The organism is Amycolatopsis sp. (assembly GCF_036008905.1).
In the GTDB taxonomy this organism is placed as follows: domain Bacteria; phylum Actinomycetota; class Actinomycetes; order Mycobacteriales; family Pseudonocardiaceae; genus Amycolatopsis.
The window spans coordinates 1-47507 of the sequence record NZ_DASYMU010000145.1 but is presented as its reverse complement, the minus strand read 5'-3'; the positions used below and the strand labels follow the sequence as shown (position 1 = coordinate 47507).

46 protein-coding genes, 1 pseudogene and 1 riboswitch are annotated in these 47507 nt (G+C 67.6%); of the genes and pseudogenes, 33 read left to right on the top strand and 14 right to left on the bottom strand.

What is annotated here, in order from left to right:
- Positions 1-33: 33 nt before the first annotated feature.
- Positions 34-222 carry a hypothetical protein gene (locus VGP60_RS25775; RefSeq protein ID WP_327550671.1) on the bottom strand — a complete coding sequence of 63 codons (189 nt, stop codon included), beginning with the start codon at positions 220-222 and terminating at the stop codon, positions 34-36.
- A gap of 66 nt (positions 223-288) precedes the next feature.
- A complete protein-coding gene (locus VGP60_RS25770; RefSeq protein ID WP_327550670.1) occupies positions 289-546 on the bottom strand; it encodes a hypothetical protein in 258 nt (85 codons plus the stop codon).
- A gap of 70 nt (positions 547-616) precedes the next feature.
- Here VGP60_RS25770 and VGP60_RS25765 point away from each other — a divergent pair, with 70 nt between their 5' ends.
- Together VGP60_RS25765 and VGP60_RS25760 are read left to right on the top strand one after the other, a co-directional pair.
- Positions 617-1459: a crotonase/enoyl-CoA hydratase family protein gene (locus VGP60_RS25765; protein ID WP_327550669.1), complete on the top strand. Its 843-nt coding sequence runs from the start codon at positions 617-619 to the stop codon at positions 1457-1459.
- Between the two features lie 21 nt (positions 1460-1480).
- On the top strand, positions 1481-3190 hold the full coding sequence (locus VGP60_RS25760; RefSeq protein WP_327550668.1) for an AMP-binding protein: 1710 nt from the start codon (positions 1481-1483) through the stop codon (positions 3188-3190).
- 189 nt (positions 3191-3379) lie between these two features.
- Here VGP60_RS25760 and VGP60_RS25755 read toward each other — a convergent pair whose 3' ends face one another.
- The 3 genes from VGP60_RS25755 to VGP60_RS25745 form a co-directional block, all read right to left on the bottom strand.
- Entirely contained in the window at positions 3380-4189 is an 810-nt protein-coding gene (locus VGP60_RS25755; RefSeq protein WP_327550667.1) for a polysaccharide lyase, read from the bottom strand.
- A gap of 134 nt (positions 4190-4323) precedes the next feature.
- Complete coding sequence (locus VGP60_RS25750) at positions 4324-4722, bottom strand: hypothetical protein (protein ID WP_327550666.1); 399 nt, start codon at positions 4720-4722, stop codon at positions 4324-4326.
- Positions 4723-4772: 50 nt separating this feature from the next.
- Complete coding sequence (locus tag VGP60_RS25745; protein ID WP_327550665.1) at positions 4773-5291, bottom strand: hypothetical protein; 519 nt, start codon at positions 5289-5291, stop codon at positions 4773-4775.
- Between the two features lie 241 nt (positions 5292-5532).
- On the opposite strand from VGP60_RS25745, the gene VGP60_RS41790 reads away from it, so the two are divergent.
- The 6 genes from VGP60_RS41790 (at position 5533) to VGP60_RS25720 (ending at position 9013) form a co-directional block, all read left to right on the top strand.
- Positions 5533-5748 carry a hypothetical protein gene (locus VGP60_RS41790; RefSeq protein WP_414640405.1) on the top strand — a complete coding sequence of 72 codons (216 nt, stop codon included), beginning with the start codon at positions 5533-5535 and terminating at the stop codon, positions 5746-5748.
- Positions 5749-5808: 60 nt separating this feature from the next.
- Positions 5809-6420 (top strand): CDP-alcohol phosphatidyltransferase family protein, encoded by a 612-nt coding sequence (locus tag VGP60_RS25740; RefSeq protein WP_327550664.1) that lies wholly within the window; start codon positions 5809-5811, stop codon positions 6418-6420.
- A gap of 58 nt (positions 6421-6478) precedes the next feature.
- Positions 6479-6865, top strand: a complete 387-nt coding sequence (gene gcvH, locus VGP60_RS25735; RefSeq protein ID WP_327550663.1) for a glycine cleavage system protein GcvH — start codon at positions 6479-6481, stop codon at positions 6863-6865.
- Between the two features lie 210 nt (positions 6866-7075).
- Positions 7076-7543, top strand: a complete 468-nt coding sequence (gene garA / locus VGP60_RS25730) for a glycogen accumulation regulator GarA (RefSeq protein ID WP_327550662.1) — start codon at positions 7076-7078, stop codon at positions 7541-7543.
- Positions 7540-8307, top strand: coding sequence for a MerR family transcriptional regulator (locus VGP60_RS25725; protein ID WP_327550661.1), 768 nt, complete (start codon positions 7540-7542; stop codon positions 8305-8307). Before garA ends, VGP60_RS25725 begins: the two co-directional genes overlap by 4 nt.
- A gap of 232 nt (positions 8308-8539) precedes the next feature.
- Positions 8540-9013: a bifunctional nuclease family protein gene (locus tag VGP60_RS25720; RefSeq protein WP_327550660.1), complete on the top strand. Its 474-nt coding sequence runs from the start codon at positions 8540-8542 to the stop codon at positions 9011-9013.
- Here the strand turns inward: VGP60_RS25720 and VGP60_RS25715 are convergent.
- A complete protein-coding gene (locus VGP60_RS25715) occupies positions 9010-9648 on the bottom strand; it encodes a TetR/AcrR family transcriptional regulator (protein ID WP_327550659.1) in 639 nt (212 codons plus the stop codon). The genes VGP60_RS25720 and VGP60_RS25715 overlap by 4 nt on opposite strands.
- Before the next feature lie 348 nt (positions 9649-9996).
- On the opposite strand from VGP60_RS25715, the gene VGP60_RS25710 reads away from it, so the two are divergent.
- A complete protein-coding gene (locus VGP60_RS25710) occupies positions 9997-10581 on the top strand; it encodes a MerR family transcriptional regulator (RefSeq protein ID WP_327550658.1) in 585 nt (194 codons plus the stop codon).
- Positions 10582-10598: 17 nt separating this feature from the next.
- Positions 10599-10698, top strand: a riboswitch (glycine riboswitch).
- Positions 10699-10869: 171 nt separating this feature from the next.
- The gene (gene gcvP / locus VGP60_RS25705; protein ID WP_327550657.1) at positions 10870-13773 is read left to right on the top strand and encodes an aminomethyl-transferring glycine dehydrogenase; all 2904 of its coding nucleotides are present in this window, start codon (positions 10870-10872) and stop codon (positions 13771-13773) included.
- A gap of 110 nt (positions 13774-13883) precedes the next feature.
- Here gcvP and VGP60_RS25700 read toward each other — a convergent pair whose 3' ends face one another.
- A complete protein-coding gene (locus VGP60_RS25700) occupies positions 13884-14147 on the bottom strand; it encodes a nuclear transport factor 2 family protein (protein WP_327550656.1) in 264 nt (87 codons plus the stop codon).
- Positions 14148-14370: 223 nt separating this feature from the next.
- Between VGP60_RS25700 and VGP60_RS25695 the strand changes: the two genes are divergently transcribed.
- Positions 14371-15162: a helix-turn-helix transcriptional regulator gene (locus VGP60_RS25695; RefSeq protein ID WP_327550655.1), complete on the top strand. Its 792-nt coding sequence runs from the start codon at positions 14371-14373 to the stop codon at positions 15160-15162.
- Here VGP60_RS25695 and VGP60_RS25690 read toward each other — a convergent pair.
- The 5 genes from VGP60_RS25690 to VGP60_RS25670 all read right to left on the bottom strand — a co-directional run bounded on the left by VGP60_RS25690 (position 15149) and on the right by VGP60_RS25670 (position 20612).
- Positions 15149-16180, bottom strand: coding sequence for a hypothetical protein (locus tag VGP60_RS25690; protein ID WP_327550654.1), 1032 nt, complete (start codon positions 16178-16180; stop codon positions 15149-15151). The genes VGP60_RS25695 and VGP60_RS25690 overlap by 14 nt on opposite strands.
- Before the next feature lie 322 nt (positions 16181-16502).
- Positions 16503-17390: a 3-methyladenine DNA glycosylase gene (locus VGP60_RS25685; protein WP_327550653.1), complete on the bottom strand. Its 888-nt coding sequence runs from the start codon at positions 17388-17390 to the stop codon at positions 16503-16505.
- The gene (locus VGP60_RS25680) at positions 17390-18436 is read right to left on the bottom strand and encodes a hemolysin family protein (protein WP_327550652.1); all 1047 of its coding nucleotides are present in this window, start codon (positions 18434-18436) and stop codon (positions 17390-17392) included. The genes VGP60_RS25685 and VGP60_RS25680 overlap by 1 nt, the downstream gene beginning before the upstream one ends.
- Positions 18433-19785: a hemolysin family protein gene (locus tag VGP60_RS25675; RefSeq protein ID WP_327550651.1), complete on the bottom strand. Its 1353-nt coding sequence runs from the start codon at positions 19783-19785 to the stop codon at positions 18433-18435. The genes VGP60_RS25680 and VGP60_RS25675 overlap by 4 nt, the downstream gene beginning before the upstream one ends.
- A 230-nt stretch (positions 19786-20015) precedes the next feature.
- A complete protein-coding gene (locus VGP60_RS25670) occupies positions 20016-20612 on the bottom strand; it encodes a helix-turn-helix domain-containing protein (protein WP_327550650.1) in 597 nt (198 codons plus the stop codon).
- A gap of 179 nt (positions 20613-20791) precedes the next feature.
- Here VGP60_RS25670 and VGP60_RS25665 point away from each other — a divergent pair, with 179 nt between their 5' ends.
- From VGP60_RS25665 to VGP60_RS25650, 4 genes are read left to right on the top strand one after another with little or no spacing between them, the layout of a single operon-like run.
- Positions 20792-21187: a hypothetical protein gene (locus VGP60_RS25665; RefSeq protein ID WP_327550649.1), complete on the top strand. Its 396-nt coding sequence runs from the start codon at positions 20792-20794 to the stop codon at positions 21185-21187.
- An 11-nt stretch (positions 21188-21198) separates the two neighbouring features.
- Positions 21199-21807: a DUF3558 domain-containing protein gene (locus VGP60_RS25660; protein ID WP_327550648.1), complete on the top strand. Its 609-nt coding sequence runs from the start codon at positions 21199-21201 to the stop codon at positions 21805-21807.
- Position 21808: 1 nt separating this feature from the next.
- Positions 21809-23176: a hypothetical protein gene (locus tag VGP60_RS25655; protein ID WP_327550647.1), complete on the top strand. Its 1368-nt coding sequence runs from the start codon at positions 21809-21811 to the stop codon at positions 23174-23176.
- A gap of 17 nt (positions 23177-23193) precedes the next feature.
- Positions 23194-23916, top strand: coding sequence for an ESX secretion-associated protein EspG (locus tag VGP60_RS25650; protein WP_327550674.1), 723 nt, complete (start codon positions 23194-23196; stop codon positions 23914-23916).
- 151 nt (positions 23917-24067) lie between these two features.
- On the opposite strand, the gene VGP60_RS25645 is transcribed toward VGP60_RS25650, so the two are convergent.
- On the bottom strand, positions 24068-25255 hold the full coding sequence (locus VGP60_RS25645) for a Glu/Leu/Phe/Val family dehydrogenase (protein WP_327550646.1): 1188 nt from the start codon (positions 25253-25255) through the stop codon (positions 24068-24070).
- A 105-nt stretch (positions 25256-25360) separates the two neighbouring features.
- Here VGP60_RS25645 and VGP60_RS25640 point away from each other — a divergent pair, with 105 nt between their 5' ends.
- From VGP60_RS25640 to VGP60_RS25590, 11 genes are all read left to right on the top strand, one after another.
- The gene (locus VGP60_RS25640; protein WP_327550645.1) at positions 25361-26284 is read left to right on the top strand and encodes a LysR family transcriptional regulator; all 924 of its coding nucleotides are present in this window, start codon (positions 25361-25363) and stop codon (positions 26282-26284) included.
- Positions 26285-26405: 121 nt separating this feature from the next.
- A complete protein-coding gene (locus tag VGP60_RS25635) occupies positions 26406-27674 on the top strand; it encodes a glutamate-cysteine ligase family protein (RefSeq protein ID WP_327550644.1) in 1269 nt (422 codons plus the stop codon).
- A 5-nt stretch (positions 27675-27679) separates the two neighbouring features.
- Positions 27680-29029 carry an ergothioneine biosynthesis protein EgtB gene (egtB, locus tag VGP60_RS25630; protein WP_327550643.1) on the top strand — a complete coding sequence of 450 codons (1350 nt, stop codon included), beginning with the start codon at positions 27680-27682 and terminating at the stop codon, positions 29027-29029.
- A gap of 4 nt (positions 29030-29033) precedes the next feature.
- Entirely contained in the window at positions 29034-29825 is a 792-nt protein-coding gene (gene egtC / locus VGP60_RS25625) for an ergothioneine biosynthesis protein EgtC (RefSeq protein ID WP_327550642.1), read from the top strand.
- Positions 29822-30799, top strand: a complete 978-nt coding sequence (gene egtD / locus VGP60_RS25620) for an L-histidine N(alpha)-methyltransferase (RefSeq protein ID WP_327550641.1) — start codon at positions 29822-29824, stop codon at positions 30797-30799. The genes egtC and egtD overlap by 4 nt, the downstream gene beginning before the upstream one ends.
- Positions 30792-31268, top strand: a complete 477-nt coding sequence (locus VGP60_RS25615; RefSeq protein ID WP_327550640.1) for a nitroreductase family deazaflavin-dependent oxidoreductase — start codon at positions 30792-30794, stop codon at positions 31266-31268. The genes egtD and VGP60_RS25615 overlap by 8 nt, the downstream gene beginning before the upstream one ends.
- Before the next feature lie 127 nt (positions 31269-31395).
- Positions 31396-33009 (top strand): alpha/beta hydrolase, encoded by a 1614-nt coding sequence (locus VGP60_RS25610; protein ID WP_327550639.1) that lies wholly within the window; start codon positions 31396-31398, stop codon positions 33007-33009.
- Between the two features lie 280 nt (positions 33010-33289).
- Positions 33290-34441 carry an EfeM/EfeO family lipoprotein gene (locus VGP60_RS25605; protein ID WP_327550638.1) on the top strand — a complete coding sequence of 384 codons (1152 nt, stop codon included), beginning with the start codon at positions 33290-33292 and terminating at the stop codon, positions 34439-34441.
- The gene (locus VGP60_RS25600) at positions 34438-35622 is read left to right on the top strand and encodes a Dyp-type peroxidase (RefSeq protein ID WP_327550637.1); all 1185 of its coding nucleotides are present in this window, start codon (positions 34438-34440) and stop codon (positions 35620-35622) included. The genes VGP60_RS25605 and VGP60_RS25600 overlap by 4 nt, the downstream gene beginning before the upstream one ends.
- 45 nt (positions 35623-35667) lie before the next feature.
- Positions 35668-37302: an alkaline phosphatase family protein gene (locus tag VGP60_RS25595; RefSeq protein WP_327550636.1), complete on the top strand. Its 1635-nt coding sequence runs from the start codon at positions 35668-35670 to the stop codon at positions 37300-37302.
- Positions 37303-37673: 371 nt separating this feature from the next.
- Complete coding sequence (locus VGP60_RS25590) at positions 37674-37997, top strand: hypothetical protein (RefSeq protein WP_327550635.1); 324 nt, start codon at positions 37674-37676, stop codon at positions 37995-37997.
- 71 nt (positions 37998-38068) lie between these two features.
- On the opposite strand, the gene acnA is transcribed toward VGP60_RS25590, so the two are convergent.
- Complete coding sequence (acnA, locus tag VGP60_RS25585; RefSeq protein ID WP_327550634.1) at positions 38069-40882, bottom strand: aconitate hydratase AcnA; 2814 nt, start codon at positions 40880-40882, stop codon at positions 38069-38071.
- Positions 40883-41363: 481 nt separating this feature from the next.
- On the opposite strand from acnA, the gene VGP60_RS25580 reads away from it, so the two are divergent.
- From VGP60_RS25580 to VGP60_RS25550, 7 genes and pseudogenes are all read left to right on the top strand, one after another.
- On the top strand, positions 41364-42692 hold the full coding sequence (locus VGP60_RS25580) for an NlpC/P60 family protein (RefSeq protein WP_414640404.1): 1329 nt from the start codon (positions 41364-41366) through the stop codon (positions 42690-42692).
- A gap of 71 nt (positions 42693-42763) precedes the next feature.
- On the top strand, positions 42764-43192 hold the full coding sequence (locus VGP60_RS25575) for an SRPBCC domain-containing protein (protein ID WP_327550633.1): 429 nt from the start codon (positions 42764-42766) through the stop codon (positions 43190-43192).
- A pseudogene (locus VGP60_RS25570) lies at positions 43189-43404 on the top strand (ArsR/SmtB family transcription factor); the annotation flags it as partial. The gene VGP60_RS25575 and the pseudogene VGP60_RS25570, both read left to right, overlap by 4 nt.
- Before the next feature lie 27 nt (positions 43405-43431).
- Positions 43432-44037 carry a molybdenum cofactor guanylyltransferase gene (gene mobA, locus VGP60_RS25565; protein ID WP_327550672.1) on the top strand — a complete coding sequence of 202 codons (606 nt, stop codon included), beginning with the start codon at positions 43432-43434 and terminating at the stop codon, positions 44035-44037.
- 199 nt (positions 44038-44236) lie between these two features.
- Positions 44237-45298 carry a MoxR family ATPase gene (locus VGP60_RS25560; protein WP_327550632.1) on the top strand — a complete coding sequence of 354 codons (1062 nt, stop codon included), beginning with the start codon at positions 44237-44239 and terminating at the stop codon, positions 45296-45298.
- Positions 45298-46248, top strand: coding sequence for a DUF58 domain-containing protein (locus tag VGP60_RS25555; RefSeq protein WP_327550631.1), 951 nt, complete (start codon positions 45298-45300; stop codon positions 46246-46248). Before VGP60_RS25560 ends, VGP60_RS25555 begins: the two co-directional genes overlap by 1 nt.
- A complete protein-coding gene (locus VGP60_RS25550; protein ID WP_327550630.1) occupies positions 46245-47225 on the top strand; it encodes a VWA domain-containing protein in 981 nt (326 codons plus the stop codon). Before VGP60_RS25555 ends, VGP60_RS25550 begins: the two co-directional genes overlap by 4 nt.
- Positions 47226-47507 lie beyond the last annotated feature (282 nt).

Genomic DNA, 47507 nt, shown 5'->3' with positions numbered 1-47507 from the left:
GGCGTGCCAGGGCGGCCTCTTGCGTTCGGGGGCCTACCGGGTCGCGACGGCGAGCAGAACCAGGCCAGCGGCTGCCGGGATGATGACGAGCACGGTCACGAGGACCCACAGGAGGTTCTTGATCGTGCGTAGGTTCGGGTCGCCACCGTTGAGGGGGCGCTGGTCCTGGGCGACCGGTCCGAAGCGCCACAGCTGCACGCGGTTCACGATGGACTGGATCATGGGTTCTCCCTGGCGCGGGCGCTCGCGGCGCGGTTGGTGGATGAGTCGCGTGGATCAAGCTGGGCGTTACGTCAGATCGTGGAGAGCCGCCTCGGATGGACCGCAGGTCTTGTTGCGCATCGTCGCGCAGTCGAAGCCGGGCTCGTCCTCCTCTGGCTCGTCCGCGGGCACGGGCGCCGGCGCCAGGGTGACGGCAGAGGTCATGACCGGGGGCGGCTCGACGGCTGGCGCGGGATCGGTATCGCAGGCAGACAGCCCGAGGACAGCGATGACCGCCAGGGTGATGATGATCGGCCGGCGCCTGTGAGAAAGTTGAGCGGACACGGGGTGCTCCTTGCGCGAATCGGCACCATTACCGCAGGTCAGACCATGGGTACTACTACGGAGGAATGACTTGACTGAAACCGCAGGCAGCCTGCCGGACCTGGTGTCGCTCAAGGTCGAGCACGCCGGCCATGTCGCCGAGGTGACCTTGCTCGGCCCCTCCAAGGGTAACGCGATGGGCCCCGACTTCTGGCGGGAACTGCCGCTCGTCTTCGGTGCCCTCGACGCCGATCCCCAGGTCAGGGCGATCGTGCTGACCGGGAGCGGCGCGCACTTCTCCTACGGCCTCGATCTTCCGGCGATGATGGGCGGCTGGGCCGGGCTGCTCGGTGGCGAGGCGCTCGCGGGCCCGCGCACCGGCTTCCTCAAGGAGATCAGGGAGCTGCAGAACGCGGTCAGTTCGATCGCGGCGACCACGAAACCGGTGATCGCCGCGATCTCCGGCTGGTGCATCGGCGGGGGCGTCGACGTGATCACCGCCGCCGACATCCGGCTGGCCAGCGCCGACGCCAAGTTCAGCGTCCGCGAGGTCAAGGTCGCCATCGTCGCCGACATCGGCAGCCTGCAGCGGCTCGCCCCGATCATCGGTGAGGGACACTTGCGCGAACTGGCACTGACGGGCAAGGACATCGACGCCGCGCGCGCCGAGAAGATCGGGCTCGTCAACGACGTCTACCCGGACCAGGAGAGCCTGCTGGCCGCCGCGCGGACGCTCGCGGAGGAAATCGCGACGAATCCGCCGCTCGTGGTGCAAGGTGTCAAGGACGTGCTGAACGCGCGGACCGAGCCGGATGTCGCGGACGGCCTGCGGTACGTCTCGGCCTGGAACGCGGCGTTCCTGCCGAGCAAGGACCTCGCCGAGGCCGTGCAGGCGTTCATGGAGCGGCGCAAGCCGGAGTTCAAGGGCGAGTAAGAAACGACCGAGGAGAACAACTTGAGCAACGGCGCTTCGGAGGTGCACGACAGGTTCCGCGCGGCGCGCGATCACCTGCTGGCCCACCGGGAGGACTACGAGACCGCGAACCGGGAGTTCGACTGGCCCCGGTTCACCGAGTTCAACTGGGCGCTCGACTGGTTCGACGTCGTCGCGCGCGATCCGGCGAACGCGGAGCGGTACGCGCTCTGGATCGTCGAGGAGAACGGCACTGAGGGGCGCTGGACGTACCCGGAGATGTCGCAGCGGTCCAACAAGGTCGCGAACTGGCTGCGCGCGCTGGGCGTGCGGCGCGGGGACCGGATCGTCCTCATGCTCGGCAACCAGGGCGAGCTGTGGGAGACGATCCTCGCCGCGATCAAGCTGGGTGCGGTGATCATCCCGGCGTCCACCTTGCTCGGTCCGGCGGATCTGCGGGACCGGGTCGGGCGCGGCGCGGCCAAGCACGTGATCGTCCGCTCGGTGGACGCGCCGAAGTTCGCCGACGTCGCCGGGGAGTACACCCGGATCGCCGTCGGCAAGCCCGTCGACGGCTGGTACCTGTTCTCCGACGCGTACCTCGCGGAAGACGGGTTCACCCCGGACGCGGTGACGAACGCCGAAGACCCGTTGCTGCTCTACTTCACCTCGGGCACCACCGCCCAGCCGAAACTCGTGCAGCACACGCAGGTTTCCTATCCCGTCGGCCATCTGTCCACGATGTACTGGATCGGCCTGGAACCGGGCGACGTCCACCTCAACATCTCCTCGCCGGGGTGGGCGAAACACGCCTGGAGCAACGTCTTCGCGCCGTGGAACGCCGAGGCGACGGTGTTCCTCTACAACTACGAGCGCTTCGACGCCGCCGCGCTGATGGGCCAGATGGATCGTTGCGGCATCACGAGTTTCTGCGCGCCGCCGACGGTGTGGCGGATGCTGATCCAGTCGGATCTCACCGCGCTCACGACACCGCCGAAGAAGGTCGTCGGCGCGGGGGAGCCGCTCAACCCCGAGGTGATCGATCAGGTGCGAAAGGCTTGGGGCGTCACGATTCGCGACGGTTTCGGCCAGACCGAAAGCAGTGTGCAGATCGCGAACACCCCTGGCCAGCCGGTGAAAGCCGGTTCGATGGGCCGCGCGCTGCCGGGATTTTCGGTCGTCCTGGTCGACCCGGTCAGCGGGAAACCGGCGCAGGAGGGCGAAATCTGCCTCGACCTGACGAGCCGTCCGGTGGGCCTGATGGTCGGGTACGCCGATGACGACGAGCGCACGGCCGTCGCTTTCGCGGGCGGCTACTACCACACCGGCGATGTCGGCGCGATCGACGAAGACGGCTACATCACGTATGTCGGCCGGACGGATGACGTCTTCAAGGCGTCGGACTACCGGATTTCCCCGTTCGAGCTGGAAAGTGTGCTGCTGGAACACGAAGCCGTCGCCGAGGCGGCCGTCGTGCCCGCGCCGGATCCGATCCGGCTGGCCGTGCCCAAGGCGTACGTGGTGCTCGCCGCCGGATACGAGCCGACAGCGGACACCGCGGTCAGCATCCTGTCGTTCTGCCGGGAGAACTTGGCTCCCTACAAGCGGATCCGGCGCCTCGAGTTCGCCGAGCTGCCGAAGACGATCTCCGGCAAGATCCGGCGCGTCGAACTCCGGGGCCGTGAGAACGAATCAGCCGAGCGTCAGGCCGGGGAGTTCCGCGAAGAGGATTTCCCTCACCTGAAGGGATAGCGACAGCTAAGCGAGCGCGGCTTGGTTGGGTGGCTCGTGAGTGTTTACGAGTGTTATTTATAGAACACTTGTTGCCACTCACGACCCTGCCCGCCCAAGCCGAACCGTCCACTATGCCTCGCGTAGACGGGCCGAAGGGGATGAGGCTTCCGCCGAAGCCTCATCCCCTTCGGGTATTCGGGAGTGCGCCTAGATCTTCGCCGTGCTCACGGTGAAGTTGGAGAAGTAGGCGTGCTCGGTGTGGTCGGGGCCCCAGCTGGTTTCGTGGCCACCGAAGAAGGTCGAGAAGAACACCCCGTTGAACGGGATGCCCGAGATACCGGGCGCGGCGTCGGTCGCCAGCACCTGCTTGTTGTCGTACCAGACGGTGATGCGCCCGGTGGAGCGGTTCACCGACTGCTGGATCGTGTGGGTCTGGTTGTCCGCGGCGAAGTTCCACGAGCCGAGCCCGATGTCCTTGCCGTAGCCGTCACCGGACGGCGTGTAGACGTAGACCTCGCCCTTGGTGCCGTCGCGGAACATGAACCGTGTCGACCAGGCGTTGCCGTGGTTGCCGCCGCTCGCGCTGCCCGGGTCGCCGCCGTAGAGGCCCGGCAGCTTGCCGCCCTTGCCGAAGTCGAACCCGCTCGGGAAGCGGACCTGGTAGCGCAGGTAGAGCGTGGTGGCGCTTTCCAGGTCGCCGCGGCCGATCTTGCCGAGGTCCTGATAGAACTGCCCGCCGCCGGTGGTGGGGCAGTTGGTGCACGACGGTGCGGAGGAGCCCTTGCCGTAGGTGACGTCCAGCGTGCTTCCGCCGGCCTTCATGTCACCGAAGCCGAACTGGCCGCTCCCGTCGATGCCCCAGCTGTTCTTCCAGGACGTCGCGGGGAACCCGGAGAACGTGCCGTTCCAGGGCGCGGGCGCGGCGGCGGCGATGTTCGGGGCGAACGCGGCGGTGAGGCCGGCGACGGTGGTCAGCGAGATGACCACCTTGCGCAGGCGAGAAGACAGCTTTGGCATACGTGTCCTTCCGTCCGTCGGGCGACGTTGCCCGGTGCCGTGGCGGCGGTACGGAGGACAGTAGGTCTAGACCAGTTGAAATTCAAGAGGTTGTACGATGTTCAGGTACGTGAACATCGATCAGCGGGTGCTAGCTACCGCGCGACAATGCCTTCCACCTGGCGGCTGTCCTCGGTCGAGCACGTGGTCACCGGGGTGCCCGCGCCGCTGCCACAGGTCCACTCGCCGAGCGCGACCGGGCCGGCGCCGTCGGGCGAAGCCGCTTCGCTGGGCGACAGCTTCTGGAAGTACTGCGTGATCACCTGGGTCGCCTGGGCGCAGTCGACCGTGCCGGCGCGGACGAGGACGTCGGCCTGGACGCCCTTGGTCGCCGGGACCTTGCCGCAGGGGATCGCCGGGCTGGTGGCCGGGGCTTCAGGGGACGGCGTCGGCGCGCTCTGCGTGGCGGGCGAGCCCCCGCCGCACCCGGTGAGCAGCAGGACTGAAGCGGCGATGACGCCGTAGCACGGCCGGAACACGGTGACTGTCTTCATGGACCCTTCTCGGGGCGGACACGACCTGATGGAGAACTCGCGGGGAACTGCTATTCGCTCGGGACGACCCCGGCGAAGACGCTCTTGTCTTCCTTGCTGCACGCGGTGCCGCCCTGCGCGGTGGGCGCCCCGGACACGCATTGCCAGCCTTCGACGCTGTCGCTGACCGGCTCGTTGGAGTCGGCGGGCTGCTTGCCGGCGATCTTCTTGTGGAACTCCTCGACGATGCGCCTGCCCGTCGCGCAGTCCACGCCGCCACCCTCGCCGCCCAATAGCTGCAGCGTGAGGCCGCTCGCCGCGGTCACGGTGCCGCAGGTGCCCGCCACCGACGGCGGCGGCTGCTGGGGAGGCTTGTTCGCGGGCGGCGCGGTGCTCGGCGCCTGCGGGCTGGCGCTCGGCGGTGGCGCGGAAGGGGCCGGGGTCGCGGTGTCGGCGGTGGGACTTGCCGCGGGCGGCTCGGCGGCGGGTGGCGCGGTGGTGGAGCACGCTCCGGCCAGCGACAAGGCCAGGGTCGCGAACGTGGCGGCGAGCAACGGCCGCCATCGGCCCGCGAGGTCGGAGGTCCTCAAAGCGCGTTCCCTTCTTCGAGCGTCCGGGGAGTGGAGGAGACTACCGCGCTCGCTCGGCCGGGCTGGCGGCGGTGACCACCGATGATGTCGGAAAATCGTCCACTGTGGACACTCCGCGCGGTGAACACCCGTTATTCCATAGGGTGAAATGTGGCAGAAGGTTCGCCGAAACCGTTAACAACGCGCCGTCGGATGCCGAAGTAACAGAGGAACGATCTCCCATCCCCGACCCGTGAGAGCCATGAACAGCGAAGCAGAGCAACCCGAAGCACAACCCGAGACCGCAGTCCCACCGACGGTGCCGTGCAGCGTCGTGTGGAGCGACGGGCGCCCGTACGTCCTCGAAAGCCCCTCCGGCCGCCCTCGCTGGGTAGGTACCGACACGCGGGGCCGTCCCCAGCTCCTCACCCGTGCCGACCTGCAGCGCAGGGGCTGGAGCCACCGGCGCGCGAGTTGATCCGGTGCCTGGACGCGCGTCGGGCAGAGGCGGTCCACCTGTGCCTATTAGGCTGGGTGGGTGAGTAAGCCCGAGGAGCCGACGCTGCTGCGCCAGGCGCTGAACGTGCCGAATCTGATCTCGATACTGAGGTTGGCCGGCGTCCCCGTGTTCCTCTGGTTGCTCCTGGGCCCGGAGGAGGACGGCTGGGCGCTGGCCATCCTCATTTTCAGTGCCTTCACCGACTGGCTCGACGGCAAGCTCGCCCGCTGGCTCAACCAGATGAGCCGCCTCGGCCGGCTCCTCGACCCGGCGGCCGACCGCCTCTACATCCTCGCGACACTGATCGCCTTCCTCCTGCGCGACATCATCCCGTGGTGGGTGGTGGCGCCGCTGGTGCTGCGCGAGGCCGTCGTCGGGGTGTCGATCCTGTTCCTGCGGCGTAACGGTTTCGCGCCGCCCGAAGTCACCTACATCGGCAAGGGCGCCACCTTCGTCCTGATGTACGCGTTCCCGTTCCTGCTGGTCATGCAGGGTGACTCGGCCGTCGCGGCGTTCGCGCGGCCGGTCGGTTACGCCTTCATCACCTGGGGGGCGGTGCTCTACGTCTGGTCCGGCGCGCTGTACGTCATCCAGAGCGTCCGTGCGATCCGCGGGGTGAGTCCGGATCGGAATGCGGCCGCGACAGCGTAGGTGAAAGACTGCCCGCCACGGCTTGCACAAGCGAGGTCAGCACGAAAGGGGAGCGGCGTTGTCCACTCCAGAAGAACTGCGCTACACCGAAGAGCACGAGTGGATCGCCGTCAAGGACGGCGGCCTGGTGCGGGTCGGGATCACCGAGTACGCGCAGGATCAGCTCGGTGACGTCGTCTTCGTCGACCTGCCCGAGGTGGGCGGTCACGTCGGCTCTGGTGACGTCTTCGGTGAGGTGGAGTCGACCAAGAGCGTCTCGGAGCTCTTCGCCCCGCTCGACGGCGAGATCGTGGCCGTGAACAACTCGGTGGCGGATTCGCCCGAGCTGATCAACAGCGATCCCTACGGCGAGGGCTGGCTCATCGACATCCAGCTCGACGACCCGTCGAGCATCGACAGTCTCCTCGAAGCCGAGGCGTACCAGGCCTTGATCAAAGAGCAGTAGCGCTCGGCGTTTCCTCCGGTCCGCGGCCGGGCCGGACGATCTTCGCTGGCCGGGCGCGTGCGCGTCCGGTTGGGGGAGCCGCGGCGTCCTTGGTGGGCCCGGCACGGTACGTTGGCATCTACACATTCTTGAGTAGCGGTGTTTTCGGGGCGGCACAGTGTGTCGGGTGTGCGCTCCGGGGACACGCATCAGTGCGTTAGGAGAGCCCAGGTGAGCACGAACGACGGGCCCGGCGTTCCTCCGGAGCAAGGTCCGGAGCGGACATCTGTCTTCCGGGCGGACTTCCTCGCCGACGTTGAGGGTCAAAGCGCCCCGGTGGCTCCCGAGCCTCAGCCGACCGGCGTGGACGCGCTTCGCTCCGGCGAAGCGCTGCTGGTCGTCAAGCGTGGGCCGAACGCGGGCTCCCGGTTCCTTCTCGATGTCGACACCACCAGTGCCGGCCGTCATCCGGACAGCGACATCTTCCTCGACGATGTCACGGTTTCCCGCCGTCACGCCGAATTCCGGCGTGAGGGTGGCGAGTTCGTGGTCATCGACGTCGGCAGCCTCAACGGCACCTACGTCAACCGTGAGCCGGTCGACCAGGCCGTGCTCGCCGGTGGCGACGAGGTGCAGATCGGCAAGTTCCGCCTGGTCTTCCTGACCGGCCCCGGGCACGGGGGTCAGGGAGCCCAGTGACGGCGGCCGGGCGGCCACAACATCGCGAAGGTGGATTGAGCATCGGGGCAGTGCTCGCGCAGCTGCGCGGCGACTTCCCCGATGTCACCATCTCCAAAATCCGGTTCCTCGAGTCCGAAGGCCTGGTTCAGCCGGGCCGGACGCCCTCGGGGTACCGGCAGTTCGCCGAGGCGGACGTGGAGCGCCTGCGATTCGTGCTGTCCGCCCAACGCGATCACTACCTTCCCTTGAAGGTCATCAAGGAGCAGCTGGACGCGGCCGACGGCGGCGAGTCCGCGGGCACCACACTCCGGTTCCCGCGCAAGCTCGTCGCCTTGGGCTCGTTCGATTCGGGCAAAGCGGACGGTTCGCGGTCCGGTATGCCCGGACCGGACGATTTCACCACCGAGCGCGAAATCCGGCTCACGCAGGAAGAACTGCTGGCCGACGCGGGCATCGACGCGTCGCTGCTCGACGAGCTCCAGCAGTACGGGCTGATCCGTCCCGGTGCCGCGGGGTTCTACGATCCCGACGCGGTCCAGGTCGCGAAAACCGTGAAGGCAATGACCGAATTCGGCATTGAACCGAGGCATCTCCGTGCTTTCCGCGCTTCCGCGGATCGCGAGGTGGGGCTCTTGGAGCAAATTGTGACCCCGGTGTATCGCCACCGTGACGCGGACGCGAAGGCCCGGGCGGACGAGGTGGTCAGGCAGCTGGCGGCCCTGTCGGTGGCCCTCCATACCTTGCTTGTCAAGGCCGGGATCCGCGGCGTCACCGGCGGCTGAAGAAGCCGCCGCGCCGGGGAATTCCGGCGAAGTTTCGGTATATACGCCACATGTCAATGAGTGATTGTTCGCCCGGCAATGCCGTACGGTTAGACGTAGGTTTGCCGAGCGCGAACCGGAGATGGTCCGGACAGCGAGCACAGCGCTGAGAACCCGGGTAGCGTCGAGCATGTCGAGGCGCGACCTGGAAACAGTGTTGCAGCCCGTGTGCACGAGAGGGAGGCGAAGCCCGATGAGCGAGATGCGCGTCGTCGGAGTGCGGGTCGAGTTGCCCGCGAATCAGCCGATCTTGTTGCTGCGGGAAACGGAGGGCGAACGGTACCTGCCGATCTGGATCGGTTCGGTCGAAGCCACCGCCATCGCGTTGGAGCAACAGGGAGTCCGTCCCGCTCGCCCGTTGACCCATGACCTTCTCAAAGAGGTCATCGGGGCACTCGGCCGCGAGCTCGAGCAGGTCGTCATCACCGATCTTCGCGAAGGCACCTTCTTCGCCGAGCTGGTGTTCGACGGTGATATCCGGGTTTCCGCGCGCCCGAGCGACTCCGTCGCGCTCGCGCTGCGGATCGGCGTCCCCATCCACGCCGAGGATTCGGTGCTGGAAGAGGCCGGGCTCATCATCCCGGACGAGCAGGAAGACGAAGTCGAGAAGTTCCGTGAGTTCCTCGACTCCATCTCGCCGGAGGATTTTAGGGGAGCGGACACCTAAGCCGAGGCTCTGGTGGTCCGCTCGAACAGATCGGCCAGTTCGGTTCCGTAACGTTCGAGGTCCAGCTCGGGGTTCGCCGCGAGCTGGGCCGCGACCCCGTCGACGGCCTGCCGGATGGCCATCGCCATGATCGCCGGCGAGAACTCGCCGAAGGCTCCCTCTCGCTGACCTTGGGTCAGCTGACGCGTGAGCTGCCCGACCCGGAGCTGTTCCACCACCGGCTTGGCCATCGCCCAGCCGTCCTTGTCGTCTCCGGCGGCGCCCATCTCCAGGAAGACGCGCACGCACTCGGGGTACGCGCCCAGAAACGCGACCTCGGCAGCGATGTACTCCCGCAGCATCCCCCGCCGGTCGGCCGGATCGGTGTGTCCTGCCGCCCGTTCGGTAAGGAACCTTTCCTTGATGTCCGAGACCGTGCTCAGGACCGCCTGCATCAGGCCTGCCTTGTTGGTGAAGTGGTAGGAGATGATCCGCGTGCTGCTGAGGCCCGCCTTCTCCTTGATCCGGGCGAACGAGGTCTTGGCGTAGCCGAGCTCGCCGATGGTGGCGATGGTCGCGCCGATGATCTGTGCCCGTCGCGCGGCTTCGGTGACGCTGAGGCCGAACTCGGGCTGATGGTCCACGTTTACTTGCATGAGTAAAAAATAACACGGCTGAGTAAAAACTGCACGCGGTTTCGCTGTGGTTGCGATCGGAAGGTCGTCGAGACCCCTAGCGAATTTCCGATCGTGACCACTAAGACTCGTTGGTGACCGTTGCACCCTTCCGTCAGATAGTGGACAAAGTCTCAACACCGGGTGACAGGCCGCCGCGCGTCGCGTTGACCGGGTGCCCCGGCGCGCTTACCGTCAAAGGCGGTAAATCGCACGGTGTGGCCACATCCTGGGGTGTGACCCCGCGCGATTGCCTCAACCGGTGCTGCCGTTCATGGGAACGCCGGGGTTGGTTCGCCGGTCATCAGGCCGGACGAGGGGAGGCATGCGGTGGTCGAGGCTGGAAGTCACTCCCAACAGGAGCCGATCCAGGTCGCCGACGGTGAGCAGGGCGAGCTGTTCCCCGATGCCTCGTTGCCGGATGAGCTGGTCGGCTACCGCGGTCCCGCCGCGTGTCAGATCGCGGGGATCACCTACCGCCAATTGGACTACTGGGCCAGGACGAAGCTGGTCGCGCCGAGCATCCGCACCGCGCACGGCTCCGGCTCGCAGCGCCTCTACTCGTTCAAGGACATCCTCGTCCTCAAGGTCGTCAAGCGATTGCTGGACACCGGTGTCTCGCTGCAGAACATCAGGGTCGCCGTCGACCACCTGCGCGTGCGCGGCGTGCGCGACCTGGCCAAGGTCACCTTGTTCTCCGACGGCACCACCGTCTTCGAGTGCACCTCGCCCGAGGAGATCGTCGATCTGCTGCAAGGCGGCCAGGGCGTCTTCGGGATCGCGGTCAGCGGGGCGATGCAGGAAATCAGCGGCACCATCCACGACTTTCCGGCCGAGCGGGCCGACGGCGGCGAGATCGAACCGCACACACCGGACGAGCTGACCCAGCGTCGCAACGCCCGGCGCACGGGGTAGGCTATTCGTGTAGTCGCCAAATCCACGCGGGAGAGTCCGGGCCGTCACCATGAGCCCGGCGCCGAAGGAGCAAGTCCTCCCCGGAACCTCTCAGGCACAAGGGACCGCGTGGACGAGACGCCTCTGGAAAGTGGGTCGGCAGGTTTACAGCCCGCCGCCCCCGCCGACGGTGCAAGCCCGGCTCAACACACGGGTGAAACTCTCAGGCGTCCTTAACCGGGCACGGACAGAGTGGGGAGGGCCAGGACACTTGTCCCCGGCCCGTCCCCCACCCCCGGAGGCCACTCGATGGGTACGCATTCACCCGGCGCGACCCGCATCCCGCTCTCCGCACTGGAGCAGGGCACGGCTTTCGCCGATCGGCACATCGGCCCCCGGCCCGGGGAACTCGCCCGGATGCTCGAAGTCATCGGCGTCGGCTCCCTCGACGAACTGGCCGACAGGGCGATCCCGGCCTCGATCCGCGACGCGAACCTGTCGATGGGCCTTCCGCTGCCGGCCAACGAAGCGCAGGCCCTAGACGAGCTCCGCGCGCTGGCCGCGACGAACCGGCCGATGGTGCAGATGATCGGCCTCGGCTACCACGGCACGGTCACCCCGCCCGTGATCCGCCGCAACGTGCTGGAGAGCCCGGCCTGGTACACGGCCTACACGCCGTACCAGCCGGAGATCTCGCAAGGGCGGCTCGAAGCGCTGCTCAACTTCCAGACCATGATCGCCGATCTCACCGGCTTGCCGATCGCCAACGCCTCCATGCTGGACGAAGCGACGGCCGCGGCCGAGGCGATGACGCTGGTGCGGCGCGCCGGGAAGTCGAAGTCGGCGAAGTTCGTCGTCGACGAGGACAGCCTGCCGCAGACGATCGAGGTCGTGCGCACCCGCGCCGAGCCGCTCGGCATCGAACTGGTGCTGGCCGATCTTTCCCAGGGCATCGAGGGTTTGGGACTGGGCGGGGACTTCTTCGGGATCCTGTTGTCCTATCCGGGTGCTTCCGGCGCGGTGCGGGACCACGAGCGGGTCATCGAAGAGGCTCACGCGCGCGGCGCGTCCGTCGTGGTCGCGGCCGACCCGCTGGCGCTGACGCTGCTGCGTCCGCCGGGCGAGATCGGCGCCGACGTCGTGATCGGTTCGACGCAGCGCTTCGGCGTCCCGATGGGCTTCGGTGGTCCGCACGCGGCGTACATGGCTGTGCGTAAGGGTTTCGAGCGTCAGCTGCCGGGAAGGCTGGTCGGTGTGTCGGTCGACGCCGACGGCGCTAAGGCGTACCGGCTGGCGCTGCAGACCCGCGAGCAGCACATCCGGCGGGAGAAGGCGACCAGCAACATCTGCACCGCGCAGGTCCTGCTGGCCGTCATCGCGTCGATGTACGCGGTGTACCACGGCCCGGAAGGGCTGCGCGCCATCGCGACCCGCGCCCACCGGATGGCCACGGTATTGGCTTCCGGGCTGATGGAAGGCGGTGTCGACGTGCTGCACGGCGAGTTCTTCGACACCGTGACAGCCGTCGTTCCCGGCCTCGCGACCTCCATTGTGGACACCGCCCGCGACCTGGGCGTCAACCTGCGCCGGGTCGACGACGACCACGTCGGTATCTCGTGCGACGAGAGGACCACCCGTGAGCACCTTTCCCTTGTGTGGAAAGCCTTCGGCGTCGCAGTGTCCGATGTGGACTCACTGGACGCGGACACCGCGGACGGTGTCCCGCCCGAGCTGGCTCGCACGACCGAGTACCTCACGCATCCTGTTTTCCACGCATATCGATCCGAGACCGCGCTACTGCGCTATCTGCGGGCGCTGTCGGACAAGGACGTAGCGCTCGACCGCAGCATGATCCCGCTGGGCTCCTGCACCATGAAGCTCAACGCGACCGCGGAGATGGAGCCGATCACCTGGCCCGAGTTCGCCGAACTGCACCCGTTCGCCCCGGCCGACGACGCCGCGGGGCTGCTGCGGGTCATCTCGGACCTGGAGCAGTGGCTGGCGGGCATCACCGGCTACGACGCGGTTTCCCTGCAGCCGAACGCCGGTAGCCAGGGCGAGTTCGCCGGACTGCTGGCCATCCGGGGGTATCACCGTGACCGGGGCGAGGGCGCCCGGGACGTGTGCCTGATCCCGGCCAGCGCGCACGGGACCAACGCGGCCAGCGCCGTCATGGCGGGGATGCGCGTCGCGGTCGTGCGGTGCGATGAGCAGGGGAACGTCGATGTCGACCATCTGCGTGCTTCCGTCGAACAGCACCGGGACGACCTCGCGGCGATCATGATCACGTATCCGTCCACGCACGGCGTGTACGAGGACACCGTGCGGGAGGTGTGCGGGCTGGTTCACGACGCCGGCGGCCAGGTTTACGTGGACGGGGCGAACCTCAACGCGCTGATCGGGCTGGCGCAGTACGGCAAGTTCGGCGCGGATGTCTCGCATCTGAACCTGCACAAGACTTTCTGCATCCCGCATGGCGGCGGCGGGCCCGGGGTGGGGCCGATCGGAGTGCGTTCGCATCTGGCGCCGTTTTTGCCGAACCACCCGCTGCAGCCGCTGGCGGGACCGGCGACAGGGGTCGGGCCGATCAGCGCGGCACCTTGGGGGAGCGCGTCGATTCTGCCGATCTCGTGGGCGTATGTGCGGATGATGGGTGCCGAGGGGTTGCGGCGCGCGACGTTGACCGCGGTGGCCGCGGCGAACTATGTGGCCAAGCGGCTGGAATCCCATTTCCCGGTGCTCTACTCGGGGCATGACGGGCTGGTGGCGCACGAGTGCATTTTGGATCTGCGGGCGATCACCAAGCAGACCGGTGTGACGGTGGACGATGTCGCGAAGCGGCTCGCGGATTATGGCTTGCACGCGCCGACGATGTCGTTCCCGGTGGCGGGGACGTTGATGGTCGAGCCGACCGAGAGTGAGGATTTGGCTGAGCTGGATCGCTTCTGTGACGCGATGATCGCTATTCGCGGGGAGATCGATCAGGTGTCGGCTGGGGATTGGTCTGTTGTGGACAGTCCGTTGCGGAACGCGCCGCATACTGCCCGGTGTGTGGCTGGGGAGTGGAAACGGCCGTACAGCCGGGAAGTCGCTGTGTTCCCGGACGGGTTCACGGCGAACAAGATCTGGCCGCCGGTGCGGAGGATCGATGGGGCTGCGGGGGATCGGAACCTGGTTTGTTCCTGCCCGCCCATCGAGGCTTTTGCCGAGTAGGGCCTGGGGAGCGTTCTCGGGGGTGGGATTCCCCGAAAGCGGCGTTGGGGGCGTTGAGTGCCCTCAACGCCGCTTTGGGGTAATAGCCAGTCTCGAGGTGTGTGGCGGGGTCAGGCGGGGACTTTGTCCAAGAAGCCGTGGACCTGGGTGATGCGGGTCGTGTCGTCGAGGGCGACGACGTCGAAGCCGATGACGATCGGCTCTTCGGTCTTCGGTGCGCTGAGGTGCCAGGTGAAGCGGGCGATGTCGTGGTGGCCGTCGGCGTTCCCGGCGACGGAGAAGGTCAGGCCCGCGAACTGGGACTGGGCGCCGGCGATGAGCTGGTCGATCGCGTCCCAGCCCTGGATGTCGGCGAGCGGGTCGACGAAGGTCACGTCTTCGGTGAAGAGGGCTTCGATCCGGGTGCGGCGGGTGGGTCGGGTTCTGGTCGTTCCAGATGGCGATGTAGGCCTCGGCGACGTGCTGGGTGTCGGACATGAGGTGACCTCGTTCGTGTTGGTGGTGTGGTGTGCCACCAACAATGGCGACGCGGGGTGGGGGTGTCGATTACGTGGGAGGTAATGGTGAGGGGTGCGGGCGCGAAGTAGCGTTGGGAGTGTGACAACGCGCGAGCAGCAGAGGCCGGTGGGGCAGCTTCTTCGGGAGTGGCGGGATCGGCGGCGGATCAGCCAGCTGGATTTGTCGATTTCCGCGGAGATTTCCGCGCGCCACTTGAGTTTTCTGGAGACGGGGAGATCCCGGCCCAGCCGGGACATGGTGCTTCGGCTCGGGGAGCAGTTGGAAGTGCCGTTGCGGGAGCGGAATCACTTGTTGCTCGCGGCGGGATACGCGCCGGTTTATTCGGAGAGCGGGCTTTCCGATCCTGATATGACGGCGGTGCGGGAGGCCGTCCGGTTGCTGCTGGCCGGGCACGAACCCTATCCGGCGGCGGTCGTGGACGGGGGGTGGAACCTGGTCGACGCCAACGCGGGGATCGGGTTGCTGACTCGGCGCGTGGCACCGTGGTTGCTGGAGGGCGCGCCGAACGTCCTTCGGGCGACGCTGCATCCCGAGGGAATGGCGCCGCATATCGTGAATCTGGGGGAGTGGCGGTCACATCTGCTGGGCAGGCTGCGCCGCCAGGTCGCCCAGAGCGCGGACCCGGTGTTGTCCGAACTGCTGGCGGAATTGCGCGGGTATCCGTGTGACCAGGCCGTGCCGGAGGTCGAGGTACCGGGGCCGGGAGACATCGTCATCCCCTTGCGGATTCGCGAAGGGGACGACGAGCTCGCGTTCTTCAGTACTGTCGCGACTTTCGGGACGCCGCTGGACGTGACTGTCGCCGAATTGATGATCGAGTCGTTCTACCCGGCGGATGCCACGACCGCGGAATACCTCAGGTCGCTTTGATCCCGGCGTCGGTGAAGTCCTTCTGCTGCGCGGGTTCCTTGAGGAATTCGCGGAAGGTCTGCGCGGCGCGCTTCTGCGTGTCGTCGACGCCGGTACCAGCCAGGCCGAGGAACGGGTAGTCGGCCGAGATGGCGCTGGCGACCGACTGCGCGGGCGAACCGACGAGTTCGGGCTTCGCGCGCTGCAGCTGGCTCGTCCAGTACGACGATTCCGGGACCCAGGCCGCGGGGATTCCGCCGATGGTGTCCATCGCGGTTTCGCCGGACAGGGCCTTGAACACCGGTTCGGACTTCGAGGACTGCACGTCGACGTGGATGCAATGCGCGTAGACGACGGTGTTCTTCTGGTTCCACTTCGCGGCCGCGGCCACGACGGGCTTCTCGATGGCGGGGGCCACCAGGACCTTGATCGTCGAGTTGCCTTCGGGACAGCCGACGGCTTGGGCTTCGGCGCGGCTGTTCAACAGGCCGTCGGCCCAGTTCCAGCCGAAGACCCCCAGGACGATGAGCCCGACGAGGACCACGCAGGCGATCGGCCACTTGGCGACCCGGCGGCGTGGCGCGGTGGCGCCCATGACGCGATGGCTGCCGGTGGCGGTGCTGTCGAACTTCGGCTTCGCGGGCGCTTCGGTGTCGGCGGTGATCGCCCGGTGACTGCCGGTCGTCGAGGTGACCGATCGGCCGCCGAGGGCACGGTGGCTTCCCGTCGTTTCGCTGATTCCCCGGGAAGCCGGCTTTACGGCGCGTCGGCTGCCCGTGCTCTCGCTCGCGCGCACGGGGGCGGACTCGGGTGCGCGGCGACGGCCGCCGCCGGTCGTTTCGGCGGGGGAAGCGGGCTTCATCGCCGGGCGGCTGCGGGCCGCTTCGCCGGCACGAACCGCCGGGGGCTTGACCGCGCGTCGGCTGCCGGTGCTCTCGCCGGTGATCCGCGGGATCTTGCGGGTCATCTCGGTGTCGCGGGGGTCTTCGAACCGGGGCGCTGGGCGCTGGGGTGCGGGCGGCGGGGGAAGGCGATCCATGCGGGCCGCGCGCTGGCGTACCGGAGGCGGCGGTGGGGGTGGCGGCTGCGGCACACGGCGCGGCTGCGACGCGGGAGGGAACGGGGCGGGAGGACGAGGAACACGGTTTCGGCCGGTAGACGCGCCGTCGAAACGCTGCGGGTGGCGCTCCGGTTGAACCGGATGGTGCGGCACAGGTTCATCATCCTGGGTGTGTCGCCCCATCGTTATCCCTTCGGTACCTGATGTATGCGGTGAGTGTGCAATAAAAACGTTATCACTCTAACAGGGTAATACCGGTGATCAAATAAGTGACGCAGAGTTGTCGCGCCTTTACCTCAATTTAATGGTTCACCAACGCCAGCCGATCGCATTCCGCTATCAGCCGCGCACGCAGAGGCGCTGCGCGCCGGGCGAAATCGGCCTGCGCCCGTGCGTAGGCGGACCGTCCCTCCGGCGTTTCGATCCGCACCGGCGGGTAGCCGAAATCGGCCAGGTCGTACGGGCTCGCGCGCATGTCGAGGATGCGGATGTCGACGGCCAGCTCGAAACAGTCGCCGACGAGTTCCGAGCGCACGAACGGATCGAGCTTGTAGGACCACTTGAAGAGGTCCATGTTGCCGTGCAGGCAGCCCGGCTGTTCGAGCTGGATCTGGTTTTCCCTGGTCGGCCGCAGTTCGTTGCGCGGCCGCGCCGGTTCGGTGAAGAACCGGAAGGCGTCGAAATGCCCGCAGCGCACACCGAGCGATTCCACCACCTCGTCGGTGCCCGACGAACCCAGCCGCAGCGGCAACTGGGAGTGACGCACCTGGTCAGCGGGCTCGCGATAGACCATCGCCCATTCGTGGAGCCCGAAACAGCTCAGCCGTGGCGCGCGGGACGCCGTCGCCCGCAGCAGCGCCGAGACGTACTCCGCGGTCTTCAACCGGGCTTCGGTGAGCTTCGGATCGTGGACCGCGATCCCGCCGTCCACCTCGGCAAACCCGCGCCTGTCCAGGAACCGCCGCGCCGACGGCCCGGCCAGGACCACGTTCTGACCGGGCTGCCAGCGCTCGAGATGCGACGGCTTGTGCGAGTAGTAACTGAAGAGGAAGTCCAGCACCGGATGCTTCTCGCCCCGGGAACGCCGTTCCTGATGCGGCCGGGTCCACTGCCGCATCCTGCCGGCGTGCGCTTCCTCACGGGCCTGCCACTCGGGCTCGGTGAGGACTGTCGGCGCTTCCGGGACCATCAGCGTGCCGTCACATGGGTGCCGTCGCGGACCGTGCCCACGTACTCCTCGACGAGGTCCTCGAGCGCGACCACGCCGACGGACCGGCCGTCGGCGTCGAGCGCCAGGGCGAGGTGACTGCGTTCCTTCCGCATGGCCGACAGCGCCACGTCGAGCCGTGCGTCGGCGCGCAACTCGGTGAGGCTGCGGGTCTTCTCCTCGGGCACCCGGCTCGACGGGTCGTCGTTCGCCTGGTCGAGTACGTCCTTGACGTGGATGTAGCCGACCAGCACCCCGGCGTCGGTGCGCACCGGGAACCGGGAGAACCCGGTGGAGGACACCGCGCGCTCGACGTCGCCGACCGTGGGCGAACAGGGGAGCGTGGTGAGCTCCGCCGTCGGCACCAGGACGTCGGCGACGGTCTTCTGCACCGACGAGAGCGTCTGGCTGAGCCGCTGGTGCTCGGACTGCTCCAGCAGGCCCTCGCGGCGTGACTCGCTGAGCAGCTCGGCGAGTTCGTCGGAGGTGTAGGCCGTTTCCAGCTCGTCCTTCGGTTCGACCTTGAACAGCCGCAGCGTCGAGTTCGCGACGAAGTTCAACAGCCAGATGAACGGGTTGACGAGCTTCACCCACGCCACGTGGATCGGGACCAGCCACAGTGCCAGGCGTTCGGGCTCGGCGATCGCGAGGTTCTTCGGCACCATCTCGCCGATCAGCACGTGCAGGATGGTGATGAAGGCGAGCGCGATCGCGAACGAGATCGGGTGCAGCAGGACCTCGGGCAGATGGACGAGTTCGAAGAAGCCGGCCAGCTGGTGCGCGATCGCCGGTTCGCCGAGACGGCCGAGCAGCAGCGAGCAGATCGTAATGCCCAGCTGCGCGCCAGCCAGCATCAGCGAGACGTTCTTGCTGGCGTTGATGACGATCTTCGCGCGGGCGTTCCCCTGTTCCAGCAACGCTTCCAGCCGGTCGCGCCGGGACGAGATCAGGCTGAACTCGGCGCCGACGAAGAACGCGTTCGCCAGGAGCAGTACGACGACGAGGAAGATGTAGAACCAGTCGCTCATCGGGTCTGCTCCGCGGGTGTAGAGGCGTCGTCGGGGGTAGCCGTCGCCAGGCTCTGCACGTCGACCTCGGCGATGCGGTGGCGGTCCATGGTGGTCACCGTCAGGCGCCAGCCGTCGACGTCGGTCCAGTCACCCGCGGAGGGGATTTTCCCGAGCCGTTCCAGGATCAGCCCGGCGATGGTTTCGTAGTCGCCGTCGGGCATCCGGAACCCGGTGACGTCCCTGATCTCGTCGGCGCGCAGCTGGCCGGAAACCCGCCAGCTGTCGACGCCGAGTTGTTGCGAGGCAGGGGCTTCGCCGCCGTCGTGCTCGTCGCGGACGTCGCCGATGATCTCCTCGACGACGTCTTCCAGCGTCACGAGACCGGCCGTGCCGCCGTACTCGTCGACGACGATGGCCAGCTGGAACCGGGAGTCGCGCAGGCGGTTCAGCAGTGAATCGCCGAGCAGGGACTCCGGCACCGTCGGCACCGGGCGCATCACCGAACCGATCTTGACCGTGTCGCGTTGGTCGCGGTCGACGGTGAAGGCCTGCTTGATGTGCACCGCGCCTTGGACGTCGTCGAGGTCCTCTGTGTACACCGGGAACCGGGAAAACCCGGTGCGCTGCGAGATTTCCACGAGATCGTTGATGGTCTGGTCGACCGTCAACGACTCCAGCTGGACGCGCGGCGTCATGAGCTCCTCGGCCGTGCGCTCGCCGAAGCGCAGCGACTTGTGGAGCAGTTCCGCGGTGTAGGTGTCGAGCGTGCCGCTTTCCGCGCTGGAGCGGACTATCGAGCCGAGCTCCGACGGCGACCGTGCCGACCGCAGTTCCTCCTGCGGTTCGACCCCGAACTTCCGGACGAGGAAGTTGGCACTGTTGTTCATGATCGTGATGAGCCAGCGGAACAACGCGGAGAACCGGGAGTGGTACCCGACCACCGCGCGCGCTGTCTGCAGCGGCCGCGCGATCGCGAGGTTCTTCGGGATCATCTCGCCCAGCAGCATCGACAGCGAGGTCGCCACCAACAGGGCGATGACGAGCGAACCGCCGCTCGCGAAGCCTTCGGAGAACCCGAGGCCGGTCAGCAGCGGCCGCACCAGCGAGCCGATCAGCGGTTCCGCGAGATAACCGGTGACCAGCGTGGTCAGCGTGATCGCGACCTGCGCGCCGGAAAGCTGGAAGGAGAGGTTCTGGTGAGCTTTTTGGACGGTCTTCGACCGGCCGTCACCGACCTGGCGGATGTTCGCGTCGACCGTGCTGCGTTCCAGCGCGGTGAGCGAGAACTCGGCGGCCACGGCGAGACCGGTGCCGATCGTCAGCAGGAGGAAGAGGAAGACACCCAGGACGGATAAGAGCACGTCCATCAGGACGCACCGCCGTCGGCCGGGCGGGTCCTGCCTGTCAGGACGGTCTGAGCTGCGGGAAAGCCGGGTAAACCACCCGGCTTTGTACTGTCACCAGGTGACTGCGCGTCGCGCACGAAAGGGGTCACTCCTCGTAAATCGAAAGGGGTCATAATAGCGGTGGCCGCAAGCTTAACGGGTACAGCCGCTGGTCACGCTGGGTGCCGCCACTGCGGTTCACCCATTGGTGTTCAAGACGTGCCGTTCATCTCATTGCCGCGGTGGCGCCGGACGGACTCCTCGACGAGATCGAGCACCGGTTCGAGGTCGTCGGCGGGCAGGCCCATCGCCAGGTGGGAAACCAGACCTTCGAGCACGAGCTCCAAAAAAGCGGTCAGCACTTCGACGCTGATGTCGTCGCGGAGCTTGCCGACCTCGCGCTGCCGGGCGAGCCGCTGACGGGTCGCCGTCGTGAGCTGTTCCGACCGCTCCGCCCAGCGCGCACGGAACTCGTGATCGGTACGGAGCCGCCGCGAAACCTCGAGCCGTGTCCCCAGCCAGTCCGCCGGATGCTCACTGCCCTCGGACAGCAGGTCGCGCATCACCTGGACGAGCCCCTGCTCGGCGACGACGTCGGCCATGCGCACCGCGTCATCCTCGGCCAAGGCCAGGAACAGCGACTCCTTGTCCCGGAAATGATGGAAGATCGCGCCGCGGGACAGGCCCGTGGCGTCCTCCAAGCGGCGTACGGTGGCACCTTCGTATCCATAGCGCGCGAAACAGACCCGCGAACCGTCTAGGATCTGGCGCCGGCGTGCGTCGAGGTGATCCTGGCTGACCCGTGGCATCCTCTGTTCTTACCCGGGTAGTCGTCCCAATGCAATCCGTACGTACGTACTGTGACAAATTGCGTTCGGGAACCGGATGGTTCATCCATGCGTCGGAAGCTTTGGAGTGTTGCTGACAGCGCACCGGCCGCTTGGCTAGGCTTTCGAGCTAGGGGCGAACTGGGAGAGGAGGTGCTGACGTGCTGTTCGATGAAGCTTCCGCAGCAGTACGCAGCGTCTGGGGTGACCTCACACCGCAGAAGGTCTACGGGGGTGCCACCGGGGGTGGTGGCACATTCGAGATGTCACCTGGGGAACTCGACACGGTCATCGGGCTGTGGCGGGAAGAAGCTGTGAAGATTCTGGAAGACGGTAGGGCGATCCAGGAGATCGCGACGGCGTTGCGTGCTCCGGGTAACGACGACCCGAGTAGGGGCTACGTCAGCGCGGGCATCGAGTCCATCATGGCTTTGCAGGATCAGAACGACTCCATGCTGAAATACGCGCAGGAGTACATAAAGAAACTCGAAGCAGCGAAGAATGCGACAGTGAAAGCCGACCAGGCGAACACCGAGCCCTTTACACAGACGACCTGACCGTGGAGACCATGAAAGCCATTTGGCCGGTGCTTTTCGCCGCCTCAATCCTGTCCTTGGCTGGATGTTCGTCGCAGACGGGAGGCGAACCTTCGCCGGTGACGCAATCGCCTGCCTCGTCCACGTCGTCGAACCCGGCGGCCCCCAAGGTTGCAAACCCACTGGATGTTTCGGCATTCCTTGCCGATCCGTGCAAGCTCGTGCCCCAGGAGACACTGTCAGGTCTGGGCTTCTCGAACCCTGGCACGGTTCATGACAAGAACCAATCTCCCGCAGGCCCCGATTGCGGATGGATCGACCCCAACGCCGCCCGGAATATGACGGTCATTCTGCAGACGAACAACCGGGATTCCGGTATCGGTGGCTTGGCGGGTATCTACACCGGTCGAGACACCGGTCAACTCCTGTTGGTGGAACCTGCTCCTGATGTGGACGGATATCCGGCTGTTTTTTCCGATCGGCAAGATCGTCGGCCAAGGGGAGCCTGCAATCTGGTGGTGGGCATCGAGGACGATCTGGTTTTCTCAGTAGGAAATCAGGGCTACGAGGGCGCACAGGATTCGTGTGACGCCGCACGGCAGGTCGCGGGCGCAGTGGTCAAAACGCTTAAGGAGTCCTGACATGGCGGGTATGGACGGGGACCAGATCTACACCAACTTCACCGGCGGCAACACGGACGGTTTGAGGACGGCGGCCCAAGGTATCGAAACGCTGATCGAGACCTACAAGACGCGTGGCGAGAGCATCAAGGGACTCCAAGACCGGATGAAGCAAGCCTGGTCTGGTCCGGCGGCCGACGCGGCGGGTGCCGGGGCGGGACCGCTGGAGGTCGCGTTCGTAGAGACCGCACAGCCCCTCTATATGACTCGTGCCTCGGTGGACGCGCAGGTGTCCAGTTTCGACAGTTCCGGCCACGCGGTGGTGCCGGTCCCGCCTAAGCCGGACAAGCCGAGCCCGTGGTCGATCGGCCTCAAGTCGATGATCCCGGTGGCCGGTCCCTTCATGGCCGCTGACGACGTCAGCTCGTACCAAGAGGGCGTCGCGAAGCACAACGCGGCGAACGACAACAACGTCCGCGTGATGGACCAGTACAGCAGCGCGACATCCAGTACCCGTTCCGTGCTGCCGACGGACTTCGGGCTCTTGAAGTCCGACGGTGCGGCCATCTCGGTGAAGCAGCCCGATCCGCCTGGCCCCATTGAGCCGTACAACCCGCCTCTTGGCGGGAAGAAGCCGCCGAAGACGTCCAACCAGGAGACGAACCAGCGCACGCAGAACACCGAGCAGACCACGACGAGTGGGCTGATCGAGGGCACGGGCCCCGGCGACCCGACCAAGACCCACACCATCGGCACCGGGGGGACGGGCGGCACTGGAGGTACCGGTGGGACCGGAGGTACGGGTGGCACCGGCGGAATCACGGTGCCGACGGGGACCACCGGAGGTGGCAACAAGCCCGGCGGCACCACCGATCTGCCGGGTGGCCGGCCGCCCGGGACGGTTAAGCCCGGAGGCAACAAGACCGGCTCGCTTCCCGGGCCGGACAGTGTCGTGTTCAACCCCGGCGGTGGTTCGAAGACCCCTGTACCCGGATCATCGGGTCTGCCGGGTACCGGACCGGGAACCGGTGGTGGTCCCGGTGGCGGCGGTACCGGGGGCCGGAGTGGCGCCGGCGGCCGGCTGCTGGGCGGTGACCTCGGTGAGGGCGCCGGTGGACGTGGAGCAGCGGGCGAAGGCAGCCGAGCGCTCGGTAAGGGCGCCGGTGTCGGTGGGTTCGGTGGCGCCGCGGGTGAGGGCGTCGCGGGCCGTGGCGGTGGTGCCGGTGCGCGCGGTGCCGGGGGCACGGGCGGTCCGATGGGCGGCGCCGGGCGTCGCGGCGAAGGGGACGAGGACGGCGAGCACCAGCGTCCCGACTTCCTGATCGAACCGGATCCGGACGCGCTCTTCGGGACCGACCAGCGGACGACCCCGCCGGTCATCGGCGAGTAGGCGTGAACCGGCAGTGGATCGACGTGCCGGTCAGTGCGCTCGCCGCACTGACCGAGCGCGAGCGCGTGGGGCAGCTTCACCTGACGTTGCGGCCTCAAGCGCTGTGGCTTTCCGATGAGGACAAAGCGGCGGCGGACAAGCAGATCGAGCAAGCCTTGTCCGATGCCGGGTTGATCGACGGCCGGGGCCGGACCGCCGTCGATTTCCTCGACTGGCTGCCGCTGTTGACCAATGCGTCGCTGGAGTACTACGGGTGGATGACCTCGGGGGACGAGACCCTCGGGGTTTTGGCAGCTGCCCGGGGATTGCAGGGCGTGGTCGCGATTCGTGCCGGGGACTGGATTCGGATCAAGGCCGCGGATCGGCAGGGGTTGGCCGAGGCATTGGTCGCGGAGCTTCCTGCGGTGGGCGCTGGCGGCGGGAATCCTCGGTCTGTCCGGGTTTCCGCATTGGCGGCTGCTGGGAAGACTCCGGATCGGCGGTTGGAGCCGGTGATATCGGATCTCGTTTCCTTGGTGCAGCGGCCGGTGAGTGGCAGCGGCGAGTTGTACGCGGGGCGCCGGGACGAGGTCGGGCGGTATTCGCGGGTGGAGCAGCCCTTGCACTACGCGGATACCGACTGGGGCCGGTATTACACGTATACGGCCGGTGCCGGGGATGACGCCGAAGTGCATATCGGACCGGCTGGGCCCGCGGTGCTGGCGGGGATTTTGCGGGAGTTCGGTTCTGGGCTTGGATGATCTTCAAGACCGGGTGGCTGGGTTAGCCGTGGCATGAATGGACCTTTCCTCTCGTTTTTTGAGAGGAAAGGTCCATTCATTTCAGTTTGGGGGTGGAGTGCGCGCCTTCGGTGGGCACGGCTGGTCGTGGCCGGGTTAGGCGTTGGTGACGTCAGGGGATCAGGAGGGGGACGGGGGCCTCAGTGAGCGTGGGGGTGACTCGGTTGGTGGCGGCCAGGTGGTGGCCGGTGACGCGCGGGGTAGTGCGGTCGGTGGTCCAGCCGGCCAGCAGCAGCGCGACCTTCGACTGCATTTCCGTGCGCAGCCGGAGGAACGAGTCGGCGGGGTCGGCGCCCACCTCGCCGAGGAGCAGCCACCAGGCCCAGGCCGCGGCGCCGGCGTTGGCGACGAAGTCCGGGATGACCGGGATGCCCCGGGCGGTGAGGGCGGCTTCCGCTACTTCGGTGGTCGCGGAGTTCGCGGCCTCGATGACGACCTTGCCCGCGATATCGGCCGCGTTGGCGGCGGTGATGGCGTAGGAGATCGCCGCGGGGACGAAGATGTCCGCGGGAATGCTCAAGACGGCGTCTCGGGGGAGGACCTGGACGTCGGCGGGGACCTTGCCGCGGTCGATCTCGCCGTAGGCGTCCCGGGCGTCCAGTAACGCGGGGACGTCGAGGCCTTGCGGGTGGTAGAGGGTGCCCGCGGCATCCGCGACGGCCACGACGCGCATTCCGGCTTCGTGGAGGTACCAGGCCGCGCCGCCGCCCATGGTGCCGATGCCCTGGATCGCGACGGTCGCCGCCGCCGGGTCCCAGCTCCAGGCCGCCGCGACACCGATACACGCCTGGGCGACGCCGTAGCCGCCGACGACGTCACCGAGCAGAAGGCCGCCGGGAACCGGCGCGTTCAGGCCCGCCTGGACCCGCCGGAGGGTGCGTTCGGGATCGGCGGAACGGCTGATCGCGGCGTGGTACGACTGCTGCAGCCCGAGCTTCGCGAACACGTCGTCGATGAGGTGCTGTGGCACGCCGAGGTCCTCGGCGGTCACCCAGTGGGCGTCGATCCACGGGCGCAGGAAGCCGCAAAAGCGTTCCAGGACACCGAAAGCACGCGGGTCCTTCGGGTCGAAGTCGATCCCGCCCTTGGCGCCGCCGACGGGCAGATTGAATGTCGCCGTCTTGTTCGCCATGCCCCTGGCGAGGTCCTCGACCTCGGACATCGTGCAGCCCGCGCGCATCCGCGTCCCGCCGGTGGCCACCCCGGAGACGAGACTGTGCACCACGAGGTAGCCGTGGGTTCCCGTGACCGGATCGGTCCAGGTCAGCCTTATCAGCGGTTCGGCGTTCTGCGCGGTCATCGCTACCCACTTCCGGTCATCGTGTTCCGACTTGACCGAGGGTGCGCCCGGCGACCGCCACGCGTCCAGTTAACGCTGGTGCATGATTCCGTTTAGGGTTCGTACATGGAGCTTTCGTTGCACCGCTTACGAATGCTCCGGGAGCTACATCGCCGGGGCACAGTGACGGCCGCCGCCGCGTCGCTGCATTACACCGCGTCGGCCGTTTCGCAGCAGCTCGCGCAGTTGGAGCGTGACGTCGGCGCGAAGCTTTTCGAACGCTTGGGCAGGCGGGTCCAGATGACCGAGCTCGGCAGGCTGCTCACCGAGCACGCCGAGGTGATCCTGGGCTCGGTCGAGCGGGCGACGGTGGCGCTGGAGGAGGCCCAGGAGTCCGTTTCCGTCCGGCTCACGGCCGGGGTGTGGGCTTCGGTGGCCGCCGGGCTGTTGCCGCCCGCGCTCCTTTCGCTGGCCGGGGACCATCCCGGGATCGAGGTCAAGACCAGGGAGCTCGCCCCGGAAGCCACCGCCGACGCCGTCCGCGACGGCACACTGGACCTGTCGTTCGTCATCGACTACTCCGACGCCCCGATGCCGTGGGACGCCGGTCTGGAGCGCGTCGTCATCGCTGTCGAACGGCTGCACGCGGCGGTGCCCGTCGGGACGGTCCTCGCGAACACGGTCGCACTGGACGAGCTGGCCGAGCACCCGTGGATCCTGGCGAGCCCGCGGAGTCATTTCGGCCGCGCGATGCGCGTCGCCTGCCTCCGGCACGGGTTCACCCCGAAGATCAACCACGAGGTCGAGGAGCAGTCGACGGCGATGGCGATGGTCGCCGCCGGGCTGGGCGTCACGCTGGTCTCAGATCTCGGGCTCTCGTTCCGGCCACCGGGAATCGACATCGTGGCGCTCACCACCCCGCTGATGCGGACGGTTTCGATCGCCTACCGCACCACCGCGTCCCGGCGTCCCGCACTCAACCTGGTGATCGACGCCGTCCGCGCGGCCGCCGCCGAACTCGGCCTGGGCACGGAGTCCGCTTTGCCCTGATCAGCAAGTTCTTACGGATCGCCGGCCCAGCCTTATGACAGCTGCGATTGTCGTACCCCGCGTGTAGCGTCCGAAGTCCAGGTTTCACCCCACATTTCCGAAGGACTGGACGGGCAGGAACATGACTGCGGTTCGGAATTTCCCGGAGAACACCGGCAGTGCGGCGCGGCAGGCCACCGCCTCCAACCGCACGGCGCGGGTGCTCTCCGATCGTGCCGCCGGGGAGGCTTATGTGGCGTCCGTGTGCTTCAAGCACGGGCCGCCGAAGCTCCTCGGTGTCGAACTCGAGTACACGGTGCACTACGAAGAAGACCCGCGAAGACAGCTGGACCCGGATGACCTGGCCTTGGCGCTGGGACCGCACACCCCACGCACGCTTCGCCCCGATAGCCCCGCGAAACCGTTGCCGGGCGGCTCGCCGATGAGCCTCGAACCCGGTCTTCAGGTGGAGATCTCCGCCCTTCCGCAACCGTCGTTGCGTGAACTGGCCGAAGTCGTCTCCGCCGATCTCTCCTACCTCACCGATCTCCTCGCCCGTAGTGGCTTGCGCCTGGGCGAACACGGGATCGACTCCTTCCGGCCGCCGGTCCGCAAACTGCGCACGGAGCGGTACGCCGCGATGGAACGCCGGTTCGCACCACTGGGGGACGGCGGCATAACCATGATGGCCGGTACCGCCGGCCTGCAGATCTGTATCGACGCGGGCGAGGCCGAGCACGCGGGAAGACGCTGGGCCGCGGCCCACGCCGCCGGCCCGCCCCTGCTCGCCACGTTCGCGAACTCGTCCCGGCACGCCGGCCGGGACACCGGCTTCGCCTCCGCGCGCTGGCTCGCGGTGATGAGGACGGAACAGGTCCGCACGTATCCCGGCGGCACTTCGCAGGATCCTGCCGCGGAGTGGGCGAGCCGGCTGATGGACACGCCGCTGATGGTGCTGCCCAGGGAGAAGCGTCCCTGGGACGCGCCCGAAGGGCTGACCTTCGCCGACTGGATTGACGGCCGCGGCGCGGCCAGGCTGCTGGAGCGGCCGACCGAAGACGACCTCGCATACCACCTGAGCACCATGTTCACCCCGGTCCGGCCCCAGGGCTACCTGGAGGTCCGGTATCTCGACGCGCAACCGGGCCAGAGCTGGCTGCATCCGGTGGCGCTGTTCACCGCGCTCTTCGCGAGGCAGGCCACGGTCGAAAAGCTGCTCGAAATTTGTGAACCGGTCGCGAACCGGTGGGAGTGCGCGGCGAAGTTCGGGCTCGAAGATCCCGAAATCGCCGCTGTCGCCCGGGAAGTCGTCGATCTCGGTTGTGCCGAGTTGACGTCGCTGGACCTTCCCGCCGAGACCATCTCCGAGATCACGGAATCCGTTCAAAAGCGCGTGCGCGTTAAGGAGTGAACCCGATGACCGCACAGATCGAAGAACCCAACCCCCTGCGCGAGCTCAGCCCGCAAGACCTGCGGGCGCACGCCGCCGAAGCCTTGACCAGGGCGAGGGCTCGCAGCGCGGTACTGACCGACGCTGTCGACGATGAAGACCTCGTCCGGCAACATTCGAAGCTGATGTCGCCCCTGGTCTGGGACCTGGCGCATATCGGCAGCCAGGAAGAGCTCTGGCTGGTCCGCGACGTCGGCGGGCGCGAGCCCCTGCGCGGGGACCTCGACGAGATCTACGACGCCTTCCTCCATTCCCGCGCGGACAGGCCGAGCCTGCCGATGCTGGGCCCGGCCGACGCCCGCGGGTACGTCCGCGAGGTGCGGGCGAAGTCGTTGGAGATCCTGGAAAAGGCCCCGCTCGACGGCCGCAGGCTGACGGAGAACGCCTTCGCCTTCGGCATGATCACCCAGCACGAGCAGCAGCACGACGAGACCATGCTGGCCACCCATCAGCTCCGCAAGGGTGAGCCGGTCCTGCACGCTCCGGCGCCGCCCGCGGCCGGTCCGGCGAAGCTGCCGGACGAGGTCTACGTGCCCGCCGGAAGCTTCACCATGGGCACCTCGGCCGAGCCGTGGGCGCTGGACAACGAGCGTCCGGCCCACCAGGTTTTCGTGGGGGCGTACTACCTCGACACCACACCGGTGACCAACGGCGCGTATCTCGAGTTCCTGGAAAGCGGCGGCTACGACGACGAGCGGTGGTGGAGTCCGGCCGGGTGGGAGTACCGCTCGGCCAACGGCATCGTCGCGCCGAGGTTCTGGCGCCGGGAAGCCGGCACCTGGTGGCGCACGCGGTTCGGGGTCCACGAGCGGGTTCCGGCGGCCGAGCCGGTGCTGCACGTGTCCTACTACGAAGCGGAGGCGTACGCGGCGTGGGCGGGCAAGCGGCTCCCGACCGAACAGGAGTGGGAGAAAGCAGCCCGCTACGACCCGGTATCCGGCCGTTCGCGCCGATTCCCTTGGGGCGACGACGAACCCCGGCCCGAGCACGCGAATCTCGGCCAGCGGCACCTGCGCCCCGCCGAGGCCGGCGCGTATCCGGCCGGCGCGTCGCCGCTGGGCGTGCACCAGCTGATCGGCGACGTCTGGGAGTGGACGAGCAGCGATATCCACGGCTATCCCGGTTTCGCGGCCTTCCCGTACCGCGAGTACTCGGAGGTGTTCTTCGGCCCCGATTACAAGGTCCTGCGCGGTGGCTCGTTCGGCACGGATTCGGCCGCCATCCGGGGCACGTTCCGGAACTGGGACTACCCGATCCGGCGGCAGATCTTCTCCGGTTTCCGGTGCGCGCGCGACGCCAGGGAAGAGGTCTCCTGACGCCATGTGCCGTCATTTGGGGTACCTCGGGTCTCCGCGCGCCCCCGCGGAGTTGATCTTCGGCGCGCCGCATTCCCTGCTGCGGCAGTCCTACGCGCCGGCCGACATGCGCGGCGGCGGGACGGTGAACGCCGACGGCTTCGGTCTCGGCTGGTACGACGAAACCGGTGAGCCGGTGCGCTATCGCCGTCCGACACCGATGTGGGCCGACGAAACGCTGCCGCCGCTCGCCGCCTCGGTGAAGTCGGGGGCGTTCATCGCCGCCGCCCGCAACGGGACACCGGGTATGCCGGTGTCGGAGGGCGCGTGCGCACCTTTCGTGGACGGGCACTGGCTGTTCAGCCACAACGGTGTTGTCCTCGGCTGGCCGGAGTCGGTCGTCGCACTGGCCGGGAAGCTGCCCGTCACGGAGTTGCTCACGCTGGAGGCGCCGACGGATTCGGCGCTGCTGTGGGCGTTGCTGCGGGACAGGCTGCGCGCGGGCGAGGATCCGCTGGCCGCCGTCACCGATCTGGTGGCGGCGGTCGAGCGGGCCGCGCCCGGTTCCCGGCTCAACCTGCTGCTCACCGACGGCGAGGTCATGATCGCCACGGCGTGGACCCATTCGCTTTCGGTGCTCGCCGTCGACGGCTCCGTCGTGATCGCTTCGGAGCCGTACGACAGCGAACCGGGCTGGGTCCCGGTTCCCGAAAGGCATGCCGTGCGTGTCGAGCACGGTCAGTACGAGTTCTTTGAAATCCAACAGAGTCTGGAAATCCAGTACGGCAACGAGGATCGGAGCGCCACAGCGTCATGACCGAAAACGATCTGGACGTACACCGCAGTACGGAAGACGTGACGGAGGCGTTGCGCGCGGACGTCAAAGCCGGGCTCACGGCCACCCGCAAGTGGTTGCCGCCCAAGTGGTTCTACGACGCCCGGGGCAGTGAGCTCTTCGAAGCCATCACGGCGTTGCCCGAGTACTACCCGACGCGCGCCGAGCGGGAGATCCTGAACCGCGAAGCCGGGGAAATCGCCCGGATCACCGGCGCGCACACCCTGGTCGAGCTGGGGTCAGGGTCGAGCGAGAAGACCCGGCTGCTGCTCGACGCGCTGACCGACCACGGCACGCTGGGCTCGTTCGTGCCGCTGGACGTCTCGGAATCGGCGCTGGCCGACGCCACCGAGTCGATCGCGGCGGCGTATCCGAAGCTCATCGTGAAGGGTGTGGTCGGCGATTTCACCGAGCATCTCGACCTGCTGCCGGGGGAGCAGCCGCGCCTGGTCGCCTTCCTCGGCGGGACCATCGGCAACTTCCTGCCCGCCGAGCGCGCGAAGTTCCTCAGCTCGGTCCGTGACGTGCTGGAACCGGGTGAATGGCTGCTCATCGGGACCGATCTGGTGAAGGACAGGGAAACCCTGGAGCGGGCGTACCACGACGCGGCCGGGGTCACCGCGGACTTCAACCGCAACGTGCTGCGCGTGATCAACGCCCGGCTGGGCGCGGATTTCGCCGTCGACGAGTTCCGGCACGAGTCGTACTGGGACGCCGAGTCCGAATGGATCGAGATGCGCCTGCGCGCGACGCGGGACATGCGGGTCCGGATCCCGGCCGCGGAGCTCGAAGTGACGTTCGCGGAGGGCGAGTACATCCGGACGGAGATCTCGGCGAAGTTCCGTTCCGGCGGGATCGGCTCCGAACTCGCGGCCGCCGGTTTCGCCACCGAGCGCTGGTGGACCGACGCGGAGAACCGCTACGGCGTGACCCTGGCAAGATCGGCGCGTGAATAACCCTCTCGCGTCGCTCGCCCGGGCATTGGGCACCAGGCCGTGGCTGATGAAAACCGCGCCCGCGGTCATCTGGGCGGACAAGAAGCTGCACCGGTTCACGAAGGGTCGGGTCAGCCTGGTCGCGATCGCCGGGCTGCCCTCGCTGCGATTGACCACGATCGGGCGGAAAAGCGGACTGGCGAGGAGCTCGAACCTCCTCTTCTATCCGCACGGTGAGGAGTTCGTGCTCACCGGTTCCAACTGGGGCCGCCCGAGCGACCCGGCGTGGACGTACAACCTGCGCGCGCATCCGGAAGCGAGGATTTTCCTGCGGGGCAAGGAAATCCCGGTCGTCGCGCGACCGGTCGAAGGCGAGGAGTACGCCGAAGTCTGGCGTCTGCTCCTCGCCTTCTGGCCGGGCTACGAGATGGAGCGGGCGGAAGCCGGGCGCGAATTGCCCCTTTTCGTCCTTTCGCGGACCACCCGTTAGGTTCCGCCACCCTCCGTTTGGCCGGTGACGGGATTCGGCGATTTGTGCCAGTCTCACTCCTTGGGTCATTAAGTCACCATGACGCCGTATATCGCGTTTGTGGTGTCCGGGATTGGGAGGAGTCGTCTTGCCAAGTTCGACAAGGAGTCCGGCGCGGATCTTCGCGCTGGTAGGGGCGCTCGTGGCGGGGGTGGCGCTGGCGGGGACGGCCGGGTCCGCCGCGGCGGCCGAAGAAGCGGTGGCGCAACCGGCCGAGGTCGCGGCCGTCACGCCGGTGAATTGGGGCGCGTGCTCGAAGGAAACCCTGGCGGGGATCCCCGCGGACCAGGTGAAGCTTTACAGCTGCGCCCGGTACCGCGTGCCGATCGACCACGACAACGCTGGCCTCGGCACCATCGACATCGCGCTGATGAAACGCGCGGCGCTGACGCCGGACAAGAAGATCGGCTCGCTGTTCCTGAATCCCGGCGGTCCCGGCGGCTCCGGGCTGAGGATGGCCGTCTCGGCGGGCAGCATCTTCCAGGCCCCGGTTCTCGACCGTTTCGACAGCATCGGCTTCGACCCGCGCGGGGTCGGCGCCAGCAACCCGCTGCGCTGCTTCACCACGCAGGAGGACGCCGACGAGATCTTCAGTGCCCAGATCCCGGTACCGCTCACGCGTGCCGAAATCTCCGGCACGCTGGCGTCGTACCGGGACTACGGCCAGTTCTGCAAGAACAACGCCGGTGCCCTGCTCGCGCATATGTCGACCAAGGACGTCGTGCGTGACCTCGACGTCCTGCGCGCGGCTGTCGGCGACAAGAAGCTGAGCTTCGTCGGTTTCTCCTATGGCACGTTGATCGGTTCGACCTACGCGGCGATGTTCCCGAAGCAGTCCCGCGCGATCGTGATCGACGGCAACGTCGACCCAGCGCTGCGCACCAGCGACGGCCTGCAGTACGACAGGGAGCGCGCGCGGGGCTTCGAGATCGCTCTCGACGGCTTCCTCACGCGGTGCAAGCTGGTCGCGGACAAGTGCGCGTTCAGCTCCGGCGAACCGCGGGAGAAGTTCGACGAGATCCGCACGTACCTGCGTCAGCAGCCGGTCGAATTGCCCAGTGGCAGCCTGGACATCAACAACTTCACGGGAGCGGTTTCGGGTTCGCTGTACTCGCCGTCGTCCTTCCCGTTCCTCGCCGAGGACCTGCAGGCGGTCTATGGCGTCATCACCGCGCCCGAGGCTTCGACGCAGGCGGTGCGACCGGAGTTGAAGACGCTGCTCGCCGGCGGGAACGGCCGGGTCGACGCCGGGGACAGCCCGTACACCAGCGACGACTCGTACTTCGGCGTCAACTGCCTCGACAAGAAGTTCACCCACAAGCAGGAGAAACTGCCGGAGATCGCGGCGAGCTGGGAGCAGGAGTCACCGACTTTCGGCCGCACCCAGGCGTTCGCGGACGCGGCGGGCTGCCCGGTGTGGCCGGTCAAGAAGCCGGACGCCTACCGCGGCCCGTGGCGCGCGGCGACCGAGAACCCCGTGCTCGTCATCGGGAACTACTACGACCCGGCGACGCAGTACGTCTTCGCGCAGCGGATGGCCGCGCAACTCGGGAACGCGCGGCTGATTTCGGTCGACGCCTTCGGGCATTGCATTCTGGGCGATTCGGCCGGAGCGGACAAAGTGACCGCGGACTATTTGGTCGATCTAAAAGCGCCGGTGGAAGGCCAGGTGTTCGCCCCGAACGTCCAGCCCTTCGAATAGCGCTCACGCAAGGCCACTGAAGGCCACCATCAAGGCGGTTAACGCCCTGATGGTGGCCTTCGGAGCGTTCGGGGAGGAATAGCGCGAGTTCGCCTTTTCGGGCTAATGGGGCGAGTCGCGACATTATGGGCACTCTCATGGTCGAAGGGTTGGCGAAAAGAAGTTTTGGTGCCAAAGTCTGGGTGAATTCCCGGTGCGAGGGTGCGATAACGGTTTGTTGTTCACATTCGGCTCGCATACTCGCTCACCGGATAGACCATTCGGTTGGAGGGGAGTGCGGGTGCGCGGCTTGGCGCGTGGCGGCTTGGTCGTGGGCGCGGCGGTGATCGTCGTGGGGGGCGCGATCGTTCTCTGGCCGGACGCGGCTGTCGCGCATGATCCCGAGATCTCGATTTCGCGGTCGTCCTGCGGCCAGGGCTGGACCGACCCGAAGCCGGGGCCGCAGACATTCCTCCTGCACAACACCGGTTCCGTCACCGCCGAGGCGTACCTCGTCGACCCTGCCTCGGGCACGGTCTATGGCGAGGTCGAAGGGCTCGGCGCCGGGACGACCCGGCCACTGCAGGTGACGCTGGGGAACGGCGACTACGCGTTCAAGTGTCTTCCCGAAGAAACCGCCGCGATCGTCGGCCCGATCGCGAAGGTCACCGGTGGTGACGACAAGTCGAGCCCCGGGGTTTCCCCGGTGACCAACGCCGACCTCATCGGCCCGCTCAAGAGCTATCGCGACCACGTCATCGCCGGGCTCGGCACGCTCGTGGACGGCACCGGCGCGCTGAAGGCGGCTGTCGCGCGGCAGGACCGCGCCGCGAGCGAAGCGGCCTGGCTGACCGCGCATCTCTCCTACGAGCGTCTCGGTGCCGCTTACGACGCCTTCGGCGACTCGGACGGCGTCCTCAACGGGACGGCCACCGACGTCACCGATCCCGGGTTCACCGGTTTCCACCGCCTCGAATACGGCCTCTGGCACGGCGAAGCGATGGACGCGCTGGTCCCGGTCGCGAACCGGCTCGACGACGACGTCCACGAGCTCCAGCGGTCCTTCCCGGACGCCCAGGTCGATCAGGCCGACCTCGGGCTCCGCGCCCACGAGATCATGGAGAACACGCTGCAGTTCGAGCTCACCGCCAAGACCGATTACGGCAGCGGCACCAACCTCGCCACCGCATTGGCCAACCTCGACGGCACCCGCGCGGTGCTCGACGTCCTGCGCCCGCTGCTGGTCCCGCGCTTCCCCGGACTGTCCGGAGTGGACACCTGGCTGAACCGCGCGCAGTCGGCCGTCGAAGGCGCACGCCGTCCGGACGGCACCTGGACGCCGGTCGCGCAGCTCACCGTGCCGCAGCGGCAGAAGCTCGACGGCGCGGTGTCCGAGCTGGCCGAACGTCTCGCGCCGATCGCCGCCATCGCCGAGCCGCGGAGGGTGTCATGAGCGTCAACCGCCGTTCGTTCCTGAAGACCGCCGTCGCGGGCGCCGGGCTGGCCGCCGTCAGCGTGAACACCGCGAGCGCGGCGAACGAGCGCGTCGAGTTCTACGGCGCTCACCAGCCCGGAATCCTGCGCCAGCCGCCTGGTCAGACGATCGTCGCCTCGTTCGACGTCATCGCCGGGAACCGGGCCGAGCTCACGGATCTCCTGCGCGCGATCACCGACCGGGCCCGGTTCCTGAGCGCCGGGGGAGCTCCGGCCGCGCTCGGCATCACCGCGCCGCCCGCCGACTCCGGTGTGCTCGGACCCGTGGTGCCCACCGGGGATCTGTCCACAGTGGTCGGTGTCGGCGCGTCGCTGTTCGACCAGCGCTACGGCCTCGCCGATCGCAAACCCGCCAAGCTCAAGCCGATGACGACGTTCCCCAACGACGACCTCGACGCCGCCCAGTGTCACGGCGACCTGAGCCTGACGGTGTCGGCCGGATCGACCGACACCGTGCTGCACGCGTTGCGGGACGTCGCCCGCGCGACCCGCGGCGGGATGCAACTCCGCTGGAAGCTCAACGGTTTCAGCTCGCCGCCACGGCCTTCCGGCACGCCCCGGAACCTCATGGGATTCAAGGACGGCACGTCGAACCCGTCGGTGACCGACGCCGCCGAAATGGACCGGCTCGTGTGGGCCGGCGCGGGGGAGCCCGCCTGGACCTCCGGTGGCAGCTACCAGGTGATCCGGCTGATCCGGATGCTGGTCGAATTCTGGGACCGCGTCTCGCTTTCCGAGCAGGAGAACATGTTCGGCAGGCGGCGCGACACCGGCGCCCCGCTGGACGGCGCCCAGGAGACCGACATCCCGCAGTACGCGGCGGACCCCATCGGGACGGTGATCCCGCTGACCGCGCACATCCGCAAGGCGAACCCGCGCACGCCCGAGACCGATTCGAGCCGCATCCTGCGCCGCGCGGTGAACTACGACCGCGGCGTCGACGTCAACGGGAACCTCGACATGGGCCTGATCTTCGCGTGCTACCAACAGGATCTCGAGCGCCAGTTCGAAGCCGTCCAAAAACGGCTCACCGACGAACCGCTCGTCGACTACGTCTCCCCGTTCGGGGGAGGCTACTTCTTCGCCCTGCCAGGCGTTACCGGTCCCGATGACCATTACGGCAGGTCGATGCTCTGCTGATTTCCCTTCCCCACCACAAGTAGTAGTGCCGATCAGGAGGACACAGTGGACACGACAGGAGTCGGCAAGTGGCAGCGCAGACGGCGGGTGCTCGCCGCCGGGGCGCTGGCCTCGGCCGCGGCACTCGCGGTCTTCGGCGGCTCGTCGGCGGTGAGCAGTGCCGACGCACAGTCCTTCCACGGACTGCCCGCCCAGTGGCTGCCCACCGCCACGCCCATCAAGCACGTGGTGGTGATCTTCGGCGAGAACATCTCGTTCGACCACTACTTCGGCACTTACCCGAACGCGGCGAACACCGACGGCACCCCGTTCACCGCCGCGAAGCACACCCCGGACGTCAACGGTCTCGACCACAAGCTGCTGACCGACAACCCCAACGCGTACGACCCGAAGCGGCTCTCGCCGAGCCAGGCGCTGACCTGCGACCAGGACCACGGCTACAACAGCGAGCAGCAGGCCTTCAACGGCGGCAAGATGGACAAGTTCGTCGAGAAGACCGAGCGTGACAAGTGCACCGGCCAGCCCGTGCTGTTCGGCGAACCCGGCCTCGTGACCGACTACTACGACGGCAACACCGTCACGGGTCTGTGGAACTACGCGCAGCACTACTCGCTGAGCGACAACTCGTTCAACACCACGTTCGGGCCGTCCACGCCGGGTGCGCTGAACCTGATCTCCGGCCAGACGCACGGCGCGCAGGCCATCACTTCCGTTACGCACAAGCCGACTTCGGACGCGTACGCCGTCGTCTCGCCGGATAAGAACGGCGTCGGCACGGTGATCAACGACCCGGATCCGGCGTGGGACGACTGCTCCGACAAGAACCACACCGCGACCGACAACCTCGCCAGCATGCGCGGGACCAACGTCGGTGACCTGCTCAACCAGCGGCACGTCAGCTGGGGCTGGTTCCAGGGCGGTTTCCGGCCGACCGGCACCGAGAACGGGTACGCGGTCTGCGGCGCGACACACAGCAATGTCGGCGGCCAGGCGAGCGTCGACTACAGCCCGCACCACGAGCCGTTCCAGTACTACCAGTCCACGGCCAACCCGAAGCACCTCGCGCCGTCGTCGGTGCAGGCCATCGGCCAGACCGACCGGGCGAACCACCAGTACGACACCACGGACTTCGACGCTTCGCTGAAGGCGGGCTCCATGCCGGCCGTCAGCTTCCTGAAGGCGCCGGAGTACCAGGACGGCCACGCCGGCTACTCCGACCCGCTCGACGAGCAGCAGTTCATCGTCGGGGAGATCAACAAGATCCAGCAGTCGCCCGAGTGGCGCTCGACCGCGATCGTGCTCGCCTACGACGACTCCGACGGCTGGTACGACCACGTGAGCCCGCCGATCGTCAACGGCTCGCACGACGCCGCGCAGGACACCGCGCTCTGCACGTCTAAGAAGGGCACCCCGCTGGGCGGCTACGCGGACCGTTGCGGCTACGGGCCGCGGCTGCCGCTGCTGGTGATCTCGCCGTACAGCAAGGTGAACTTCGTCGACCACACGGTGACCGACCAGTCCTCGATCCTTAAGTTCGTCGAGGACAACTGGTTCACCGGGCGGATCGGCGGCTCTTCGTTCGACTCGCGGGCGGGGAGTATCGGGAACATGTTCAACTTCTTCTGGCCGCAGGCCGGGAAGCTCCCGCTGGACCCGAAGACCGGCGCCACCCTCCGGTAGCGCCTGAAACGCCATGAAGGGTCCCTTCCTCCCGTTTTTCGGGAGGAAGGGACCCTTCATGGCGTTGTTCCCCTTCGCGAGATGTCGACATCACGTGATCTCTTAGGAGCTAAGAGATCGCCATCTGTCGACAGATGGCTACGCAGGGGCACTCCTTCGATGGCCGGGGAGCCGCGGGCGGCGGGAAGTGCCCCCAAAGCGGCGTTGGGGGCGTCCAGTGACCCGAACGCCGCTTTGGGGGCATGTTCGCACGCGTTTCAGTTCTCCGCCCAGTTCGCGAGTTCTCGCTGTGGACTCCTCGATAGCCATGGGAGAACGCTAAAGGCGGGTCGCCTCCGGGTGGGAGTCAATCATCACAACGGACGGCCGGCGTGAACGTCGCGCTGCGGGCGCTCGGGCGGGCTGTCGACAGGCGTCCTGACACCGGTGACGAGGTCCCGGCGCAGTATTTGTTCGAGGCGGTGACCCGGGATGACGCCGAGGCGCATGTCCGCGCGTTGCTGGTGCAAGCCTTGACTCGCACCGATTTCCGGCTGCTGTCGGTGCTGAGCACCGATCTGCCGGACCAGCGGTCCGTCGAGGTCCGGGCCGAGCTCGTCGGCGATCAGCGGGACGATGCTCAGAGGGAATCCGCCGTCAGCCGTCTCAGCCTGGAGCCGTCGGTCACCAGTGTTCGCTGGGAGGTCCTGGCGTGACATGAACGGACCTTTCATCTCAGAAATCGAGATGAAAGGTCCGTTCATGTCACTTTGGGAGCCGAGACGAACTACGCCCGGGTCATCTTCCGGAGGACGTACTGGAGGATGCCGCCGTTGCGGTAGTAGTCGGCCTCACCGGGGGTGTCGATGCGGACGTCCGCGTCGAACTCCACCTTGGTGCCGTCTTCCTTCGTGGCCGTGACGTGCACGGTCCGCGGGGTCTCACCGTCGTTGAGCTTGGTGATGCCCGAGATGTCGAAGGTCTCGGTGCCGTCGAGCTTCAGCGAAGCCGCCGACTCGCCCGCCGGGAACTGCAGCGGGATGACGCCCATGCCGATCAGGTTCGACCGGTGGATGCGCTCGAACGACTCGGTGATGACCGCGCGCACGCCCAGGAGCGAGGTGCCCTTGGCCGCCCAGTCGCGCGACGAACCGGAGCCGTATTCCTTGCCGCCCAAGACAACCAGCGGGGTGCCCTGCGCGGCGTAGTTCTGCGCGGCGTCGTAGATGAACGCCTGCGGGGAGCCGTCCTGCGTGAAGTCCCGGGTGTAACCGCCCTGCACGTCGTCCAGCAGCTGGTTGCGCAGCCGGATGTTCGCGAAGGTGCCGCGGATCATCACCTCGTGGTTACCGCGGCGCGAGCCGTACGAGTTGAAGTCCTTGCGGTCGATGCCGTGGTCCACCAGGTACTCCGCGGCAGGCGTGCCCGGTTTGATGGCACCGGCGGGGGAGATGTGGTCGGTGGTGACCGAGTCGCCCAGCTTCGCCAGCACGCGTGCGCCGGAGATGTCGACGACCGGTGACGGTTCCGGCTTCATGCCGTCGAAGTACGGCGGCTTCCGCACGTAGGTGGACTCGGCGTCCCACTCGAAGGTCTTGCCCTCGGGCGTCGGCAGCGCCTTCCAGCGCTCGCCGCCGTCGAACACGTCGGCGTAGTCCTTGGTGAACATCTCCTGGGTGATCGACGAGTCGATCGTGTCCTGGATCTCCTGCGGCGACGGCCAGATGTCACGCAGGAAGACGTCGGTGCCGTCGGAGTCCTGGCCGAGCGGCTGGCTCTCGAAGTCGAAGTCCATCGTCCCGGCCAGCGCGTAGGCGATGACCAGCGGCGGTGAGGCCAGGTAGTTCATCTTGACGTCCGGGTTGATCCGGCCTTCGAAGTTCCGGTTACCGGAGAGGACCGACACCGCGGTGAGGTCGTTCTTGTTGATGGCGGCCGAAATCTCGTCCGACAGCGGGCCCGAGTTGCCGATGCACGTGGTGCAGCCGTAGCCGACCAGGTGGTAGCCCAGCTTCTCGAGGTACGGCCACATGCCGGCCTTGTTGTAGTAGTCGGTGACGACCTGCGAGCCCGGCGCCATCGACGTCTTGACCCACGGCTTCACCGCGAGGCCCTTGTCCACGGCGTTGCGGGCGAGCAGAGCCGCGCCGAGCATCACCGAGGGGTTGGACGTGTTGGTGCACGAGGTGATCGAGGCGATCACCACGGCGCCGTGGTCGAGCACGAACTCGCCGCGGTCTTCGGTCTTGACCGTGATCGGGTTGGTCGGGCGCCCGGTGGCGCCGTTCGCGGCGGACTGGATGACCGGGACGGCGTCGTCCTCGGCGAACGAGAGCGACGGCGAATCGCTGGCGGGGAAGGACTCCTCGGAAGCCTCGTCCACCTTGGTGTGCGGGGTGAGGTCTTCACCGTCGACGTAGTCGTGCACCGACTTGCGGAACGCGGACTTGCCGTCGGTCAGCGCGATGCGGTCCTGCGGGCGCTTCGGGCCGGCGATGGACGGGACGACCGTCGACAGGTCGAGCTCGATGTACTCGGAGAACACCGGCTCGTGCGACGGGTCGTGCCAGAGACCTTGTTCTTTTGCGTAGGTCTCGACCAGCGCGACCTGCTCGGCGGAGCGGCCGGTCAGCTTGAGGTAGCGGATCGTCTCGTCGTCGATCGGGAAGATCGCCGCGGTGGAGCCGAACTCCGGGCTCATGTTGCCGATGGTCGCGCGGTTGGCCAGCGGGACCACGCCGACGCCGTCGCCGTAGAACTCGACGAACTTGCTGACCACGCCGTGGCGGCGCAGCATCTCGGTGATCGTCAGGACGACGTCGGTGGCGGTGACGCCGACCGGGATCTCGCCGGTCAGCTTGAAGCCGACCACGCGGGGGATGAGCATCGAGACGGGCTGGCCGAGCATCGCGGCCTCGGCCTCGATCCCGCCGACGCCCCAGCCCAACACGCCCAGGCCGTTGACCATGGTGGTGTGCGAGTCGGTGCCGACACAGGAGTCGGGGTACGCCTGGCCGTTACGGGACATGACCGTGCGGGCGAGGTGCTCGATGTTGACCTGGTGCACGATGCCGGTGCCCGGCGGGACGACCTTGAACTCGTCGAAGGCGCCCTGGCCCCAGCGGAGGAACTGGTAGCGCTCGCGGTTGCGCTCGTACTCGATCTCGACGTTGCGCTCGAAGGCGTCCGGGCGGCCGAAGATGTCGATGATCACCGAGTGGTCGATGACCAGCTCGGCCGGCGCCAGCGGGTTGACCTTGTCGGGGTCGCCGCCGAGGTCGGTGACGGCCTCGCGCATGGTGGCGAGGTCGACGACGCAGGGCACGCCGGTGAAGTCCTGCATGATCACGCGGGCCGGGGTGAACTGGATCTCCACCGACGGGTCGGCGCTCGGGTCCCAGTTCCCCAGCGCGCGGATGTGGTCGGCGGTGATGTTCGCGCCGTCTTCGGTGCGGAGCAGGTTCTCGAGCAGGATCTTCAGGCTGTAGGGAAGACGCTCGGCGCCTTCGACCTTGTTCAGGCGGAACACCTCGTAGGAGGCGTCGCCCACCTTCAGCGTGTCGCGAGCGCCGAAGCTGTCCTTGCTGGCAGGTGCAGTCACGTCTAACTCCAGTGGCGGGGACTCCGGCTCGCTCGTCGTTGAGCTCCGCGAGCGGCGTCCCGGGTCAGTTCGGGTGGTTGTTCGGGGCCTTACTGGTCTTTCAGGGTCGTTCAGGTCTACCTGGACCGAGTGTTGCGTACCCCCACCGTAGGTCTGGATGCGGGATCGCACACCTCGTCCGACACTGCAAACAGTACGCGTGTCCTTTTTAGAGTTCAAGGGGACACGCGGGCGGGTCTCGGGGAGTGACGAGGAGCACTATCGCCACGTCGGCGCTGCCTTAGCACCCGCTGTAAGCGGCCCCTGAATCGGGGGAGGTAATGCGCAAAAGGTCCCCCGAATGGGGAAATGATCAGCGCGGTACTGAAGTTTCTGGTGGTGTGTCTGGTAGGCATGTGACGGTAGTGACACGCATGTGTCGCAAGTGGAGGGTGGGCCCGTGTCGATCAGGCAGAGTGAGCGGCGAGGCCTTGCGGGGAATTTGTCTTTAAGAGGCACAGTTCGTTGCCTGACTGTGGGAACGCTCGCGCTGGCAGTCCTAATCGGAATCGCGGGACCGGTTGTCGCCGTGCCTCCACCGCCGCCGAATCCCAGTGATTCCGACATCAATAACAGCCGCGGTGAAGCGAATGCCCGCGCCGGTGAAGTCGGAAAACTCACCAATCAACTGGCCGAGGCCGAACAAAGACTTTCCCAGCTCCAGGACAACGTCGAGCTGAAACTCGAACAGGCCAACAAGGCCATGGTCGACATGCAGACCGCCGAGGACGAGGCCGGTGCGGCCGAGCGTGCGGCACAGGCCGCCCGCGTCGAGTCGGACGCCGCCGCCGGCGCGATCGAGCGGGCGCGCACCGATCTGGACAAGTTCGTCGCCGGGAGCTATCAGCAGGGCAGCATGATCGGCTCGATCTCGGCGTACATGAGCGCGCCCAATCCGGCGGACCTGCTCGCGCGGGCCCAGCTGCTCAACTCTGTCAGCGGTGGCCAGCTCAACGCCCTCGAAGGCATGGAGCGCGCGCAGACGGAGAAGTCGAACAAGGACTCGCTCGCGCGCAAGTCGCTCGAGATCGCGCAGCAGAAGAAGGACGAAGCCGAGCGCGCGAAGCACAACGCCGACGCGGCGAAGAGCTCCGCCGAGCAGGCCCAGGACGCGCAGGAGAGCCAGAACACCCGGCTCGAAGCGGACAAGTCGAGCGTCGAGCAGAAACTGTACGACGCCCAGTCCAAGGTCAGCGGGCTGCAGGGACAGCGTCAGCGCTACCAGGACTGGCTCGCGCAGAAGCAGCGTGAGGAAGAGGCCGCCGCACGTCAGGCGGCGTTGAACGCGGCGAAGCCGGCGAAGGGCGGCGGAGGCCCGTCGAGTGGGCCGCCGCCGTCGGCACCGGCCGGGGCCAGCATCGAGGCCGTGATCGCGCGGGCGCTGTCGAAGCTCGGCGTGCCGTACGCCTGGGGTGGCGGCAACGGCAGCGGGGCGACCCGCGGTATCCGCGACGGTGGCGTGGCCGACCGGTTCGGCGACTACAAGAAGATCGGCTTCGACTGCTCCGGCCTGATGATCTACGCCTTCGCCGGGGTCATGGGCCTGCCGCACTACAGCGGTTACCAGTACACCGCGGGCCGGCGGGTGCCGCTCTCGCAGATGCGCCGCGGGGACATGCTGTTCTGGGGTGGCTACGCCGGTATCCACCACGTGGCGCTCTACCTGGGCAACGGGCAGATGGTCGAGGCGCCGCAGTCGGGTTCCTACGTCAAGGTCTCGTCCGTGCGCTACGGCGGGATCATGCCGTACGCAACCCGCCTGATCGGGTAGCTGATACCCGAAGGTTGCACTTCGCGCGTTCACCTGCAACCCTGTGGTGACACTACAGGACGGGGTGACCGATGCAGGTGCAGCGGGAAATCGTGATCGACGCGCCCCTTGAGCGGGTGTGGGACTTGATCACGCGGGCCGAGCACATCAAGACCTGGTACGCCTTCGACGGCGCCGAGATCGACCTGCGCCCCGGCGGCGGGATCGAGCACTTCTGGCGCGAACACGGCCGCTACCGGGGAGTGATCGTCGAGGTCGTGCCGCCCGAACGCTTCGCCTACTGGTACTCGAACGTGCCGGACGCCGATCCCGAGCCAGGAAAGCGTACCCGCGTCGAGTTCACCCTGACGAGCGTGCCCGGCGGGACGCTGGTGCGAGTCACCGAGAGCGGCCTTGAGGACCTGACGCTGTCAGGCGAAGAACGTCAGGCGTACCTCGACGCGACCACGCAGGGCTGGGCGGGCGGACTCGCCGGCTTGGCCGAGAAGGCCGCCGCGTGACCGCTCCTGTCGAGGTGCTGGCCGCGCTGGCCGACCCGATGCGCTGGCGCGTGCTCGACTTGCTGGCGGGCGAGCCGGGCAGTGCGTCGGCGTTGTCGCGGATCCTGCCGATCAGCCGGGCCGCCGTGCTCAAGCATCTCGCGATTCTCGAACGGAACGATTTGGTGCGGCGGAGTCGTGTCGGCCGTGAAGTGGTGTTCGCCGTGCGGCCCGAACAACTGACGTCGACCGCGCAGTGGATGTCGGCGACGGCCGACGCCTGGGACACCCGGCTCGGCGCGCTCAAGAAGCTCGCCGAGACCACCTATTCGGGCATCGTGCTCGCCGGGGGATCGGCGCGACGGCTGTCCGGAGTGGACAAGACACTGCTGCGCGTCGGCGGGATCACGTTGCTGCGCCGTGCCGTCGACGCGCTGGGAGACGCCAGGCCGGTGGTGGTGGTCGGGCCCGAGCGCGAGGGCTTTCCGGACGTCGTGTGGACGCGGGAAACCGAGCCCGGCGCCGGTCCGGTCGCCGCGCTCGCCGCGGGGCTCGACGCACTGGGAACTGGCACCGGGGTGGTCGTCGTGCTCGCGGGGGACCTGGCCGCGGTCGGTCGGTCCACTGTGGATCGCCTGGTGTCGTCGGTGTCCGGCGATGGCGCGGTGCTCGTCGACGCGGAAGGCAAACGGCAGTGGCTGCTCGGCGCGTGGCGCGTCGAAGCGCTCCGCTCGGCGTTGCCCGAGGAGACCTCCGGCGCGTCCCTGCGCCGGACTCTCGGCCGCCTGTCGATCACCGAAGTCCCGGAGCGGTCCGGGGAAAGCGCGGATATCGACACCCCCGAAGATCTGCTGAGGTTCAGCTGAAGGAGGCCGCTTTACGGCCGTCATACCGCCGGTTGGGTTGGCTACCGTTGTGTACCGCCGTGTCGGTGGAGGCTAGTACGGTGCGCAACGCACAAGGACATGATCATGAGCTAGGAGGCTTCGTGGCCGAGCCCGCGAGGACACCATTCACCACAGCACCTTCGGTCATGGTTTCGACGAGCTTCAGCGAGGAGAGCGCATGACCGAGCCCGGCTACGCCGAAGGCGCGAGCCAGCAACCCGGCACGCCAGCACGGGACGCCCAGTTGCTGGAACGTACGGTGTTCGAGGTCAAACGGATCATCGTCGGGCAGGACAGGCTGGTCGAGCGCATGCTCGTCGGGCTGCTTGCCAAGGGCCACCTCCTGCTGGAGGGTGTGCCCGGCGTCGCGAAGACGCTCGCCGTCGAGACGTTCGCCCGGGTGGTCGGCGGAACGTTCTCCCGCGTGCAGTTCACCCCTGACCTCGTGCCCGCCGACATCCTCGGCACGCGCATCTACCGCCAGGGCGCCGAGCGATTCGACGTCGAACTCGGCCCGGTCGTGGCGAACTTCGTGCTCGCCGACGAGATCAACCGCGCGCCGGCCAAGGTGCAGTCGGCGATGCTCGAGGTGATGGCCGAGCGGCACGTGACCATCGGGGGCAAGACCTTCCCGATGCCCGACCCGTTCCTGGTCCTCGCGACGCAGAACCCGATCGAGAACGAGGGCGTCTACCCGCTCCCGGAAGCGCAGCGCGACAGGTTCCTGTTCAAGATCCTCGTCGAATACCCGACGGCCGAGGAAGAGCGCGAGATCGTCTACCGGATGGGCGTGACCCCGCCGGTGCCGCACGAGGTGCTCACCCCGGCCGAGCTGGTCCGCCTGCAGAACGTGGCCGCCCAGGTGTTCGTGCACCACGCGCTGGTCGACTACGTCGTCCGCGTCGTGCTCACCACGCGTACGCCGAACGAGCACGGTCTCGCCGATGTCGCGGGCTGGGTGTCTTACGGCGCTTCGCCGCGTGCGAGCCTCGGCATCATCGCCGCGTCGCGGGCGCTGGCGCTGGTCCGCGGGCGAGACTACGTGCTGCCGCAGGACGTCGTCGACGTGGTCCCGGACGTGCTCCGCCACCGGCTCGTGCTGTCCTACGACGCGCTGGCCGACGGGGTCCCGATCGACCACATCATCACGCGCGTCCTGCAGACCGTGCCGCTGCCGCAGGTGTCCGCGCGTCCGCAGGGTGGCCAGCCGCCCGTCCCGGCGGGAGTTCCGGGCCGCTAGTGAACACGGTCAAGGACGACAAGGGCGGGCGCCCTTCGTGGGCGCCCCCGGTACTTCGCGGGGAACGCCTCGAGGCCGGGCTCCGTACGCTGGAGCTCGACGTCCGGCGCCGGCTCGATGGGCTGCTCCAGGGCAACCACCTCGGGCTCGTGCCGGGTCCGGGCTCCGAGCCCGGTGAGGCGCGGACGTACCAGCCCGGCGACGACGTGCGCCGGATGGACTGGGCGGTCACCGCCCGGACCACGACCCCGCACATCCGGGAAACCGTGGCCGACCGCGAGCTGGAGACGTGGGTGGCCGCGGATCTCTCGGCGAGCCTCGACTTCGGGACCGCGCTGTGCGAGAAACGGGACCTCGTGATCTGCGCGGTCGCGGCGGTCGCACACCTCACCGGTGGCGGCGGGAACCGGATCGGCGCGCTGATCGCGAACGGCGAGGAAAGCACACGGATTCCGGCACGCGGCGGGCTTCCGCACGCCCGCGGCCTGGTACGCAAGGTCGCGCTGACGCCGCGGGCACCCGAAGGTGTCCGCGGAGATCTCGCGGCAGCGCTCGAACAGCTCAGCAGGCCGCCCCGGCGGCGCGGGCTGGCCGTGGTCATCTCGGATTTCCTGGGCGGCACCGAGTGGCAGCGTCCGCTGCGCGCGCTGTCGGCCCGGCATTCGTTGATAGCCATCGAAATCGTCGACCCGCGTGACATCGACCTCCCCGACGTCGGCACTGTCGTGCTGGCGGACCCGGAGACCGGGAGACAGCGCGAAGTGCACGCTTCGGCGTTGCTGCGCAAGGAATTCGGCGCCGCGGCGCACGCGCACCGGCTGGAAGTGGCCAAGGAGCTACGCCGCGCCGGTGCGGCCCATTTGGTACTACGGACTGATTCGGACTGGATTGCGGACATGGTGCGCTTTGTGGTCGCGCGTAAGCGTGGCTGGTCGGGAGGCGTGACGTGAGCCTGACAGGATTTGCCGCGCCTTGGTGGTTCCTGATGCTGCTCGTCGTCCTCGCGCTGGTGGCTGGATACGTTGTCACGCAACGGATGCGGCGCAAGCGCTCGATGCGCTTCGCGAACCTCGAACTGCTGGAAAAGGTCGCCCCGAAAGCACAGGGCTGGATCCGGCATCTTCCCGCGGGCCTGATCATCCTTTCGCTGCTGCTGTTCACGGTCGCGCTGGCAGGACCGACGGCCGAGCAGAAGGTGCCGCGGAACCGGGCGACCGTCATGCTCGTCATCGACGTTTCGCTGTCGATGGAGGCGACGGATGTGGCTCCGAACCGCCTTCAGGCCGCGCAGGTAGCGGCTCGATCCTTCGCACAAGGCTTGACGCCGGGTGTCAACCTCGGCCTGATTTCGTTCGCGGGCACGGCAACGGTCCTGGTCGCTCCGACCACGGAGCGCGCCGGTGTGGTGAAGGCGATCGACAACCTGAAGCTGGCCCAGTCGACGGCTACCGGTGAGGGCATTTTCGCGGCCCTGCAGTCGATCGAGAGCTTCTCGTCGGTCGTCGGCGGGGTCGACGGACCGCCACCCGCACGTGTGGTTTTGATGAGCGACGGCAAGCAGACCGTGCCGGAAGACCTCTACGCGCCACGCGGTGCGTACACCGCGGCGCAGGCGGCCAAACAGGCTCAGATCCCGATCTCCTCGATCTCGTTCGGCACCTCGCACGGCACGGTGAACATCGACGGCAAACCGGTAACCGTCGCCGTCGATGACGAATCGCTGCAGGAGGTCGCGCGAATCGCCGGAGGCGAGTTCTACAAGGCGGCTACGGCCGAAGAGATCAGGAAAGTCTATGACGACCTAGGCGAACAAATCGGCTACGAACTCAAAGACGCCGACGCCAGCCGGCCCTGGCTGGTCATCGGCACCCTGATCCTCATGTTCGCCGCCGCCGGTTCCCTCCTAATCGGCCAACGCCTACCCTAGCTACCGCCACGCGCTGGGTCTTTAGTCGCAACCACGCGGGCCCTTAGTCCGTAAAGCCGGTCACCACGACTCACGTCCGCCCGACGGGCGGGAGTCTTCACCGCGCCTGCCAATAAACACAGGCTTCTAACCGTGCCTCTGTACGCCCCACGCAGCTTTGAGCCCTACAAGCCAGAGGCCAACCACAACCTCAACCCACCGCATCCCCAAATACTCCGCGCACCGCCGATGACCGCCGACGAACTGGCCTGGAGCCGGGTACTGACACTGCACGCCCGCGTC

Coding starts and splice junctions, on each gene's coding strand:
- VGP60_RS25775 (WP_327550671.1), bottom strand. CDS start 222: ATGATCCAGTCCATCGTGAACCGCGTGCAGCTGTGGCGCTTCGGACCG.
- VGP60_RS25755 (WP_327550667.1), bottom strand. CDS start 4,189: ATGCCAAAGCTGTCTTCTCGCCTGCGCAAGGTGGTCATCTCGCTGACC.
- VGP60_RS25750 (WP_327550666.1), bottom strand. CDS start 4,722: ATGAAGACAGTCACCGTGTTCCGGCCGTGCTACGGCGTCATCGCCGCT.
- VGP60_RS41790 (WP_414640405.1), top strand. CDS start 5,533: ATGAACAGCGAAGCAGAGCAACCCGAAGCACAACCCGAGACCGCAGTC.
- VGP60_RS25720 (WP_327550660.1), top strand. CDS start 8,540: ATGAGCGAGATGCGCGTCGTCGGAGTGCGGGTCGAGTTGCCCGCGAAT.
- VGP60_RS25715 (WP_327550659.1), bottom strand. CDS start 9,648: ATGCAAGTAAACGTGGACCATCAGCCCGAGTTCGGCCTCAGCGTCACC.
- gcvP (WP_327550657.1), top strand. CDS start 10,870: ATGGGTACGCATTCACCCGGCGCGACCCGCATCCCGCTCTCCGCACTG.
- VGP60_RS25690 (WP_327550654.1), bottom strand. CDS start 16,180: ATGGATCGCCTTCCCCCGCCGCCCGCACCCCAGCGCCCAGCGCCCCGG.
- VGP60_RS25685 (WP_327550653.1), bottom strand. CDS start 17,390: ATGGTCCCGGAAGCGCCGACAGTCCTCACCGAGCCCGAGTGGCAGGCC.
- VGP60_RS25680 (WP_327550652.1), bottom strand. CDS start 18,436: ATGAGCGACTGGTTCTACATCTTCCTCGTCGTCGTACTGCTCCTGGCG.
- VGP60_RS25675 (WP_327550651.1), bottom strand. CDS start 19,785: ATGGACGTGCTCTTATCCGTCCTGGGTGTCTTCCTCTTCCTCCTGCTG.
- VGP60_RS25670 (WP_327550650.1), bottom strand. CDS start 20,612: ATGCCACGGGTCAGCCAGGATCACCTCGACGCACGCCGGCGCCAGATC.
- VGP60_RS25660 (WP_327550648.1), top strand. CDS start 21,199: ATGAAAGCCATTTGGCCGGTGCTTTTCGCCGCCTCAATCCTGTCCTTG.
- VGP60_RS25655 (WP_327550647.1), top strand. CDS start 21,809: ATGGCGGGTATGGACGGGGACCAGATCTACACCAACTTCACCGGCGGC.
- VGP60_RS25645 (WP_327550646.1), bottom strand. CDS start 25,255: ATGACCGCGCAGAACGCCGAACCGCTGATAAGGCTGACCTGGACCGAT.
- VGP60_RS25640 (WP_327550645.1), top strand. CDS start 25,361: ATGGAGCTTTCGTTGCACCGCTTACGAATGCTCCGGGAGCTACATCGC.
- VGP60_RS25635 (WP_327550644.1), top strand. CDS start 26,406: ATGACTGCGGTTCGGAATTTCCCGGAGAACACCGGCAGTGCGGCGCGG.
- egtB (WP_327550643.1), top strand. CDS start 27,680: ATGACCGCACAGATCGAAGAACCCAACCCCCTGCGCGAGCTCAGCCCG.
- egtC (WP_327550642.1), top strand. CDS start 29,034: ATGTGCCGTCATTTGGGGTACCTCGGGTCTCCGCGCGCCCCCGCGGAG.
- egtD (WP_327550641.1), top strand. CDS start 29,822: ATGACCGAAAACGATCTGGACGTACACCGCAGTACGGAAGACGTGACG.
- VGP60_RS25600 (WP_327550637.1), top strand. CDS start 34,438: ATGAGCGTCAACCGCCGTTCGTTCCTGAAGACCGCCGTCGCGGGCGCC.
- VGP60_RS25575 (WP_327550633.1), top strand. CDS start 42,764: ATGCAGGTGCAGCGGGAAATCGTGATCGACGCGCCCCTTGAGCGGGTG.
- mobA (WP_327550672.1), top strand. CDS start 43,432: ATGTCGGCGACGGCCGACGCCTGGGACACCCGGCTCGGCGCGCTCAAG.
- VGP60_RS25560 (WP_327550632.1), top strand. CDS start 44,237: ATGACCGAGCCCGGCTACGCCGAAGGCGCGAGCCAGCAACCCGGCACG.